Origin of the sequence: Glaciecola sp. KUL10 (assembly GCF_003203515.1) — a bacterium.
Lineage (GTDB): Bacteria > Pseudomonadota > Gammaproteobacteria > Enterobacterales > Alteromonadaceae > Glaciecola.
This window is the reverse complement of the sequence record NZ_BGNG01000002.1, coordinates 1-57671: the sequence shown is the minus strand read 5'-3', so window position 1 is coordinate 57671 and position 57671 is coordinate 1. Positions and strand designations below refer to the sequence as shown.

Genomic DNA, 57671 nt, shown 5'->3' with positions numbered 1-57671 from the left:
GGTCAGTTGGAAGGCAGTATTGTCCTTATTTACGACCGCATACTAGACTTACCTGACTCGTTTTATAATACCGTTGAATTATTTGCCTCTAGAAGTGCTGTTGAAATAAAACGTGACCGCCTAGAAAGAGAGTTACATCAAATGGCTTACTTTGACTATAAAACTAAGCTACCAAACTTGATGTATTTGCACCAACAAATCAACGAAAGTTTTGATACAAATATTCAAAACGGTACTCAATCGGCTTTATTGATTGTTGATTTGAATAAGTTTGCAGAAATCAATCGCCAGTTCGGTTTTAACATGGGAGAGAAAGCGCTTTACGAGGTAGCAGCTAGACTTAAAAATTATCAAACACCTGACATTTCGGTAAATCGGATAGGAGGAGATGAGTTTAGCGTATTAATCAATACAATCACTGACGATCCTCAAGGTATTGTGCAACTTCACTGGGAAGCAATAAATGCCCTAGTTGAAAAACCAATCATTGATGGTCACAATTCAATGAAATTAAGTTGCAGCGGCGGCGCAGTGATTTTTCCCTTGCAAGTAGAACAAAAACCCGAAATCTTGCGATGTGCAGAAATCGCACTTGAACAAGCAAAGCAGGCCAAACGCAATGATATGCGCTTGTTTGATGAAGAAATCTTACATGAAATCGATCGTCAATCTAGGTTGGTGTCTTTATTGAAATTAGCATTGATAGATCAAAAAGAACTCTTCCCAGTCTTCCAACCAAAAGTGGACGCGAATGGTAATCTAATCGGTGCGGAAGCTTTAGCAAGGTGGGTAAGTAGCGAAATTGGATTTGTATCACCTCAAGAATTTGTGAGTGCAGCTGAAAACTCTGGTTTTATTGGACAATTAGGGTTTTGGATGGTCGAGGCTGTGTGTAAGCAAATTAATCACTGGCAGGCTATGGGGATCGAATTCAAGGGTAGGATTGCGATTAACTTCAGCGCTTTTCAGCTTATAGAAGAAGACTTCGTCGAGAAACTGGTTCAATTGGTTGAAGAACATCATGTGCAACCTACACAAATTGAACTCGAACTCACCGAATCAGGCCTTTTGACCAATATGGGCGACTGTGTAAAAAAACTGGAGCGGTTGAGAAAGCTTGGCTTTACCGTGGCACTTGATGACTTTGGTACAGGTTACTCTTCACTCTCATACCTTAAGGATTTACCCTTAGATGTATTAAAGATTGATCGTTCTTTTGTGAATAGTTTAGATGCTCAAAACACGACAGAATTAGCGCGATCAATTATTTCTATCGGCCAGCATATGTCCTTATCGATTGTTGCAGAAGGTGTTGAAGACGTTCAACAGGTCAATACGCTTTCGCAAATGGGCTGTAAAATTTTCCAAGGTTATTATTTTGCGAAACCCATGACAGCAGATGATTTTTTCACTTGGGCCGCATCGCACACTCATGAAAGTACAACACGACTTGCTCATAATAGCTGATAAGTTTTGGTGAGTTGCTGACCAATCACTTTTTTGCCATGCTGATTTAAACTCTACTTGCGGTGAATGAACATGGCTAACTTTCAATTTAGTACGACTCCCAAAATCATCAGTAGTGCTGGCTCATTAATGCAAGCTATTGACTGGCTTGAGAAAAACAAACTAAACAAACCCATGATCGTAACCGATGCTGGCATCGTCTCACTAGGTCTCCTAGCACCTTTGGAAGAACGAATGCTACAAAACAACAAATCTGTCTATATATTCGACCAAGTCCAAGCTGATCCAAGTGTGGAAATAGTGACACAGGCCATCGATTTTGCTAGAAACAATGGTATTGATTCGGTATTGGGCATTGGCGGAGGGAGTTCATTAGATGTGGCCAAACTTGTCGCAATCCAAACCCATAATTCACAGACGCTAGAGGCGATTTTTGGTGTTGAAGTCATTCAATCGAGCGCTGCATGCTCTAAACTACCTTTAATCCTTGCACCAACCACCGCTGGGACAGGCTCTGAAGTTACTGCCGTTGCAATTGTCACAACGGGAAACACAACCAAAGCAGGTATTGTTAGCGAGATGCTATACCCAGATATTGCTATCCTCGACGCTCAACTTACCCTTTCACTTCCCTCTTCAGTAACCGCCGCAACTGGCATAGATGCAATGGTCCACGCAATAGAAGCCTTCACAAGCAAGATCAAGAAAAACCCATACTCGGACATGCTAGCTAAGCAGGCACTTTTGTTATTAACCAAAAATATTGAAACGGCCACCTTTTCACCGTCTGATATTAGTGCTCGCCAAGCAATGCTGCTGGGTGCGTGTCTAGCAGGACAAGCTTTTGCGAATGCACCTGTGGGTGCAATCCACGCACTCGCCTACCCTTTGGGCGGGCATTTTCACATTCCACATGGGTTGAGCAATGCTTTGGTGATGCCACATGTGATGAGGTTTAATGCAACAGCAGCGGCTGATATGTATGCAGAGCTTTATACTTGCTTGCAACAAAGCGGGGTTGTTTTTGAACATTTGGAGCGCACAGACAATACTCGAAAGCAGACAACTGAACAACAAGCTGAAGCTTTTATCACTTTCCTTTTTTCGCTAGTCACAAAACTAGGGCTTCCTACAAAGCTAAGAGAACTCGGCATTACTAAAGCTGATATAGATACCTTGAGTATTGATGCAATGAAGCAAACCCGTTTGCTAGTTAACAACCCAAAAGAGGTAAGTTTGGAAGACGCTATGAGCATATATCAGCAAGCTCTTTAGCTTGGAAAATCATATTGCGAAAAAAGGACGGTAGCAACATCACTACCGCCTAGCTTATTAAATAATTACTCTAAGGTTCCACGAGCTAAAGATTCTGCATAAACCTCTTCATAAATGCTCAAGTCTCCTTGCTTGTATGCGACTAGCCTTGGGTAAATAACTAACTGAGTTTGGTAGTTACCGTCTCTATCAAAGTCTGATAAGTAAACATCACTTTCGATGACGTAGATAATAGTGCCTTCTTTTTTACTTGAAACCGGTTTCCAAGCCCTGCCCCTTACCGCGAAATCACGACTGGCTTCAAAGGCGACAAAATTGCCAAATTCGAACACTGACCAATTAAACGAGTTTTTATCCGAGAAAAAGTAAGGGTTTTCACCCTCTACGCGAGGGTCAAAATATGAAATTCTGCCCATCGTGCCATCAGACAAGACACTGAATGCAAATACCTGATCTAAGCTAATACCATTTTCATTGTCAGCTCCTTCTTCGCTGAGCCCAGCATTGATTGTCGAAAACCAAGCTGTCGGCAAGTCAGCAACCAATGTATCTTTCGTTAACTCATCCCAATCTTGTCTTAAAATTGTGCCAGTGAAATGTCTACTTTGATTCGTTTGTGAACCATACTGGCCTAATATTGCAAATTCACCGTCATCCTCTAAAACTAACTCAAGTTCAATGGTCACTCCATTCGATTGCGTGTATTGAAATCCCTTATCTGTTGCTTCCCAAATCAATGGGTTTTGACCGCGCTGAGTTACACCAGTGCCGTCGCTGTTTAGCGTTATAAAATCATGAAAAAGTTGTGTAAACGTATCGGCTTGACCAAGGATACCCGACTCGACATATAAATCATAAACAGGTAAGGCCCAAGTGCCTGTAATATCTAAACTACCGATATCCACCTGTGATGACTCTGTGGGTACAACAAAATAGCCTGTATTGCTGAACTCTGAACTGCGCGCGAAAGCCACTTCACTACCGTTGCTATCGGGAATAAATAATTGCTCAAGTACATCGAAGGTGTGTGCAGTATTAAAGCCTAGGTCGCTTTTATTCATTAACTTTAGCGTAGAAGATACATATTCATACGTGACTCGTAACTGCGCTCCACCATCTTCAGTATAAGTGGCAGAAAAAGCTTGGGCAGCATCTTCACCATACTCTTCTAATACCCTCGAATAGTTATAAAAGGGATATGACTCAGTTGGCACGCTTTCAAAGTCAATATTTAACTCGCCACCTGCTAGGGTCCAAGCAAAATCAATTTGTTCACTAGTAAAGGCCGAAGTAATTTTCTCTTGTGAATAGGTTCCCGTATTATCATCGCCGAACACAAATGCTGTCGCATTTGATGGAAAGCGCCTGTCCAGAGCATAATTGTATACCGAAGGTGCAAACAGCAAAGATTTACCGCTGAAGTCTGCCATTTCAAAATCATCGCCGACGTCAGGGTCACTAATAGTTTCAGTAATCGCTACTTGCAAGTCTGCTTGAGCTTGTGGATCTAAATTACCCTCATCATCGAGCAAGCCTGCGTTAGCCCAGTACAAGTTAATTGCAGTTTCTATATCTGCATCACTACCGTCGGTATTGGTTCTGCTCAATGTACTTAGGCTAGTCTCACCTTCTGGTATCATATAACTGTCGTTGTCTATCAAAAGTTTTAGAAAGCCAGAAGTGTCCAAGATCGATTGAAATGACACTTCACCCAAGGAGCCTTGAAAGTTTGACTTATCAGAAAAAGACGCAGCCCCATTTTGCTCTTTAGCTAATAAGTAGGATGCGCTTGTTACATGCGTCACGTTGACGTCAGCGCTCTCATCTCGTGTTAATTGAAAATCATCGTTGCGCAAAGCTAGCAGCTCAGAAGATGCTCCCATAAAGCTAAGCAATTCGACTTGGGATTGTTCGCCTTCTCCCTTGGCATTTATTGTTAAGGGGCTGTGAGTATCTTGGAAGGCTATTTCGAGTATGTAGTCGCCATTTTGATCGGCCTGAGCACTAAAGCTTTCATCACCGACGGTTACCGTTACAAAGGCGTTAGGAATTGGGCCATCTGTGACTCTTCCTACTAAGGTCATGGTTTGAGAAGACAAAATACTAACGCTTGCGGTACTCGTTAATTCACCATCTGAAATACTGTACTCTAAGGAGTCTATTCCGACAAAATTTGGATTGGCCGTATATTCTATCGAAGTGCCCGAAATCTGCGCACTGCCATTACTTGGCACTGTTGTAATGTCTGATATGCTCAATGTATCCCCTTCGGCATCAGAGTCATTACCCAGCACATCAATCATGATTGTTTGACTGTTTATACTAGCAGTTTCGTCCGCATTAGCGACAGGAGCAGTATTGGTGGGGGGAGTTGGTTCTGGTTCAGGGGAAGTTGTTTGCTCGTCGTCAGAACTTCCACAAGCGCCTAAAACTAAGGCGACTGCAATCGCTAAAAAATGTTTTTGTGTAATCATTGTATTTCCCTTTTAGTGAGTTACCCAACGAAAGTAGTTTCATACTTGCACTGAACCTCTCACTAGACTCGACAAAAACATTTAATAATTTTAAGTGTTACTCATCAAAAATCATAAACAATGGCACTCGCCAGCAGCTTCGATTCTTCGATTTTTTCTTGCACACACTTTTTCACATCTTCGACTTTGAAAACATAAATCTTGTCTTGCGATGCTTGACTATCGTTGAAGCCTCGAAGCACAAAACTCACATTTTCTCCATTAGGAATGGCTCTTAAACCTCCTCCAAATCGACATAGAGTGTCGGCCACACCTTCTTCGAATGAAGCTAAGAAAGACTTTTTAGCTTGTTCAGATTCTGCTTGTTTCTTTTCGAGTAGCGCCTTTTGTTCTGACTCTATTTTTTCAGAGTATGCCTGTAAGTCAGCTTGTTTCTTGCTTAGTTCGGCTAGCTCTTTTTCTAATTCTTTTAGATCTTCTTTTAGCTCTTTTGCACGTGAAGATTCTGCATTGCGAAGTTCAAAGTTAAGATCTCTTTTGCGGCGCTCATATTCACGTGCTTCCCAAGCCAAATCTCGTGATTCACTTCTCAAGTCTTGTAAACGACCGCGATTACCCGAAAAGTGATGCTTAACTGAATCAAGTGCTTCATGAATCGTTTCTTGAAGCTCTATCTCCATTTCTTCACTAAATACGCCGCTACCACTGAAATCAATCTCAGGCACCGGTGGCGGTACTGGAAAACCACTTTCAAAAAATACACGAGTGGTTCTGCCGCTTGTTGTTAAAGTGAACACCACTCCTTGATTGGCAAGGTAACTGGTTTGCATTGAGCGAAACTTGATTGCTTGCTGGCTGGTCTCTTGTTTCAATGCGGTATTGAGCACACTGTTCATTATCTCAAGCTCTTTAGATAGCGCTTGATAGTTTGTCGCACCGTGCGCCGCACAAGCAACAAATAATGCTGCTACACCACTACTTACTAGTCTTTTAATATTCATATTCATCTTCCTAAAAAATTGTTTAGCCTACTCATCATTGAGTTGTGTAGCGTCAAAACCTGGACCATTGGGAGAGGTATAGTTAAGTCTTGGGCCTACCTGAAAGCTAAGTTCTTGCTGAAAGTCTTTGAGTTGATTAGCGTAAAACAGCTGATCATCTCGGCGTTGGTCGTTGATGTACTTTATAAGTTCGGCAAAATCTTCTCTTCGCTCTTGTCTATTTGACGTCAGCAGGTACTGAGTCAATTGTGTACTATTCTCTGCTTGCTGCTTTTGCAGTGTTTGTAAATATTGTGCAAACATTGCTTGATTGGTTTCTTGTTGCGCTAACAGTTTTTCATTAAGCTTTTGGTCGACTAACTTATCAATCGTTTCTTGTGGTACCTCAGAACCAAAGCCAAACGAAAAACGTCCATCTTTTGACTCAATATTAAAGTCCGTGAGCACCATTAATATAGCAAGCGCAGAGCAGGCAATAGAGCTAATCGGTAAGCCTTGCCATTGCCACCAAGCTTGTTTGGCCGCTTTATACTTATCAAAATTGAAACTGTTGTCTTTGTCCCAATTGGGAATATCAAAGTCGCCTGCGGTGTCGACAATGACGCTTGTTTGGTTGGCGCATTGCACCATTTCAGCAAACTCATTGTCTTCTAAACACCTTTTTTCAAAGACGGCTCTTTGTTTCGTATCCAATTGATTATCAAGCCAAAGCACCATCAAATCTTCGTTGCTGATAGATTCATATTGATCAGACATGCTCTACCTCCAAAATCGTTTTTAGTTTGCCCAAAGCTGCATAAAGCCTTGATTTCACTGTGTTGGTGGAAACACCTAATTGCTGTGCAATTTCGTCGAATGTAAATTGTCCAAAAAACTTAAGTTCAATGACTATTTTTTGGTTAAAAGGCAATTGCTGCATCGTGTTTAGCAATGCCTGTTGTGATTGCTTAAAAACCAGTTGGCTTTCTATATTGGTACTTTCTATATTGCCACTATCAACACCTGAAACTTGTGCGCTGCCACTTTCATCAATTCGGCTATCAATCAGTTCAGGCGCATCATCTAAACTGACATTTGGCTTTTTGCGCCTGTAAAAATCCATGCTTCTAAAGTGAGCGATGCGAAATAACCAAGCTTTAAAGCTGCCTTCGCCTTTAAAACTATGCAAACTGTTAAACACTGAAATAAAGATTTCTTGCATTAAATCTTTCGCATCATGAGACTGACTTGTCATGCGCATCGCATAGTTAAATATTGACTGCTCATATCGAGAAATAAGCTCGAACCAAGCGTTTTTATTGCCTGATAATGCTTTTTCTACGAGTTGTTGGTCTGAGCGAGAAAACAAATTAAGGTCCAAATTAATGTTGATGTGTAGATATAGTCGTTTGCGATTTTCAAATAGTTTTAATAAGCACTAATTTTTTCGCAATTTATTGAACACTATACTAACATCGCTACGTAAATAACTGTTTTTATATGGTAAAAGGATCTTCAATGCGATATTCAACACTTGGTGCGTCAGGCCTTTCAGTTTCAAGAGTTTGCTTAGGTACAATGACCTGGGGCATCCAAAACGTGCAGTCTGATGCAGATGAACAAATTCAACATGCATTAGACGCAGGTATCAATTTCTTTGATACGGCAGAAATGTATCCTGTGCCGCCAAACGAACCTACACAAGGTGATACTGAGCGTTGCATTGGAGACTGGTTATCGCGCAACCCTTCTATGCGTGAAAAAATGATCATCGCGACCAAAATAGCAGGGCCGGGTTTCCCTTATATTCGCCACAATAGCCCGATTACTGGCGAAACGATCGGTCTCGCGATTGAGGGCTCGTTATCTCGCATGAAGACTGACTATATTGACGTTTATCAGTTACATTGGCCAAACAGAACGACACCGCACTTTGGCAAACACTTAGTCAACCAAATCAAGCCCAGTAGATTGGATGTCGAAAAAGAAAAAGCGAGTAAACGAGATATTTTAACGGGTATCAAAAAAGCGCTTGATTCCGGCAAAATAAGACATTGGGCACTATCAGACGACACGCCTTGGGGCATTCATACTTACTTGGAATTGTGCAAGGAAATGGGTATTCCACAACCAGTTTCAATTCAAAATGAATTCAATTTACTCCATGTGAAAGACTGGGCTTACTTAATCGAGACCTGTGTTTACGAAAATATCGCCTATCTGCCTTGGTCACCTTTATCAGGCGGCATGTTATCGGGCAAATACCTAAATGGCGCACTGCCTGAAGGAAGCCGTTGGACCTTTGAACAGCGCAATGGCATATTCAGAAATACACCCTATAGTGAGCAAGCTGTGCAAGCCTATTGCGATATTGCTAAAAAGTTCAACATAACGCCTAGCCAACTTGCCCTTGCATGGTGCGACCAAGTGGATGGTGTGACTTCTACCATTATTGGTGCAACGACAATGCCTCAATTAAAAGAGAATATTGCTGCGTTTGATATCACGCTATCAAGTGAGTGCCTTGAAGAAGTAAATAATGTGTTGAGGCAGTTTCCTGCGCCTTTCTAATTGTTATCTCCTCGACGGCGCTATTGGTCATTAACTAGTGAGTAGTCAATTAACAAGCTAGCTAAGAAAAAGCCTCATTGTTCAAACTAACTGTTCAATGAGGCTTTTCATTATTTAGTTTCAAACACTTAAAGCTGACTAGCCGCTAATGCCTGCTCTATATCTTCAATGATGTCATCAATATGTTCAATCCCTACCGAGATGCGCACCATGTCTTCAGACACACCGACACTTGCTAGTTCCTCAGGGTTGAGTTGACGATGGGTGGTACTTGCAGGGTGACATGCCAGTGATTTAGCGTCACCGATGTTGACCAAGCGTAAGATTAGCTGCAAGGCATCGATAAATTTAGCGCCGGCGTCTATCCCGCCTTTGATGCCAAAGCTAATAATCCCTGCCGCTTTTCCGCCGCAAATTTCTTGGCAGGTTTGATAGTACTTACTTGTAGGTAAGGCCGCGTAATTGACCCAATTTACCGCTTCATTTTGTTCTAAATAAGCAGCCACTTTTTCTGCATTTTCACAATGCCTTTCCATTCTTAGGGATAAGGTTTCGAGTCCTTGCATAATCTGAAAAGCACTTTGTGGCGAAAGCGCCGCGCCGGTGTTTCTTAATGGTACTACTCGGCATCGACCAATATACGCGGCCTCGCCCAAGGCCTCTGTGTACACCACGCCATGATATGACGGGTCTGGCGTCGTCATCATTGGGAAACGCTCTGCATTAGCTGCCCAGTCGAACTTACCTGAATCGACGATAATGCCGCCAATGGTTGTACCGTGTCCGCCAATGTATTTGGTTAACGAGTGAATCACGATGTCAGCGCCATAATCGAATACCTTGCAAAGCACAGGCGTAGCGACAGTATTATCGACGATTAATGGGACGCCGGCAGCATGTGCGACTTCAGCCCATCTTCTAATGTCCACTACATTACCAGCAGGATTGCCGATTGATTCACAAAACAGGGCTTTGGTATTTTCGTCAATTAAAGAGGCCAGCGTTTCGTAGTCATCACCTTTGGCAAAACGCGCTTCAATGCCTTGTCTAGGAAAAGTATGTGCAAACAGGTTATAAGTGCCGCCATAAAGCTGGCTAGAACTGACGATATTTGAACCCACATCTGCAATTGCTTCTATTGCATAGCGAATCGCGGCCATGCCCGATGCAACAGAAAGCGCACCAATGCCGCCTTCAAGCTGGGCTACTCTGGCCTCTAACACTGCGTTTGTCGGGTTCATGATTCGGCTATAGATATTTCCTGGCACGGCTAGATTGAATAAATCAGCACCGTGCTGCGTATCGTCGAAGGTAAATGAGGTGGTTTGGTATATCGGCGTTGTTGCAGCTTTAGTTGTCGGGTCACTTTCGTACCCTGCATGCAATGCAATCGTTTCAGGCTTCATTCTTTTCTCCCTTTCTAGTAATGCATCAAACATGACATTAAGAGAAAAACATCGCAAGAGATGCGTATCGCTTTGAACAAACCAAAATTGTATAACTAATAATCGATTTCTTTCATGCTAGTATCCAGCGTATGGAGCCATGAGTCACTTATGCAATTTCAATTCAATTGATAAAAGATGACTTATCAATAAGTAGTTACTTACCAACTCGCTTTAGTTTCACTGCGATACAATCTCCAAACAAAGCCAAGGCCAAAGCTGTAGGTTATGTCTTTTTCAAACAAAGGACTGTCTTCGTTGACTGAACCCGAATGTATTTGCATACCTGCTCCGACAAACCCTCTTATATTTTCGGCAATGGGGAATGAAAAGCTTGCACCGAGTTCAGTACCCAAGTAACCCGCTTTCGCATCGTATTGCTGTCTGTCTGCGGTGGCAAATTCTTCTGCGACTTGATAAAAATAATCATGTAAGCGCTCGGTCGCGAACACCATACCTATTGAAGCACTCAACGCAGTCCCTTCAAAAAGGCGTCCACGTTGTTGATAGGTAATCACCGGGTTAAATACAAAACCTCGATCATCCAATTGAGAAAAGTCGGTGGAAAAAACAGCGCGAGCCTGCAACCTAGCATTTAGCCTTGCATTGCCGCCCCCTTCAAACTCAAAGTCTTTGAGTCGATAAACAAGTTGTGGGCCCACCTCAAATAAAAAGTCCAGTTCTGGCATGCCTTCTCTAGCAGTATTATCTTCACTGTCCGCTGAAAACGCGCCACCGAAAGAAAAATCAAGCTCATAGTCTTTTTCATCGACAACAACCGCGCGCACACCACTACCACCGCCCACTCTGAAAATGTCACCTCGGTATACAAAGTAAGGCGCGGCTAAGGCGATAAAATTGCGTTCGCTTGAGGCTGGGTAGTTGGATACTTCTCCAATGCCTCCGCCCACACCAAACTCCCATAAGGATTGGGCTTCCTCCAGACTTTCGAAACCTGTTAAGTCTCGGTCGACCGAGTTGGTTTCGTCTGCCAACGTTAGGTTGTGGACTGCCGATAGGAGGATTGCGGGGATGATCAATCGGGATAGTTTTTTCATGTCGGTCTTAAATGTACGTATTTAGGTACTTCATTCGTGAATTGGGCTTATTTGGATTAGTGAGTTTTGTATATATTTGTGCTGATGAGAAAATAAGTGAGTGTTTTGTTGCTGATAATCGGGGGTTCCAATGAGGTTACCGCATGCGCCGTAATGCCGATTCTTCGGTGTGAGATTTATTGGTAACGTTTCTTTGATGTTGAGATTATCTCGTTCCAAGGAGGTTGCAGTTGTCACTGCAATGACGATTCTTCGGTGTGGCAAATTTAATCGTAACTTAACCAACCAAACTATCGAGCTCACATTACTAAAGAACATTCAGCGCGTCAGATAAGCCCTAAGCATTCATAAAAGCTTCCAACACAGGACGTGTTGGCAGCAGCGGCCAAGGATCGCGCACAGCGGTTTTATGAACGCTTAGGGCTTATCTGGCAAAAGCTGAATATCGCTTACGAAGCGCAGTGGTGCTATACAGCAAGGCTTCCAAGGGGACATCTCCGCTTTCGCGGAGATGACGAGGGAATATTCACCACGGGTATTATTAGAAAGAAACGCTTACCCAAGCCCAAAGCTTGTCTGCATCAACTTTGATGTCGTCAGCAGAATATGAAGCGTACTTGATACCAAATTTGGTTTTCTTACTGATTGGTTTAACGTATTGGAGGTTGATTTCGCTACCAAAATCATCTGCGCCTTCCGCTGACTCATCAGCGCTGAAAGTGTGGTAGGCAGCTAACCAAGAACCACCGGCTACTTTACCCGCAACCGAGACATAAGTATCTACAAGGCCTTGACCTGGTGTACCTAAGAACTGATCAGTCCAACCATTAAACTTGTGAAGCGTTGCCAACGGAGTTTGGAAACCAACTTGACCGTCATCTGATCCAAGTACTTCATAACCTAGCTTAGCTGTAATACCTGAAGTCGAAACACCACCTTCTAAAAAGAGGTAATCAGTATCAAAATCAGAACCGCCCGACTCATTGCTTTGCTTAGCATACTCTGCATGGTACAAGAATTTTGTGTCGCCTTTAGTCGCGCCTTTGAAACTAAAACCATAAGTGTCTAAAGCATTATCGGTACCTTCGTCCACTTCTAATAAGTAGCTATAAGCAGTCAATTTACCCACTGACGTTTTGTAGCTCACATTCAATAAGTGGTCTTTTGCATCTAAATCTTGTGCTTGTGCAAAAATACGATTGCGTTGAGTTAGGTAGTTGTATTCAGCTCTAAACTTGTCGTTTGGTGCATAGATGACAGTCGCGCCATCAAAGGTTTGACGATCCTGTCTCCAGCCAACATGACCCACAAAACGGTGTCCGTCGTGTGTGATGACTTGGCGACCTAACTTAAGCGTGAGCGCATCGTTCTTATATTGAATAAAACCTTGGTCTAGTTCTGTTGTTTCAGGATCGGCGATCACAGAGTATTCACCGGTCTGAAACCCAGTCGGTGGAACAGAGAAGTCGCTTTGCCCTAGAACAATACGGCTATCTTCCATTTCGACAGTAAAAGAAAATCCATTTACCGCTTTTGTCTTGTATCCCAAACGAGTTCTTAACGTGAATGCACTTGCATCTTGTAATGCATTGTCTTGATCAACGCTTTCGTAACGCAGGTTAAGATTCCCATATACATCACCACCCGTTAGTGCTGAAGAAAGTGAATCACTGAATGCACTGGTGCTCAACCCAGCTAATACGAGCATACTTAATTTACGCAGCATTGATATTGTTACCTTTTTTTGTGTCCTGAGTAGTGTTTTCTTGTTTAGTGCTCTGTTTCTTTTCTGCCTTTTTTGGAGAAACAGGTTCGATTTTGCGTTGTTTCTCGTACAAGAATCTAAGCACTTCATGACGATAATGGTTATATTGGGGGTTATCGGCCAAAGCGATACGATCTCTAGGACGATCTAAGTCGACTTTTAGAATCTCGCCAATTGTGGCTGATGGACCATTGGTCATCATGACTATTCGATCAGACAATAGTACTGCTTCATCTACGTCGTGGGTGATCATAATCACGGAGTTTCCAAGCTCCGCATGTATCTCCATTAAGGAGTCTTGTAAGTGGGCTCTGGTCAATGCATCAAGTGCACCGAACGGCTCATCCATCAATAGAATTTTAGGTTCCATAGATAGTGCGCGTGCGATCCCTACCCTTTGTTTCATACCGCCTGAGATCTCAGATGGTAATTTGTCAACCGCGTGGGTCATATGCACAAGCTCTAGGTTGTGTTCGACCCACTCTTTGATTTCTTTTTTGCTTTTTGACTTATTGGTTTGCTTAACCGCTAACTCAACATTTTTATAGACCGTCAACCAAGGCAATAAAGAATGATTTTGAAACACAACCGCGCGCTCGGGCCCTGGTTCATTCACCTCTTTATTATCAAGCAGAACACCGCCGTAAGTCGCTTGATGAAGACCAGCAACAATGTTTAACACTGTTGATTTTCCGCATCCTGAGTGACCTATTAGAGAGATAAACTCTCCTTTATCAATCTTCAGATTAACGTCCGTTAGCGCATTAAATGGGCCTTTTGGCGTTGGAAAATCGATACCCACTTGGGTAAGTTCTAAATGATGTTTGATAGACATAATAGTCTCCTTGTTACCTATTCTTGCTCGTTAAACACGTTGTTTTGCTTTTAACACGATTAACGAGTAATCGCTGTTTTGTCCCAACTTACTTTGCGCTGTATCTGAAGCATGATTCTGTCTAAGACAAAACCAATCAGACCAATCGTAATAACAGCGACCATAATGCGCGCTAGCGACTCTGAACTTCCGTTTTGGAACTCATCCCAGACGAACTTTCCTAAACCTGGGTTTTGAGCCAACATTTCAGCAGCAATCAATACCATCCAGCCGATACCTAGCGACAAACGTAGACCGGTAAATATCATTGGTATAGAAGAGGGCAATACGATTTTAATAACGTGAGTAATAGCGTTTAAGCGAAGTACTTTACTGACGTTAATCAAGTCGCTATCAATGCTTGAAACACCTACAGCTGTATTGATTAGCGTCGGCCATAAACAACATAAGGCAACTGTTACTGCTGACGTCACGAAGGATTTAGAAAACATAGGATCATCGCTGACATACAGGGCACTCACGACCATCGTAACAAGTGGCAACCATGCAAGCGGTGATACAGGTTTAAAAAGTTGAATAAGCGGGTTAGCCGCAGAATAAGCAGATTTGCTTAAGCCACATACAATACCTAAAGGAACGGCGATAATGGAGGCAATTACAAAGCCCACCATGACCGTATACAAACTCGTCCAGATTTGCTCAAAGAAGGTCGGCGCGCCCGTAAATGCACGAATTTTTGGTTCGTAGGTCGGGTCTTGAGCGAGTCGAGCAGCGTTTCTTTGCTCTTGTCGTTCATAGAAAGCATCGGCTTTTTCTTGTTGAGCAACGTGCTCGTTGTATAAGCTTCCGGCTTGTTCATACACTTGAGCAGGTCCTGGGAACTGCCCAAGTGAGGTATCGATATTTTTTGCAGCTAAGTTCCAAGCTAACAAAAAAACAATCACACCCAGTATCGGTAAGATTAAACCAGCCGCAAACTTGGCAAAGCGGTTTTTGTCTATCCCCGTTTTTACATTACCAATCATGGTAGGAAGTGTGGCTGATTTAAACATAGTAATACTCCAGTGTGTTGCTTAAATTAAATCTTGTCTGCGCCTTTCAAACCGATAGTTAGCTTGTTCAGGTACTCATTAGGCTTGCTACCGTCATAAGTTACGTTGTCCAAGAACTCAGTTTGAGGAGGCTTAAATCCAGTTTCAGTTGCAAAATCTGGGAAGTCTGAAGCGTTCGCCTTTTTCTCTGCAATCAGTGCTTTAGCAGCTTGTGCATAGATATCAGGACGGTAAACTTCTTTAGCGGTTTGCATGTACCAATCATCAGATTTTTGCTCTGAAATTTGACCCCAACGGCGCATTTGCGTTAGATACCAAATTGCATCGCTGTAGTACGGATAAGTTGCGTTGTAACGGAAAAATACGTTGAAGTCAGGAACAGAACGCTTGTCACCTTTTTCGTATTCAAAGGTGCCCGTCATCGAGTTTGCAATTACGTCTGCATCAGCACCAACGTATTGCGGCTTAGCTAGCATTTTCACAGCAGCGTCACGGTTAGCGTTGTTGTTTTCATCAAGCCACATTGCCGCTCTGATCATCGCTTTTACAACACGAATATGCGTATTAGGGTTTTTCTTAGCCCACTCGCTGCTCACACCAAATACTTTTTCTGGATTGTTTTTCCAAATTTCGTAGTCAGTAATCACAGGCACACCGATGCCTTTAAATACAGCTTGTTGGTTCCACGGCTCACCTACGCAATAACCAGAAATAGTACCCGCTTCCATTGTTGCTGGCATTTGCGGTGGCGGTGTCACTGAAAGTTGAACATCAGCATCAATTTGACCGCTAGTGTCACCTTTGTGAGGGGCGTAGTAACCTGGGTGTAATCCACCCGCCGCTAGCCAGTATCTCAATTCATAGTTGTGAGTAGAAACAGGGAATACCATGCCCATTTTAAAAGGCTTACCTTCACTGATACTCTTTTCTACCACTGGCTTGAGCGCAGTTGCGGAAATTGGGTGTTGGACTTTTCCATCAACTTGAGGAATGTTTGGTTTCATTTGCTTCCAAACATCATTTGAAACCGTAATCGCATTACCGTTTAAATCCATGCTGAATGCAGTGATGATGTGTGCTTTAGTACCGTAACCAATAGTTGCGCCTAGCGGCTGTCCAGCAAGCATATGCGCACCGTCCAGTTCGCCGTCGATAACGCGATCAAGCAGTACTTTCCAGTTAGCTTGAGCTTCTAGCGTGACATATAGGCCTTCATCTTCGAAGTAGCCATTTTCATAAGCAACCGCTAACGGTGCCATGTCGGTTAGTTTAATAAAACCAAATTTAAGTTCTTCTTTCTCTGCCCAGCCAACTTGTTCAGCATTGACTGCAGATACGCTCATAATGCTGATACTTGTTGCTAAAATTCCTGCGCACTTAGCGAGTTTTTTAATGCTTTTAACGATCATCGACTTTCCTCTTGCGATAAAAAAACCCACATGACAACAAGACCGCTTTGCGGCTATGTCAATGTGGGCTTCGTTGCCAAAACAGTATTTGCCAAAATGGCTAACACTTAAAATTTGTTACAGAAACTACTAGGCAAAATTGTGATGCCATGTGCTGTATCAATTTAGAGCATCAATAGTGCCAACTAGTAAAGCTTATATTTTTTAATGACTTAACAACTTTTTAACAGAATGAAATGTAGTATATAGAACGGATGTGGTGCAGGCTGCACAAGATGAGTGCTTCGGCTTGCACCAATAAGCTATACTAAAGTTTAAGCAGGTTTAGGTTGCGATGTTTCCATAATTCAAGCGCTTCGTTAGCAGCTGTTTCAAAGGAAAGTGAATTGTCCATGGCAATTAACATGGCACTTAAGGTACTGAGTGTCGCACCTATTCCATATTTATCGACGACCTCTCCTGACCAAACCTCTCTCAATAATTGAACATCGAGTTTCCTCGGTTTAATTGACCAATTTTCATTCACGGCAGGAATCGTAAGTATTTTGGTTTCTTGATTTTGAGTCATCAACAACTCACATGCGCGTTCAGGATTGACTTCTAGCTCACCAGCATCCCCTCTAAAAGCTGTAGTACGCTCATTGAGTAATCTCGCAACTTTTGCGTGTTTGCTATCTAAGCCTCTGTGATAAACACCTTGCAAGGAAGTATGTGCGTCTGCAGGATTTAGCATTCGTGAAAGCGTATTAGCGCAAGAGCGCAACCCAAACTGCGCTCTAAGCTTAATTAAGTCATCCAACTGTGAGTTAATAAATGACAAGTCACTATATGCAAACCCCCTTAGTTCCAGAGTGCGTTCTATTTCCGGAATCGAGTTTGCAATGTTATAGCCGAGTTGGGTGAGCGCATCACTGACATACAAACGTTTAGTATCAGGTTCGTCAGTACCATGAATAAGGACTTTTTTGCCCATCTGTACAATACAAAGCATGGCGAGTATTAGCCAAGGTAAGTGACGACGCTTTCCTGCATAGCAAGGCATATCTAAGTCAATTTTTAGTTGCTTCAACTTGGGATTATTGTATGCCCTTGTTGCTTGTAAAAATCCAGCGATCTCTTCAGAAGTCTCTTCGCGCACTCGAAGCAACATCAGAAACGCGCCGCGCTGTTCGGGGGTGACCTTTCCCGCTAAAAGCAAACTCATTGCATCGAATGCTTCTTCTTGGGTGAGTGTTCTGCCGGAACGATGCCCTTTGCCAATTGCTTGAAGATAGGTTTTGAAAATCTGTTCTGACATTTTTTTCTTTGATCTTAGGTAATAATGGATGTTGGGAAGCAGTAATAGCACCTAATGAAGCGAAACCCAAGTCTTAGAAGATATTATGCTTTAATGGCACTTTCTGAGACTTGTCTTAACAACTCGGATGAAATATTGGAAACATTTGAAACAGCTTCTCCAACAATAATTAAACTAGGCCCCATAAAACCTGCCGTTTGCACTTTTTCTTGGATATCTGACAAATTACCAATGCAACTCTGTTGGTGACGGGTTGTTGCTTGATCAACTACTGCAACTGGCATGTCAGAACCCACACCTGCGAGTCGAAGGCGCGTTTGAATGGAGCTTAATCTGGCCAATCCCATATAAAATACTATCGTTTCATTTTCTAAAGCCGACGCCAGTTGTACCCAATTTGGTTCAGTCTGTGGATTCTTAAGATGGGCGGTAATTAATTTTACAGAACTCGCTTTACCTCTCAAGGTCAAAGGTATACCGGTGTATGCAGACGCACCTGAAGCGGCAGTAATACCCGGAATAATCGCATAGTTGATGCCGGCTTTGTCTAACGCTGAGGTTTCTTCAGCAGTACGACCAAATACGGCTGGATCTCCACCTTTTAATCTAACTACATTTTTACCAGATAATGCCAGTGACACCATTAATGCATTAATATCTTCTTGTTTCATTGAGTGCAGTCCAGCCCGCTTACCAACAAAACGTTGTTCAATATGCCTTGGTATTAAGTTAACTATCTCCCTATTCACAAGCCAATCAACTAACACTACATCAGCTTGTTGAATCGCTTTTATCGCCTTTATCGTCAATAAATCTGGGTCTCCTGGCCCTGATCCGACTAGTAGCACATGGCCTTTTTGGGGTTTATCAACTGCGTTGGTTGTTGCGAATAACGTTGCGCCCCACCATTTAGTTCTTTTTAACCCTAATGGGCTTGCCTGTTCTCGAGTTCGAAAGAAACCAAATAGCTTGAATATAACCTGCTCACAGCGCACCGACCAAAATGCTCTTGTCCATATTGTGTGTACAACATTCTGAGAATAAGACATCACGATACCTCTAATACTGGGATGACTTGATGCTTATTGAGTATCGCTTGAAGCTCGGTTTTGCATGAACCACAGTTTGTTCCACACTTGAGTTTATCACCCAACTGTTCAACGCTAGTGCAGCCCTCGTTAATAGCCGACTCGATGGTTTTTTCTCTTATTTTGAAGCAACTGCAAACCAACTTTCCTGCGGTAAATTTTTCACTGGGTTTGATTCGTAAAAGAGTAGCGATAGTCTCGTTATTTACTGCATCTTGAAGAAATGAATCACTCAACCAAGCATTGCTTATGTTTGCAAAAGTATAACCATTTGGAGAAGCGCTCTCATGAGCCTGAGCAAATATACAAAGGCTTATTTGATCGTGCTCTGTGCAAACGGCTTGAAACTGTTTTTCTGTTTGTAATCTGTAAACCGTAGCTTCGTGTGAAATAAAAGATTCAAACAGTTGGTTGATAAAAGCAAGGTCTTGAGTGCAGGCGATTCGATAACAATATGCGCCATCGATAGGCGATGAAGACCAATACTCAAATGCAGATAAGAGATCATGAGGAACTTCTTTTTTGGAAAATAGTAAGACATCAGTTTTGTATTCAAACGCTTCAAGCCTGATCGCTGCATGCTTCAACTCTGGCTGTCCGGAAATGGGGTCGTTTGCATCAGTAAACAAGCTGGCGATTGAAGAAGCACTACTATTACTCAAACTAAAATGAATCGGCGCAAATGCAGTGTCTCGTAGTACACCTTTGTCAGAATTAATCCTTAACAATACTGCTTTTGAGCTTGAAGAAGATGTAAGTTTGGCCAACTGACCAGAATTTATTCCTAGTCGTTTTGCTGTTTTTGGGTGTATTGAAACAAAGGGTTCAGAAACATGCTCGGAAAGTGATGCTGCTTTACCAGTGCGAGTCATTGTATGCCATTGGTCGCGCAAGCGGCCTGTATTGAGAACAATTGGAAAATCTTTACTGGTAGCCTGTTCAGGCATACGTGGCGAAATTGAAATAAACTGAGCCTTTTGAGAAGGTGTATAAAACCTCCCATCATCGAACATGCGGGCTCTTCCACTTGGATACTTGTCGTTAATGGGCCACTGTACAGGCTGCAAAAAGTCATATTCATCTTGGCTTAAGCCAATCAATCCTGAAATATCAAAATCACGCGAGCCATTGTTTCGATATGCTGATAAGCGTGCATGCTCATCAAACACTTCTTTAGGCGATGAAAAATTGAAACCTTTTTCAAAGCCCATTTTAACTGCGACATCACAGATTATTTGCCAATCGTGTTTGCTTTTGCTTGGTGCAGGTAAAATGGCTTTTTGACGGGATATGCGACGCTCTGAATTGGTCACAGTACCGTCTTTTTCTGACCAAGCTGTCGCAGGTAATGCAACGTCAGCGTATTTGATGGTGTCGTTTTGTTGTACGACGTCTGACACTACGACAAAAGGACACTTTTCAAGCGCAGATTCAATTTTGCTTCGATTGGGCATGCTGACCAAAGGATTGGTCGCCATAATCCAAACAGCTTTTACTTTGCCTTGTTCTATTTGCTCAAATAGATCCACTGCTTTAAGGCCGTTTTCACTAGGAATGGCAGGAGAATCCCAGAACGTTTGAACAAGTTCTCGATGGTTAGGGTTAGCAATATCCATATGAGCAGCGAGCATATTGGCTAATCCGCCGACTTCTCGTCCGCCCATTGCATTAGGCTGTCCGGTAATGGAAAAAGGACCGTTGCCCACTGAGCCAATTTTACCTGTCGCTAAATGGCAATTAATAATTGCATTGGCTTTATCAACACCACTTGTAGATTGGTTGATGCCCATTGAATAAAATGAAATAGCACGCGAAGATTTTGCAAAGCCCTCATAAAATTGAAGAAGTTGTTTATACTCAATCTCGCATATCTCTGCGATTTCGCTAAAACTCAATTCGGTGGCTTGTTGCAGTGCGCTAGAAAAGCCTTCTGTGTTTTCTGCAATAAAGTCAGAGTCTAGGTAGTCCCCTTCATTGAGGTATGACAGCAAACCATTAAAAAGATATGCATCAGTGCCTGCTTTTATTGGCAAATGAAGATCTGCTAACTCACATGTATTGGTACGCCGTGGGTCAATCACGACGATTTGCATAGCAGGATTGAGTTTTTTAGCTCGCTCAATTCGTTGAAACAATACAGGATGCGTCCAAGCCGCATTTGAACCGATCATTACCAAGTATTGAGTTTGCTCTAAGTCTTCGTAATTACAAGGAACGGTATCTGAACCAAAAGCGCGTTTATAAGCCGCCACTGCAGAGGACATACAAAGCCGAGAGTTGGTGTCTATATTGGCTGAACCAATATAGCCCTTCATCAGTTTATTGGCGACGTAGTAATCTTCGGTGAGCAACTGACCAGAGACATAAAAAGCAACAGAATCAGGCCCATATTGTTCAATTGTTTGCTTGAAGGCCTTGGCTACTTTGTCAGTAGCAAGGTCCCACGAAACATCTTGATTATCAATCATCGGCGAAAGTAAGCGCCCACTTAGATCATTGGTTTCAAGGAGATTGCTACCCTTGACACATAATCGTCCAAAGTTTGCGGGGTGATCACTGCGGCCTTTTAGATTAGATAAACTGGTGATGCTTTTTAGTGCTTGTTGGCTAACAGTTTTGGTAACTTCAACGCCACAACCCACGCCACAATATGGGCAGGTAGTTAAACATAAAGACTGCTTTGTCGTTTTGTTATCTAGTGCATCACTGCTTGTAATGCACACATCAGAGGCGCTGGTCATGTTGTTAGCCACTCAAGTACTAGGCTAGTTTTATGAAAACAGAGTCGTTTTCTAACTTGCTTGTAAAGCTTTTCAAAGAAAGTGATTCGTCGTCTAAACACTTTCCAGTTTCAAGACAGTATCTTTGTTTATATAAGGGTGAAGCCACAAACAAAGTATCGCCTTTGCTACCCAATAATCCCCTAGAAATCACGTTTGCTTTGCCGACAGGATCAAAGCCAGACAAGGCAAAAACCTTCAATTCACCGGCCACTTTTTGAGTGAAAAGTGCGACTGACTCATCGTTAACTAAAGCACATACGCCAGAATTTAGAACTAAATCATCCATTTTGCACACCTCAAGCCATGTGTTTTCAGTTGCACTGCTCACTGGGCTTTCCTCTAAAACTGCTGAACTCATGCTAATTCCTCTTTTTCTGCTGGTGTTGCTGGGCGTATTTGATCACGCTCTTGTACAAAAATGATTTGCTTATCAGCTTCTGGCGAGTTCACAAACTGTCTAAAGCGCTTGCGAGACTGTTCGTTTTCAATCGTCGTTTTCCATTCGCACTGATAACTGTCCGCAATGTGTTGCATCTGAGCTTCCAGCGACTCACAAATACCTAGTGAATCTTCTATAACTACTTGTTTTAAATAGTCTAAACCGCCTTCCATGTTTTCCATCCAAGTCGACGTGCGCTGTAAGCGATCCGCTGTTTTCACATAAAACATTAGGACGCGGTCGATGTATTTAACTAGGGTTTCATCATCTAAATCGGTTGCGAATAAATCTGCGTGACGAGGCTTCATACCACCATTTCCACAGACATATAAATTCCAGCCGTTTTCAGTTGCGATCACACCAATATCTTTACCTTGAGCTTCAGCACATTCACGGGTACAGCCAGACACAGCGAACTTAATCTTGTGTGGTGCGCGCAAACCTTTGTAGCGATTTTCTAGATCAATGGCTTGGGTGACTGAGTCTTGCACACCATAGCGACACCAAGTACTACCTACACATGACTTAACCGTTCTAAGCGCCTTAGCGTATGCATGTCCGGTTTCAAATCCACCGTCGATGAGCTTTTGCCAAATTTCGGGTAATTGCTCGACTCTTGCACCAAATAAATCGATGCGTTGACCGCCCGTAATTTTAGAGTAAAGCTTATAATCTCTTGCCACTTCACCGAGCAAAATAAGTTTTTCTGGCGTGATTTCACCACCGGCGACTCTTGGAACGATTGAATAAGTGCCATCTTTTTGCATATTACCCAAGTAAGTATCGTTGGTATCTTGAAGCGCAACATGCTCTGGTTTAAGTACAAAGTCATTCCAAACAGAAGCAAGTATAGAGCCCACAGCTGGCTTGCAAATTTCACAGCCTAGGCCTTTTCCGTGCTGTTCTAATAACTCATCGAAGGTTTTAATTTCGTTAACTTGAATCAGGTGATAAAGCTCTTGTCGTGAATAAGCAAAGTGTTCACAGATGTCGGTGTTCACTTCTACGCCACGTTTGGTCAGTTCACTATCAAATACGTTTTTAAGTAAGGCGGCACAACCACCACAACCGGTACTTGCTTTAGTGCAACTTTTTACTGCAGATAATTCGGTATTACCTAAATCAACTGCTTCAATAATGTCGCCTTTACTGACGTTATGACACGAGCAAATAATAGCGGCATCAGGCAGCGCATCTGCGCCTAACGCGGGAGCAGCACCTTCAGAAGATGGTAAGATCAAGGCTTCTGGTTGCTCAGGTAGCTCTATTTCGTTTAAACAATATTGTAATAGCGTGTCGTACTCAGATGTGTCGCCTATCAATACTGCGCCCAATAGCTTGGTTTCAGATGAGTCGACCACGATTTTCTTGTATACGCCTTTAGGCTGGTTTTCGTAGACATAACTCATAGAATCTGGCGTGCGTGCATGCGCATCACCGATTGAGCCAACCTCAACGCCCATTAACTTAAGCTTGGTACTCATGTCAGCGCCTTCAAACTTTGTATCACCGCCGCTTAAATGACTAACAGCGGCTCTCGCCATAGTATAACCAGGCGCAACTAAACCGAATATTTTGTTGTCCCATAAGGCGCATTCGCCAATTGCATATATGTTTTCATCTGATGTTTGGCAGTAATCATTAATCACAATGCCACCGCGCTCACCGATTGCCAAGCCAAAGTCCCTTGCTAGCTGGTCGCTGGGGCGGATACCTGCTGAGAAAAGAATCATATCGGTTTCGAGGTAGTCGTCGCCTTGGAAGCACATTCTAAAGCGGCACGATTCGCCTTTTTCGATCAATTGAGTGGCTTTACTTGTGTGAACTTTTACCCCAAGCGCTTCAATTTTATCTTTTAAGACTTTACCGCCGCCCGCATCGACTTGCACTGCCATTAACTGCGGTGCAAATTCAACAACGTGCGTTTCTAGACCTGCTTGTTTTAAAGCATTGGCTGCTTCGAGACCAAGCAGGCCACCACCTACCACTACACCTACTTTACTTTGCTTAGCGCTCGCCTCTATTTGTTCTAGGTCTTCTATCGTGCGATACACTAAGCAGTGGGGCTGATCGTGCCCTGGAATGGGTGGGACAAACGGATATGACCCTGTCGCTAGGATAAGTTTGTCGTAGTGATAAGTAGCGCCCTGTTTGATTGACACGCTTTTAGCTGCTTTATCAATATTGTCTACCCATGCATTGAGCACATAATCAACGTTCAAATCTTGATATGCTCGCTCACTTGTTAGTGATAATTCTTCAGCACTTTTGCCCGTAAAGTATTCAGAAAGATGAACACGGTCATACGCCAGTCGGGGTTCACCGCATAAAACAGTGATTTTTGCCTCTGGAGACTGCGCCTTAAGTTGCTCGACAAAATGGTGCCCAACCATCCCGTTACCCACCACAACGATATGCGGTGCTTGATTAGAGTTTTGGCTAGAAGCCGGATTTAATGCAGTCATAATGTACCTGTTTGAAATCTGTTGATGCAAAACGGTGATATCAAAATCTAATATCGCACGCTGCGACCAAGTGAGTACAAGGGCGATACATTATTAGTGCCAAATGAATTTATTCGATATTTTACATTTAATTACAGTTACTTAGCCCAAGTACCCACAACATAGGTAAGACTGGGTAGCACAAAACTGGAGCAAAATGCACTAAGTTAACGCACGAATAGGCTGAAGTTTTCTAGACTAAAGTAATAGGTTCGAGCAAAGCAGGCAAAACCTCTTGCTGATAGTGAGTTATCACGTTAACTTAATTATCACGACAAAGCTTTTATCAATAGTATCGCGCAAGACTGCGGACAATAAGAGAGACTGACGTTAAATGATATCTAATTCTAATCCCCATACAGCCCCCAAACATGCTAAAAACCCCAAAAGTGCGATAGAAATATTAATGTCGGGTCCTCTTATCAAGCGCTCAGCCATCACCATGCTGATTGTTGGCGCGATTTTAAATTTGATAAACCAACATCAAGCTCTGTTTGGCAACGAAGCACTTAATTGGATCTCCTTGTGTTTAACATTTTTGGTGCCCTATTGTGTGTCTGCGATTTCTGGGACGCTCACGTTTATGAAACTACAAGCACAGCATGAAGAAGAAACGAACGAAAACAAACCATCGCCATTTAGCGATAATAGTATCGAAGAGCTTGTAGAGTTAACTAAACAGATCACCCAAAATGCGAGAAACGTAAACACGGTTTCAAAACAAAGAATCAACTTTGTTGAAGAAACTGCCGAAACAGCTAGAAGTGCCAGACAAGTTGGTGACGAATTAAGTCAAATTGCATTTTTAAGTCAGAGAAACTTAGATGACTTAGACGATTCTTTCGATGAGATCTGTCAACACATTACAGCACTTGGTAACAAGGTACGTGTATCAATTGACGATACAGATACGCTATCTATCGAGCTACAAGCATTTTTAAAAGAGTTCGAAAATATCGCCAAGCTCGCATCTGGTATAACCACCATATCTGACCAAACAAATTTACTGGCTTTAAACGCCGCTATTGAGGCCGCTCGGGCTGGTGAAGCTGGACGTGGATTTTCTGTAGTCGCCGATGAAGTGAAAGCCCTAGCAGGACAAACCAAAGAAAACGCATCCAGTATTAATTCACATTTAAACTCACTTCAGCAACGCCAAGATAGATTACAAGGCGCATTAGCTTCTTTAGATACGGTGATGAAAGAAGCGCAGAGCATGACTACTGATAGTGAAAGCACGATGCAAACAAGTACCAACAAAGTCAATGCCTCGATTAGTAGTGTACGCGAAAGTCTTGATACCGTTGTTCGACAATTAAACGGCGAACAAGTAAAACTCCTTGCGCTAGCTGAAAACGTAGATACGCTCGCAAAAGACACTCGAAAGGCAATTCAGGGCTCTGCAAATAATATTGCTCTTGGCTCAGAAGCCATCCTTAAATCAGAGAATATTCGAGATTGCATACAAATCATTAATCAATAATGTCGCCTTTACTGACGTTATGACAGGAGCAAATAATAGCGGTATCTGGCAGCGCGTCTGCACCCAATGCAGTCATAATGTAGCTATTTGATATCTTTTGATGCAAAAGCGTAATATTAAAATCTAATATCGAACGCTACGACCAAGTGAGTACAAGGGCGATACATTATTAGTGCCCACACTACGCTTGCTGATACTAAGCTATCAGGTTAACTTAAGGTATGAACGAAGGGGTTTTTAAAGGCATCTACTAATGATAACAATCCAACACGGCTTTAAATTTGGGCTTTTAAGCCTATTACTTGCCTCATTTTCAGCACTTTGCTTAGCAAAAACCATCAAATCGGCGCCCTTGGTTTCGATTCCCACCCACGATGCTTTTATCAATAATATCGCACAACACTGCGGAAAAGCGTTTGAAGGTCAGGTGGTGGTTGATAACGAACCTAGCCCCGCCTTTCAAAATAGATTAGTGATGCATGTCAGAGTGTGCACTGAGACTGAGTTGCAGATACCCTTTCACGTCGGCGACGATGCTTCTCGAACATGGATCATAACGAAAACAGGCAGTGGGCTTAGCCTTAAACACGATCATCGTAAAAAAGATGGAAGTGATGACCCACTTACAATGTATGGCGGACATACGCTTGATGCAGGATATGCCGAGATGCAATCTTTTCCCGCTGATCAGTATTCAAAAGAGCTTTTCGTCAAAACAGGCATCGCACAATCTGTGGGCAACACATGGCAAATGTTCATTTATCCTGAAAAGTTTGTCTACCGTCTTGTCAGGCAAGGACGCGAGTTCCGCGTGGAGTTTGATTTAACTAAATCCGTTGATGCGCCTAGTGCACCATGGGGTTATGCTGATTAAACAAACAGTCAAACGTCTTATTACATAAAAAAGGAAGAAGATGTCGAATATATTTCGTGCCGTACTATTTATAACGCTGCTCATAACGAGCACTCTCTCTAAGGCAGAAATCAGTGTAATAATTGCCGACAAAATGATTTCAGTAGAAAACGCAAAAATTATCACGAAACCTCTAATAATTATCGAAGATGGCGTTATTAGTGCAGTAGGTACTCAAAGTGACATTTCAATTCCAGAAGATGCAAACATTATTGATTTGAGTGGTCACACTATCCTGCCAGGCTTGATGGATATGCACGTTCATTTGACCTCTGACGCCAGTGTCCATGGTTATAAACGCTTGCAGCGTGATACATCACGAGCGGCAATCACAGGCGTTATGAAAGCCGAACGCACTCTAATGGCGGGTTTTACTACCGTCAGAAATGTCGGCGCACCAAACTATGCAGATATTGCACTGCGTGATGCAATCAATGAAGGAGATGTCAAAGGCCCCCGTATGTTTGTATCAGGCCCCTCAATTGGCGTCACAGGTGGTCACTGCGACAATAATTTATTACCTTTTGAATATGGCGTTAAATCAGAAGGGGTCGCTGATGGACCATGGGCGGTGCGCACTAAAGTCCGTCAAAACATAAAATATGGCGCTGATGTCATTAAGTTCTGTGCCACTGGAGGCGTCCTTTCAAAAGGCACAAAAGTTGGGGCTCAACAATTTAGTTTTGAAGAAATGAAGGCATTGATCGACGAAGCTCACCTTCGTGGTTTGACCGTGGCGGCCCATGCTCACGGTACCGATGGCATCAAAACCGCGATAAAAGCTGGTGTTGACTCAATTGAGCATGGTTCCTTTTTAGATAAAGAAGCGATCAAGCTTGCTAAAAAGCACGGCACCTATTTATCGATGGATATATACGTCACCGAGTATATCTTGGGCGAAGGTGAAAAAGCGGGGATCCTTGAAGAAAGCTTAGCCAAAGAGAGAACCGTTGGAAAGCGTCAGCGAGAAAGTTTTAGTAACGCATTAAAAGCGGGTGTCAATATGGTCTTTGGGTCAGATGCGGGCGTCTATCCTCATGGCGATAACGCAAAACAACTGTCAAGAATGGTTCAATTTGGCATGTCGCCAATGCAAGCTATCCAAAGTGCAACATTAGAACCCGCTAAGTTGTTAAAGAAATCCGATACTTTAGGTAGTATCCAAACGGGAAAAGCGGCAGATATCATTGCAGTAAAAGGCGACCCTATTGAAGATATAAGCCTTTTAGAAACAGTTGGTTTTGTCATGAAAGAGGGTGTTGTATATCTAAATAAGTCCTAAGGCTTAAGCATATGTCTTAGATGAATGAATAAGTGACCTCAACATGAACATTCTAGATTATGCAATTATCATCGCCTATCTCATTGGATTGTTGCTGATGGGCTTTGTACTCAAGCAACAAAACTCCAAAAGCGACTACTTCTTAGGCGGTCGCACAATGGGATGGAAACCGCTCTCGTTGTCCATCATGGCAACTCAATTGTCTGCCGTTAGTTTCATCTCGGCACCTGCGTTTGTTGGCTTGCGAGAGGGTGGCGGCTTGATTTGGCTTTCCTACGAATTAGCGCTGCCGCTTGCTATGCTATTTTTGCTGTTCACTTTGTTGCCCTTTTTACACAAAAGCGGCGTTATTAGTGTTTACGACTATCTAGAGCAACGTTTTGACCGTTCTTCAAGATTGATCATCAGTGCCGTTTTTCAATTTAGTCGCGCGTTTGCAACGGGCATCATGGTCTATGCTATTTCAGTTATTCTTCAAGGTACATTAGGCATTGCACACTGGCAAAGTGTGTTGTTGATAGGTGGCATCACTATTATTTATTCTCTTCAGGGTGGAATGAAAGCCGTCGTATATGGTGACGCAGCGCAAATGGTCCTGATCATACTCGGCACAATTGCTTGTTTAGGATTCGGTCTTCATGCCCTAGGAGGAATTGATGTCTTATTTGATAATGTGGATGCAAAGCGACTTCAGACACTGAATTTTGACAGCCACGGTTTTGACGGTGAAGGCTTTGGTTTTTTGCCCATGCTATTTGGCGGTCTTGTGCTCTACGCGTCATACTACGGCTGTGATCAGTCTGAAGCTCAGCGTTCGTTAGCGGCAAAGAATACATCTGATTTACGCAAGATGATCCTAATGGCGAGCTTATTGCGCTTTCCAATCACGCTCATATATTGCACAGCAGGCTTAGTCATCGGCACGTTGGTTGCGATGACGCCTGAATTACGCGCTCAAATCCCAGCTAATAATCCAGATTGGATGATTCCAATATTCATCCTCAACTACCTTCCCAACGGTCTGATTGGCTTGCTTCTGGTCGCAATTTTTGCGGCGGCTATGTCTTCAGTCAGCTCAGCAATCAATAGTTTATCCGCCGTCAGCATTGAAGATTACTGCCGATACACCAAGCAAACTCTGCCTGAATCGCAATATCTAACACTAGCTAAGTATGCAGGCTTCTTTTGGGGGGTAGTGACCTTGGCTTTATCTTTTTTGGCAGGAAACATCGCTCCAACAATTATCGAAGCAATCAATAAAATAGGTTCGATCTTTTATGGGCCTATACTGGCTTGTTTTTTATTGGCGTTTTGGGCCAAAAAAGTACAAGCAAAACACATCAACCCTGCGTTAATTATTGGTGTGCTTAGCAATATATTACTTTCGATATTCGCCACTCATCTATTTTGGTTTTGGTGGAATGTCAGCGGCTTATTAATCACTTGTATATCAGCATTACTCTTTTCAAGTCTAGATAACAGGGCCACTACGACAGAATTTGACGCCAATCGCTCAGAGGCCCTGCCCCGTTTCTACACCTTTATAATGGTAATTTGGTTTGCGGTTATTTTATCTGTATTAGCGTTAATCGATCAGTTTTCGAGATAAAATACAACAGCCCTATGGAGTTAAATTAAACAAAGTCACATCACCCTCAGCATATATTTTACATGGGCTTTCAATGTCATGTTGCTTTGATATCCAACTAAAGGCCTTTGAAGCATTGTCACTCGGCCACCTTTTTAGTATTTCTTTGACTGCTTCAAGCCTATTTTCAGAACTCGCTAGCTTATATGAGGCGGCCTGCTCAGGGTCGTCATACATCCAAGAAAGGCGCCGAGTATAATCATTTTCACCGCACCACGCCGTATTTTGTCGCAAAGTTATCGTCAACTTATAGGATTATGTGTTCTGTTGGGCTTAAATAAGGAGCGACTAGCTATCATCTTAGCCCCTATACGCTTCGATACTTAAACACAATTGAAAGGAACATCGAATGAAATCAATCACCAACTTTCTAGTTGCAATGGCGCTAAGCGCACTGTTGCTCGCCAACCCTGTATTCGCCATAAACTCGGATAGCGACGCTACTAGCACGAAGTCTGTTTTGGTGACTGGCGCGAGCTCAGGGATTGGTAGAAACCTAACAGAAACACTAGCGAAAGAAGGCTATCACGTTTATGCCGGTGCACGAAAAGACAAAGACTTAGCAGCGCTAAACGCAATTGAAAGCGTGACAGCCGTCAGACTTGATGTCACTAAACAAGCAGAAATAGATGCTGTCGTAAAGCTCATCGAACAAAAAGGTACCGGTCTATATGGTTTGGTAAACAATGCCGGTATTTACATTGGTGGCCCCGTTGCGACTAGTGATATTAGCGACCACCGAAAACTCTTTGAGGTCAATGTTGAAGGTGTTTACCGAGTTACCAAAGCCTTTATCCCGCTCATTGTAAAATCAAAAGGACGCATATCAACCACAGGTTCGATTGCAGGTACGGTCACTCGCGCTAACATGACAGGATACAGTGGCAGTAAACACTGGATTGAGGCCTATACCGATGCACTAGCGGCTGAAATGGCACCCAAAGGCGTGAAAGTAAGCGTCATACAACCTGGAAATTATCAAACTCATATTAGACGCAGCAGTGTGTTAAGAGAGTTTGCAAAAAAAAATATCACCTCTGAAAATTTAACACCGGAAATGAAAAAGCAATTAGATGATATGACTGCTTATGAATTATCGCTCAAAAAACCAGATGAAGTATCTGCTGCGTACCTTCATGCCTTGTTCGACGAAAAGCCTTTAAGAAGATACATGGTTGTGCCAAAAGTTGAAGAAAAAGCCTACACAATGAGCGAAAAAATGCGCCAGTTGGTTGAGCTTAACCAGTGGGGACCTTATCCCTATTCTCGAGATCAATTGGTGGAAATGTTGGATAAAGCGCTAGCTGATAAAAAAACTGATTAACCAATATAAAACTTGCAAATTTCAGTGACTCGTGCGGGAATCATAATTAGACAGAGATATATTGCCTCTGTCTTCAAACACCAAATGGTGTCGCTAAAACAAAAAATAGAACAGCCACAAATGCAATGCTAGAAGTGATGATACCTGTTTTCTTAGAACGCAACCAACCAGACAAACCAATACTAATAAGTAGACTCAAAAATCCAGCACTGTAACCAAGTAACATACTGGCCCAGAGTACTTTGATAACACTAGGTTCTACATCCATGGGGAGCTCGGGATGCGTGATGATTATTAAGCGCCAAGAGGCAATAACAGCGATTAATAGACTACAAGCCGCTATCGCTGCTGATGCAACAATCCAACTAACCGACTTTTTTTGCGAAGTAAATACAACAATCGTGACCAAAATGGTGATGGATACCCCGGCTAAAAAAGCACAGACAAATGATAATTGCTCTGCAACTGCCACAATGTAACTTGGATTGATTTCTGCCATTTAAATCATCTATTTGGTTTACACGGTTAAGAAAAGAGACTAACTAGTCAAGGACTATTAGTAAGTGCAAACAAGCACAATATACCAATAGTGCGCACTAGTAAAATGAAGATAAATTGCTTTTAAATACCACTGTGTATGATAGTGTAGAGCGCTGATTTATATATGTTTTAAGGGAATAAAGTGTCCTAACTGATGAATAAATTTAGCGCTGACCCCGACTTTTCACAGCAAGTCATTGACGATTTATATCGTTACAAACACAAATATTTACTTGTTGCTCGTACACTTGTCATTTTCCTTGGCATTTTTGGTGCGCATCGGTTTTATATGAATAGACCACTCACTGCCACCCTAATGCTACTGAGCGCTGGCGGTATTTTCGTTTGGTGGTTTTACGATGTAATGCAAATTAAAAATATCGTTAATGAGCGCAATAGAGCTGAAAAGGAACGATTAGCGGCTGGCGAACCGCCGACAACCTTGGGCTTTTTGCCGATTAAGCAGTCCTTAAAACTTGATGAACCGCCCGCTTGGGTATCAAAAAGAAGTTCTAGATCAAGGGTGTATGGGACTTTATTTCTTTTATGTTTAGTTGGCTTTGTCCTAGGCACTGTGTCAGGTGCTTCTGGGACGCTAGAGCCTAGCATTATTTTGTTTATATTTATTGTTGCTTCTTTGACTGCCGCTAGATGGGGCTTTGCTACCCGTATTCCAATTGTCGCGGGGTTAACTCGATGGGTTCATAGGCTGAGGCTCTATTACTACAGCGTCGATCCAGGCAATATATGGCTATTGGGCTTACGGCCATTATACGGTGTCTTTATTGCTCCCTTTTTCAAAAAATCTCGCGCCGAAGTCGGTTTATACCTTGAGTTAAGTGTATTTTTTTCGTTGGTCTTTTTTATAAGCGACCTCTTAGAAATTTTACAATACGACTCTTTATGGGCTGGCATATCACTTGCAATTGCCGAGCTAATTCAAACCATTGTTTATACGCTTATTTTTGTTGCACCTATTGGTGCTCTGCTGACGACTCAAATATTATTATCTCGAAAAGATTGGATTATTTGGGTACTGGGTGCGGCGTGTTTGTTTTTTATATATCTAGGTTTAGCGGTGGTGGGAGCCGTATAGCATATGAAATACGGGTGACTTCTAAGTCACCCAATCTATGACTGCGAGTTAGCTGTTTCGATGCAACAATCACCTTTGAGCAAACTGCTGCTTAAAAAGTACTAAGCTCAGGTAACGTTTCAACGCCCAAAAATTCAGAACTTTTAGGTGTTATCGTTTCTTCAAACCAGATGTTTTCTTTCGCGTGCTGCTCGGGCGTTCGCCGTGAACTTGGAGCGACAACATTACTTGTATCAATCAAATTAAGTTTAGTAGCCATCGGAGCCAACATTGGGATGAGTGCAGCGCTCCCTCCAAACTGGTCAATTTCTATTTTGTTTGATGAACTCATAAGCACATACCACAATCCTGACGACGGTTTTCTAATTGCAATATCATCTGTTCCATCGCCATCGTAATCAGATGCAACCGTTATGTCAGTAGATTGGATACCAAAACGTAAGGTTCGAATTTGACCATCGCTGGATTGCAAAATATACCATGTGCCATTGCTGTTTCGGCGAACCGCAATGTCGGCTTTACCATCGCCATCGTAATCAGCAGGAACTGGAATATCAGTACTTAACAGACCAAAGCGTGTAGCCTTAATACTTCCATTTGTGCTTTGACGAACATACCAAGTCCCATTACTCGGCCTTCGCACTGCAATATCATCTTTACCATCGCCATCATAATCGGCAGCGACGGGTATGTCCGAGGAAAGCCTTCCAAATGAACGAACCACAAGCTGATTGTCTGAACTTTTTTGAATAATCCATTGACCGGTTGAAGGCCTACGAAGTGCAATATCGCTAATACCATCACCGTCATAGTCAGCCACGACTGGGATGTCACCTGTTTTTGTCCCGAGTGGCATGGCGATTACGTTATGAGAGGAAGATAAAAGTGCGTAAAAGGTATTGTTAGTTGGTCGTCTTATTGCAAAATCTGCGATGCCGTCGCCATCAAAATCACCATTAATTGGAATATCAGTTGCCTGCCTACCAAACGTTTGTTCAATACGCATGTCATCGCCTAAGACTTTGCTGTAGTTGATAAACTTAGATGTACTTCGAACGGCTAATTCGGCGCGCCCATCACCATTGTAATCAGCTTTTACAAAAGGCAATGAGAGAGGAAAATACAAGGCATCTATTTTGATTTGGACAATATCATTGTCGATATTTGACCTTATTCGTATCTCTACCGTTGCATTACCTTGACCAACGTCGACCGTTTTATAGAACCAGCCATTAGATAAGTCTGTTATTATTCCAGAATTGTTTACACTCACTCCGTTAACTAACACATTGGTAAGCACATCGTCCGCATTTGTTGTTTGGTATGCAAAGCCGACTTTCCCATCCGTCAATCGCCCTCTCACTTTAATGCTCAACACTTCATCAACATTGTTGAGCTCATGTGTCATAAAGGCCTCACCATGCAATGCATTAGTTGCTTGTTCGTCTTGGAGTAACAACGAGTGAGAATAAAATAAGGGATCTCTTTCGTTTTGTTCATATGATACAAACACCCCAGTGCTAACTGGAGATGAAGTCGCTTCACTAATAGACAAACTCAACATGTACTCTAATACATTCGAAAACCCATCACCATCGAGGTCCTGTGCGGCATCAGAGGCATCCAGAGGATCAAGCCCTAGCGCAATCTCATCTTCGTCTGAGATCCCATCGCCGTCATCATCATCGTCGATGTCATTCGGGATGCCATCAAGATCATAGTCATTTTCTCTCACATAAAACGTTAAATCTGGCACATATAGTGTTGCAAGCCCGTTAGTAGCTTCCCAAAAGTTATTAAGCCTTTGGTGATCATCCTGTCCGGGGCGGCTAAAATTATTGACTTGATAGCTATAATTATTCCAAGCATCTTGGCTGATGTCACTCTTTGACACCACTACAAATAGCGCACTAAGCGATTTAGGTGAACTTGTAACATCAGGGGTTCGCTGTCCATTTGTGGCAATAATGTCTGACATACTGATGGTGTTGAAATTATCAATTTGAAAAATGGGGTAAAGATCAGTTTCTATGGGTTTGTCGGTAGGCTCGATTAAATCGGGAACATCATCGCTTGCAATCAAACCCATAAGGTACAGTTCGAGCGGGCTATACTTAATGAAATTGTTACCTGGACCAGCGCTTGATAACCCGACTAGCCCTTCTGGGGAATTTGTCAAAATATAATTATTTTGTGAAGGCGTACTTAAGTCCCCATAAAAATAGTCGTCTCGCCAACCTCCAAGCTGCCCGGCATTACTCAGGTAGGTCCAGTGGTAGGGGTCTAATTGGTAAGTATCGTACCAATCACTATGACGAAGCGAATCCAGTGGCATAGATAGATAATTTCCCCAACGGTGGGCCATCTCATGTAAAGACGGTCCATACATCAAGTCCCAGTTTGTGCTAAGAACCACAATGCTTTCCAAATTGCCGTCACTGCCATAGGACTCAGAAAAATCGAATATTCCTTGTCCTATACCTTGTATGTCATTTTTTACTGGGCGATGGTAGCCATAAGGTGCGTTGGGATAAATTTTTTCCGACTCATCAAATATAAAAAATATAAAGTCGTAGTCATCATTTAGCTTTTCATAAATAGAACCCGTGAGTCGTCTTAAAGAAGCGCGCTGTTCTGGTGTATCCTCTCCTTTTAGTACCTGTTCATAATCAAAAGTGTTAGCAACAACTAAGTTAGCAACGTTCCCTGACTCACTTATATTTATTGAATCGCCATTTTGCAAAGGTATCTTAGTTATATTCAATTCTGTTTTGGGTTCGTATTCTTCACTTGCTGGCGTATCAATATCAAAGGTTAATCTATATGTTGTCTCACTTTGCTTGTTAGTAGTTTGATTTGGGAGGTGAAATAAATACAAGTGGTGTTGCGCACCAACAATTGAGAAAACCCCAGATAATTCATCCGGCTCGGGCAATGTTGCTCCCAAGTACCATTGTTGCGCTCTAGTATCATAAATGTAGGCTAACCAGTGAGAATTGGGACCTGTGTAAAATTGTTCCATCCCATATACGATTAACAAATGCCCCACAGAAGTGATTTTTGTTTGTGTTAATGAGGTTGGTAGCGTAATTGTTCCCCAACTTCCTTCTGAGAAGTTGTAATGATGAAGTGTTTCACTCGGCGTTACCCAGTCGACTTCTGTCGCGAAATAAGCGGTGTCATCTATCTTCGTACTTTCCCAAAATATAGGTATATCAGGAGCTGCATCTGCAAGCGTCCATTCATCCGTGTGAATATCATAAACTTGAATATCTTGACGCCATGTGGCTGACTCATTGGCGACGGTGCTGAATCGATTATCATCATCGAGCACAACATTTCCTTCGTTAAAAGTGTCGTAGCCGTAACCCCCAAAAACATAAATTTTATTATCGTAAACATGGGCTTGCGAACCAAATCGAGCCAAAGGAGAAGCACTTAATTGCCGCCATTCTTGTAACATAGGATCGAATTCAACGACATGATTTAAACTGTGGGTAATCGTGTTGGGCTTACCACCTACCGAAAACAAACGCCCTTTGTATGAAATGGTCGCATTACCCGATAAAAAGTTTTGACCCATTTCAAACGACTCTTTAATTTCACCGGATAGTAGATCCATAGACATATGAGTGTTTTGAGCCGATGCTCCGCGATTGAACGCATTTCCGAATAACCAATGCGCTGTGTCTCCAATAATTATTGGATTGCTTGGAAGATCGGGCTTATCGTCAAAAGTGTAACGCTCAACACCTTCGTTGGTGTTTACGATTTCCCATTCTAAATTGGTTGAGTATTCGGTAAGTTCGTTTGCGCTTGTATCATTTGCGAAGAAAAATAAAACACTGGCAAATATTAATAGATATGAAGGTTTGTACACCACTTTATTTAATCCCTTAAAGGTAATCCGTTTAAAATTGTCACCTGTACAGATAATATTACATTTTCAGGAGAATGGGATCGTATATTTAATAAAGAATGAATTATTAATAAACTGTGAAGAAATAAAGCAGTCGTTTACTAAAAAATGGGTCGATAGAAGATGGGGGTTGCTATTTTTTCTATCGACCTAAGCAGTATTTTTACTTTTCCGTTATGTAAAACTCAACCACCACCGGCAAGTGATCAGCCAAAGCATCTTGCCTCTCAGGGTCAAAATATGAGACAGGCCTTAGGCTATCTTCGATAATTTCAGGAAGCATATTTTGGTTCATAACGATGTAGTCAAGGCGTCGCTTTGGGTCTGCTGCGGTGTGTGTATATTCGTCATCTTCTAGCAAATCGACAAAGCTCATACCCTTGCTATCACCAGCTAGAATCGCGTTGTGTTCAGCAGTATTTGGAAGCGCGTTAAAATCACCCAACAACATGATATTTCGATTGGGAGCTTCGTTTAAAAAGCGCTTGAATTGATGCTTTAAAAATGCAATTTGTCCTAAGCGCATACCGATATCGCGTTCACCTCTTCCTGCTTTTAAGTGCACAGCACTTAATAAGAATGAATAGTCTTCGCTGGGGAAAACATCAATTGACCACATTCGCGTGTTTAAACGGTTTTGACTTTGTGCTTGTCCATTTTCATCAGTCCAGTTGAGCACGGGCGTGTTGGCATTTCCATAGCTATACATCGTGCCCAGTGGCACACGACTCATGATCACGACGTTCATATACCAACTATGCGACGGTGCGTCTGCAAAAAAGCGATAACCAAGTCCTTGTAGCTCATTTTCAGCTAAGTCTCTGAGTAATTTAGCGCTTTCAAACTCTTGTAGCACGACAATATCGGCATTTTCTTGGATAAGCGCTTCGACTAAATCTTTTCGCTTGTCTCCCATATGATTTTTGGGTTCATTTTCTCTTCTTGAGTCCACATAAGGATCATTATATTGGTCTACAAAATGCTCTACGTTCCAAGAAATAACTTTAAGTGTGTCTTTGTCAGAATATTCAAAATCACTAGGTAAGACGAGTCCAGCTCGATACAGTGGAACGCTAGTTTGGGTTTTAGTGACCGATTGCTCACCTTTTGGTAATGAGTCACACGCACCTAAAAAGATCGCAAACGAGAGTACAACACTCGCTTTAAACGCCAATTTACTGATTCTCATGTATCAATTTTCCTTAAGCTCATTGATGCTTTGCCACAAATGTTAAAAGCGCTATCTCAAGCGCTTTGCAATTGAACGTAAACTGTCTCTAAGACCTTCTAAACGCTTCACGCTAACATCGGTTGAACTCTCTAAATCCAAGCGCTTTGCCAACTTGGTGAGACTACGAGAGAACTTTCGACTCGTTTCATTTGACGCAATCATGCTTTGCGCTTGGTTCATCATGTCTTCAACATCTTTGATTTGTGCCTCGCTTAAAGTATTGTCGCGCTTGAATTGGTCAATATACGCTAGCGCAACAACGGGCTCTGCCGGCCAAGTAACCTCGAACTGTTGCTGAGGATTAAAAGTATCGCCCATGTTCGCTAACTTTGCGGCAGCTAATTCGTTGGCACTTAAAAACTCGCTGGTCTGTAACTCAAACACATCTAAACCGCGGATAATCTCGGTGCCGTAAATCTTGCCGTTGTACCAATATGTTGACCAATAGCCTGCGATGACCATGCGCTCATCGTGGATCGGGCCTCGGTCAAAGTATGCAATTTCGGTTGGTTGGTTAGTCTGTGTGAAGTCGATGATCGACATCCCACCTTGATACCAAGCTTGAACGAAAATATCACGCCCAGGAACGGGTACAGCGGAACCGTTGTGAGCCACGCAGTTTTCTTGTTCCGACTGAGGTGCATCAATTTTGTAATAGCTTTCGAATGAAAGTTCGCCATCATCGATGCTATAAAAAGCGTTAGCACCCCAATTCATTGGATCTGACGCGCGACATCTAGGTTGTGTACCGCCACCCCACTCATCGGTAAACACAACTTTTGTGCCGTCATTGTTAAAGGTTGCTGAGTGCCAATAAGCAAAACCCGGATCGGCCACCGCATCAATTCGCTTAGGTTTCATCGGGTTTGAAATATCTAGCAATATACCGTTGCCTGAACATGCACCGGCAGCGAGTTTAAGGCTTGGGAATATGGTGATGTCATGACACTCATCAGTTCTTCTTGTGCTTTGCGTGCCATCACCGTGATCGCCGCCTTGCCAAAGACCAGCAACGCGCCCCTCTTCATCAGCAAATACAGCAGGGCTAGAAGTGATGCGTGCTTTCGAAGGATCTTTTACAGGGATTTCCACTACATCGATTCTAAACAAGGCAGTGCGCTCATCTCCGGGTACTTCACCAATACAACCCTCAAGCTCCTCTTCATCACGCACACCGGCTGTGCCAGAGTTGTAGACAACGATACGTTTGTCATCACTTGAAACGATTGAGTGGGTATGTGAACCTCGACAGGTTTGCACCAATCCCACTTGTTTAGGCAGTGTTAGGTCAGAAATATCGAATATGCGTAAGCCTCTAAAGCGCTCATCACTGATATCCTCACTGACCCCTTGCAAACCGCAATCAATTCGGCCGCGAGTCTGCTCAACCGACATAATTAACAAATCACCTACGATTGATACATCACCCTGACCACCTGGACAAACGATTGAACTGGTTAATTGCGGCATGCCCTGTTGGTCTAATTTGTAAATATTAAAACCGTGATAATTTCCAGCAACTAATACATCGCCCGAAAACGCCATGTCTGTGTTCCAAAAACTCAATAGCGGCCAACGCTCTCCCCATTCAGTTTTTTCATCACCACCGTCATCGTCGCGAGTGGCTTCTTCGGTTGATTCTTCAGTTTCTTCTTCTGACTCTTCATCTAAGTCTTTTGGCACAACGGGTGGAAGGTTAGATGGATTTTCAGGGTCGAAAAAACCTGTTGGTCTTGGCAAAGAGGCAAGTAAACTTAAATTGAGAGAAGCTTCGCCAGCATCTCGTAACCCTGCTGTTAAGCCAACACGTAGATCAGATGATAACGCCGATAAAAGACCATCCATTCTTGTAATTTCAGCATTCTGATCGCTGATAATATCGTTTAAAAAATCATATAAAACAGGATCATAAGCCGAGCCAGACTTGTCGAGTAAATCATCGACCATCTTAACTGCTCCCTCGTGATGGGGGATCATCAGCTCTAAAAAGATACGATCGAATTCAACACCTTCTGCCGCCTCAAGCGCATCCATTTGCGCCATGCTCGCCATGCCCATTTCACTGTGATTCATGTGCATTGAGTGGTCGGTAATTTCGACAGATTGACCACGCTCTTCCAACCACCGCCCCATAAAGGCAATTTCATCTGCCTGAGATTTTTTGATTCGGCCTGCAATATCAATGATCTCTTCGTTATTGGTTCGGTCGTCGACTAACAATGCCATTTCTACTGCTTGCCCATGATGAGGAATCATGTTTTGCATAAACATCACATCATCACGCGTAAAGGTGGTTGCCGCTAAATTAATTGCGTCATCGGCACTCAATGCTTTTGGCGCTTGGCCAGGCGCACCGGGCTGAATGATAGGTACGTCTTGAGCGTGTAGCCCAAGCGAGAACGTCACAGCACTTGCGATGCACGTTGCCTTAAACAAATTTTTAGTGAATGTCGGAAAAGAATGACGATTGGCCATGGCAGAAAATCCCTGTTTTATTTTGCGTGCACATTGAAAAATGTACATCCGCGCTGTCGTTTTTATAATGAACTGCTTATCGTTGAATGTGTTATTTTTTTCAGTTTCGGAAGAAGTATACGCAACCTATCGGTATTTGGAATTAAAACAGTTACTTATCTAATTTTTCAATAGATGAAGAAATAAGCGTTTCTAGTTTTTTTATTCTGTCTAATGCCCAAAAAAGATAGCAAATAACAACGGCAAATGAAAAAACTGTAAATGTATCAGCATCTGAAAAAAGTATTGGAATTAACAAAGGCAAGCAAATTAAATTCTGCTTGAAATAGGCAACAAAAGTTTGGGTTGTAGTCATTAGAAACCTTAAATTATTGACGTTAGAGAACTTGAAATGAGCTTTTAATATAATACTAAGTCAGATTGAGTCATTGCTCCATTAAATAGTCTGCTATTTTCACCCTATTGTAAGTGATTAGATTAATTAGTATTTCTGGTCTTGCTTTAAACGCTTCTCGGTTTTGTTAAATCAACTCACCTACTTACATGATCGATAAACGCTGATATTTAAACATCTATTACCGCACAAAGAATTGTATATGCCCGCAGTATTGTTTGTGCTTGCTCTACCGTGCCACCTTTATCTGGATGATACTCATGTTGCAACTTTCGGTATTGCTGTTTTAACGTTTGCCTGTTGAGGCCATCAAGTGAGTTAAATGATAAATCAGCTAGGGCAGCATTGATTTGTGCTGAAGAGTAAACTTCAATAGATTCAATACCTGCCATTTTAGACCAAAAACTTGTGAGTAGCTTTTCGACATCGTCATCGTTAGTCTTGAGTAAATTGCGCCAATCAAGGTAGTAATCAGCGAGTGGATCGTTGGGAGCAATGCCTGATTGTGGTGCATGAATACCTGACAACTGAATCTTTAAGGCTGAAATCGTTAACTCACCAACCTGTGCTTGCCTCCAATCGTTTCGCAACAAATACAAGGCATGAAAAAGAATAAAGTGTGTTTGAAAAAGAATTAGGGGATCTGCTAAAGCATCTTCATCAAAGAAACAATAAGGCGGCTTTTTGAGTTGGTTGATCAATTCGTATTCACTTATCCCCTCTTTAAACGTTTGCTGAAAGTCAGATAGCGCCTCTTTAAGCACAATCAATGTCTGGTGATGCTGCTTATTCGCTTGACTTGATTGGTTAATTTTCTGATCCTCTAAATCCAAACTTTCAGCCTTCTATGGTGTTTACAAAGCTCACTAGTCTCGTCGTAAGTTGAGTAAACGGTTGATATTCAAATGCTCAACAAGCATTCTCAACAATAACAAAGCAAAGCCGAAGAATAGACTCAAACCGCCAAAATCTAAATATCTAAAATTGCCATGAATTTCATATTGGTTGTTAAAATCGGCCCCTTTTAAAGTAGGAATAAGAATATCGACAATCCACATCCCAAAAAACAAACTCGACGCAAAAAAGGCAATTAGCCACGCATAGTTAAACAGGTATTTAAGTGCGCGGTACTCTACTTTTTTTGAAACTTGTAACTCGCGAGGGCTGACGTCAAAAACGGCGGCGATAGCCTTTGTGGTTTCCAAAGATGCGGTGCCACTTTTTTCTACTCGTTGGATCGTTCTGATGCTGACAGAGGCAGCTGCGGCCAGTTCGTCCTGACTCCAACACTTTGAGTGCCTAAGGGTTTGAATAGTATCTTTGTTTAGCTTCACTTCATTGCTCATATCGTTCTCTCATTTTTATTAAAACACATTCAAAGCTTAATGCCATTACAAAGTGAGCAGTGTGACAAAACTACGCTAACCGTGTGCCATTGACCTGTCACCGATATGACTTTTAGACGACAACTTACCGCCAAGCTTGCAAGCAGAGATAAGAATGTTTAGTCTTTTTACTTTATATTAACATTTGGGAAGAATATGAATTTCGCAGAGTTTGCTGCCTCAAGAAAAAGTGTGCGCGGGTTTAGTCAAAAACCAGTGAGTAAAGAAGTTGTAGACCAAGTGATAAACGCAGCCAAGTGGGCACCCTCCTCTTACAATACACAAACGTGGAAAATTCATGCAGTCACCGGCGACGTGCTGGATAAAATCCGACAAGGCAATACTGAAAACACCTTAGCGGGCAAGCCCCATGTCAGAGACTTTCCCTACAAAGAAGACTATGAAGGCATACACCGCAAACGACAAATAGACGTTGCAATTCAACTCTTTGAAATCATGGGAATCGGGCGTGAAGACAAAGAAAAACGCATGGAGTGGATGATGCGCGGGTTCAGGCAATTTGATGCGCCGGTGTCATTGGTCTTAACCTATGATAAATCATTAGAACCTGCAGGCATCACGCAGTTTGGTCTGGGTTCATTGGCCTACGGTATCGTGCTAGCCGCTTGGGACTTAGGTTTGGGTTGCGTCATCAATGGACAAGGCATTATGCAATCTGATGTCGTGCACAAATATGCCAACATTCCTGATGATGAAGCGATCATGATTTGTATTGCGATGGGCTACCCAGATAAAGACTTTGCCGCTAATGACGTTCGCTCTACTCGCGCGGACAATGAGGAGTTTGTGACTTATCACGGGTTTGAGTAATTGGAGGATGCAAATAAGCTCCCACCTGACTTCAATGACAGCATTGAAGTCAATGACATCACCTGATATTATTTTAATATGTTTAGTTAAAGTAATTTGAAGGTATCAGAAATGGCCGTTATCACTGTCCGAAACCTCCCCGATCCCACAAAAGAAGCACTTAGAGTAAAAGCAGCAAAGGCTGGTATTTCGTTAGAGCAGTATGTTCGAAATATCCTGCAAGATGCGTCAAAAGATGATGACCAATCAAGCAGTAACATTATGGAAATTGCAGCAACTTATTTTGCTGAGCCAGAGCATAGCGACATCGAGCTAAACCTTCCACTTAGAAGCTCTTCACGCGAAGATGTGAAGCTCGACTGATGTATATCCTCGACACGAATGTTATTTCGGAGATGATGAAGCAAGAACCGAGTGCTTCTGTTGCCAAGTTCTTGGCTTCTAAACAGCTAAACACGCTGTGCACAACGTGGATAAACATTGCTGAAATACAAAGAGGTATTAGTCGACTGCCAGACGGAAAGCGTAAATTAAAGCTAAATGAGCAATTTAAGCTATTTGCTCATCATGCCTTTGGCACCAGAATATTTGCTTTTGAACAAAAGGCAGCATTTGAATACGCCCGATTGGGTGAACAGCGAGAACATGCCGGGCTTCACATTGATTCCGTTGATTTAATGATTCTAGCAATCGCCAAAACACATAACTTCAAAATCATCACGCGTAATGTGGCTGACTTTGACGGTGTGGGCGTTAAAATAATTAATCCTTGGACAAACAATGATTAATTATGTTGGATCAGTTGATTGACTCGTTCACGCTCACTCAGGATAAATAACAAAGCCAAGTCCCCCTCGGCGGCATTGTTTAAAACAAATTCAGCACCTGAATAGGGGCTAGGCGTACACACTAGCTTACTTGCGTCTACGCCACTTGCTAGCAGGTGCGAAACGACAATCTCAGAGATTTCGTTTTTTTCACGGCCTCTCAGGTACTCTTCTAGTTCACTTAACACATACACATCTGGGTTGAGTTCGCGGACGGCATCGGCAACGTCTTTGATATCTTGGTCGGAACGGTCGCCAGCATGGCTAAAGAGCACATATATCCTTTTAAACGCCTGGTCGGCAGACATGGCTTTCACCATATCGATAACGGCTTGCATGCTATGCGCATTATGAGCGAAATCGACGACGATTTTTACGCCGTTTCGGTCATAGATATTAGTGCGGCCTGGATTGTCTTTAGCACTGCTTTCAAAGTTTAAAAGGCCGTGTTTAATGTATTTGTCATCATAGCCAAGTGATTTGGACAAGCCGACCACGCCCAATGCATTTTGTACATTATGTCTAGCGTAGCCCTTTACGGTCATTGGAATGTCTTTGATATCGACGATCGCTTTTTTCTCACCCGTTTTTTCACATAAATAAGTAAGTGCTTCACTATCGCCAACTAGACTATTTTCTCTTGCATCTTGCTTTAAGTTAGCGTCACTAACAAATACGCATAAACGCCTATCAGCAATACTTTGTTGAATCAGTGGGTTTTGTTCGTCAAGGCTAAACCAGACAATGGGTTTGTCGAGCGACTTTGCGTATTCGACGAGTAAGCGATCATCAGCATTTAGCACTAAGCGCCCCTGCCCTTGATGAATTGCTTTTGCCACCATGAGTTTAACTTCTGCGATCTCTTCGACCGAATTAATGCCGTACTGCCCAAGGTGATCACTGGCCACGTTAGTGACGAGTGATGCATTGGCATGGGTGACAGGTAAACCTCGTCTTAATAGGCCGCCTCTTGCGACTTCTAGGTAGGCAACTTCTGTTCGCTTGTCTCGTAATAGTATTCTAGCGCCACCGGGACCGGAGTAATCCCCTTCGTCTATAATCTCGTCACCTACTTTTATAAAGTCTGTTGATGTGACGCCAGCGCGCAAATTGGCAGCTTTAGCGATCTCAGCAGCAAGACGCACACTGGTGGATTTGCCGTTAGTCCCCGTAAATAGAGCCAGAGGAATGTCTTTAAAGTCTTCCCACTTTACTTCATTCGGATTAGGAAATGCATCAATCGGCCACGTTTGCGCATAATGCCCTGTTCCCAAGCTGATTTCATCGTCATCGACTAGGCACCTCACGTCGTTTTTGTGCGCTTGTTCGATAAAATTAATCAAAGCAGGATTAAGCTCGTCTTTTATGGTGTTCGCTAGCGCATTTTCTAAAAGGAGAATGTCTTCGTAATCATTGGCATCGCCTTCATGTAATTCGGCAATGCATAACTCCCATGATAATTCGAGCAGATCACATGCACTATAAAGCAGGTCCATTTGCGCAGGGATAGCAACGCTTAACCCACCATCAAAGAAACGCGTATAAAGGTCTTGTTGCCAGCCAAAGCGAGCTTGAAAACGGGCGATATGTTTTTTCCATATCTTGAGCACCCATAGCGGATCGATATTCTCTATAAATACGTCAGCAATCGCACCGGGCTTATCCGATAATAAATTTGGGCCGGTTAATCGACGAACTTCATCAAGCGCAAACCTAATCTCACTCATAAGTCGTTAATCCGACTCTTCATCACGCTCAACGACGATGTGAACACCGCGATCGTCTTTCACTATCTTTTGACCGATGCTAAGTTCAAACTTATTCTCTACAGGTTCAAACAGCTTTTCAGGGAAGTCTTGCGAAGGCGTTGAATCTTCTTCAATGAGTTTTTCGCCATCTTCATTGAAGTGCACAATTTGCTTCCAACATCTTGTAATGTTGTCACCAAGGATCACCAGTAAATCACCGCTTCGACAGCCTTTGAGTGCGCTATCGATGCTTTCTTCTTCACTTGGAATCACTTCGATGCAGTCTTCTGATACGCCTTCTTCCATCAGTGTTTTCTTTATCAAAAGTGGAACCTCATCAAAGCCACGGCCACGTCTGTCATCGTCTGCTTTACACACAAAGGTATCAAAGATAGGAGCGACACTTTTTGCCGCCTCAATGATGTCTTCGTCACGACGGTCACCCGGCATTGCAACCACTACACGACGTTTACCTTTGACGTCTAGACGCGCCGCTAAATCAGAAATGGTTTTAATCGCGGCAGGGTTGTGTGCGTAATCAAGTATGACTTTAAACGGATGCTCGTCATAGATATTTAAACGACCCGGCGCTTGGTAGAAAGACGTATTGAAAATGCGCAAGCCTTGACGAATATCTTCAAGAGAAGTATCGAAATTGTAAGCCATCGCAGTAGCAAACATCGCATTTTGAACGTTGTGCATGGCTTTGCCTTCAATCGTTGCAGGTATCAAATGCGTCCACAACAATGGAATATGAGCGCCTTTGTCATAAATGGTGATCATGTCGCCATTTATGCCTTTTTCAAGCACAACCGCCATACCGCCACTTCTAATATGCTCTCTGACTAAACCGTGGCCCGAGTCCATAGTGACGTAGCAAATTTGTTGGGCATGACAAAATTCAGCCATTTGTAAGCAGTGAATATCATCGGCATTGAGTACGACACACTTGTCGGCGACTTCCACAACAACACGTTTGATTTGTGCAAGTTGCTCAAGCGTATTCACGCCTCGTTGACCTAAGTGGTCGGCTGAAATGTTTAGACAAGCGCCGACGTCACAACGCTGATAGCCCAATCCACGTTTGACGATCCCGCCACGAGCGGTTTCCATTATCGCAAAATCAACACTGGGGTCGCGCAGTACAATTTGTGCTGAAGTCGGCCCTGTCATGTCCCCTTTAACTGTTAAATGCCCGTCGATATAGACACCGTCAGTTGAGGTCATGCCCGTCGTAAAACCAGCGGCCTTCATGATACTTGCAAGCATTCTTGAGGTAGTCGTTTTGCCGTTTGTTCCTGTGATTGCAGCAACAGGTATGCGTGATTCTGAGCCAGTCGGAAACAGCATATCCATGACTTTGCCCGCAACATCCCTCGCTTGACCTTCGCTAGGCGCAACGTGCATTCTAAAGCCTGGAGCGGCATTACACTCACAAATACCGCCGCCTATTTCTTTGTATGACTTTGAGATATCGTCAGTTAAAAAGTCTACGCCACCAATATCTAAACCGATTGCTCTGATAGCTCTGATCGCCATATCTCGGTTATCAGGATGCACGATGTCAGTGACGTCAATCGCCGTGCCACCAGTTGATAAATTGGCCGTTGAACGTAAAAAGAATGTTTGGTCTTTTTCTAAAACCGTTTGAGCAGTGTAGCCTGCATCTTCCATTAAACGCTCTGCTTGGTTGTCTAATTCAAGTCTCGTCAATACTTTTTCGTGACCCACGCCTCGGCGGGGATCTTGATTCACGATATCAACGAGCTCTTCGATCGTGTGAACACCGTCGCCGACCACATGCCCCGGCACACGCTTGGCGACAGCGACTAATTCATTATTAACCACTAACATACGGTGGTCATAGCCTGTTAAGTAACTCTCGACTAGCACTGCGCGGCTAGTGCCATGCTCTCTGGCTTCACCAAACGCTGTAATGACTTCTTCATCGGTCGTCAGGTTAATGCTAACCCCTCTACCGTGATTTGCGTTTAATGGCTTAAGAACAACTGGATAGCCTATCCGCTGAGCCGCCCTCACGGCTTGACGTTCACTGTAAATCATTAACTGTTGAGGGACAGGCAAGCCTAGGTCATTAAGTAGATTATGGGTATCTTCTTTATCACATGAAATTTCAACCGCAATGTGTTTCGTTTGGCTAGTAATTGTGGCTTGGATGCGCTGTTGATGCTTACCATGCCCAAATTGCACAAGACTATAATTGTTGAGTCTTAACCAAGGAATATCGCGCTGTTCGGCGGCAGAGACCAAAGAGGCTGTGCTGGGACCAAACTCTTTGCGTTGCGCCATTTTAATGAAGTCGGTGAGCTCTTCTTCAAAGTTAAAGTCTTCTTCGACGTGCGCACCGATGAGTGCTTGTACATTTTTAGGCATCAGATGTTGTAGCAAGCGCAAACCCAAACTACCTGCTTCTAAGCCGACGTCGCGTTGGTGATATTGATAAACAACGTAATAACAGCCTTTGTCTTCTAGACTTCGAGTACGGCCAAAGGTAACGGCACTGCCCGCAAGATTTTGTAATTCAATGGCGACATGTTCCCAGATGTGTCCCATCCAAGTGCCTTCGTCTTCAGTCAGACGCCTAAGAAACCCACCTTCTTCGCCATAAGAGCAGCCATGCTTTTGAAGTGATGGAAGCGCATTAACAAGCCCATCGGTGAACGCTTTCCCGAGCTTTACCGACGGCCATTCTTCAAGTGCCCCCAAGTCTATTTGGTAGCAAATTACTGGGAAATTGGCATAGATATTAGGACCAACAAACACATTTTGACTGAGAATCTTCATAAGCTCTTATCCCTGTAAACAATACGGCTATCGAATGGGCAACTCTTCGGCTGTTTCGACGCTCAAATTATAATCATAGGTCTACTAAAGTACATAAAAAAGGTAGCTTACGCTACCTTTGATTGTTTACTTTTATCACTTGGGACAGTTGTTCATTCAGCTAACAAAGGCTTTGCGCTCACCAATATCAAAACGCCCACCGGCTGCCAAAATATGTACTTTAAGGTTCAACAGCGTAAGCGCATCACCCGAACGCGCTTCTGCCATAGATGAATACTCAATATCGCTAGGATCAACCACGGTAATTGCGCCACTTCCGACCACGGTAAACTGATTATTATGGTCGATAAATGCCGCGGTATCTTCATCTAAGCCAACACCAATCAAGAAAGGATTATATGAGACCGCAGAAAGTAGTCTGGCTAGCCTGTTGCGCTCATTAAAATGCTGATCGACCACAATAGTGTTAATTAAGCCCATACCCGGCGCCAAGTTTACGCCATCTTCGGTAGGGACGATGCCTGTGCTTCCGCCAGTAATCATGTGCTGTGACACAATCGCCGCGCCAGCAGATGTGCCCGCATAATTGACACCTTGCGCGTTTAACTGGCGTATTGCCTTAGCGATCGGCGTGCCACCTAAAATGGTGGATAAACGCAATTGATTACCACCTGTCACAAAGATACCCGTGCTTTTTTCTAGGGTTTTCACATAGTCTTCGTTTTGTGCATCAGCGCGTTCTGTAATGGGTAAGGAATAACTTTTCTTCACACCCAAATCATCAAAAATCTTTTGATAACGTGCACCTGTATCGTCTAGTTGAGAAGCGGTCGGCACCACTGTGATCACCGCGTCTTTTCCACCAGAAATCTCAACAAATTTTGCGAGGATCTCTGGATTATCAAATTTCTCTTCCGCACCGCCAATAGGAATAACGTAGCCGCGTTGCGTGCCTTCAATAGTAGGAGATGGCATAGTATTTACTCAAATGTACCTTTAATAACTTGCTGTTTATGTTTAACGTGTAAATGGCCAAGGGCCATGACGTGTTCAATGCCGCCTTTATGATGCAAATTTGTCAAGTATGCAAGTTTTATTGTTAAATCTCTCATACTTGGCTGTCGAAGTGGCAATACAAAAACCTAATGTAACACTTTGCACCTCATCTCTGGGACTTTTGGCGTAAGACGCTGCTTTTCATGCTTATATACTGCTATCTTGCTATGTTGCTATGTTGCTATGTTGCTATGTTGTGAGTGTAATGTATTTCGTTAAGGGGCCATTAAATATCATACACCCGCCCGTTCATATTTATGGAACATTGTCTCGGGGCGGTATTTATTTAGTACTCTCAGCTTCTTTTAGACTCGATATACTTTACATAAGCTTGGGCGTGAACCAAAACATCAGCAGCTGTTTTGGCATCATTCACTAGATTTATGGGAAGATCTTGCAACTTAGGAAGCCCATCTACTAATTTTGTTCAGCACTAGGGCTATATCTGTGTCGTTGGTAATAAAGACAATATGTTCAAGCGAAGTATCGGTTAATACATGATAAAGTGCTTCCACCGCAGTGTTGACATCTGTTTGCTTTTCTTTAAGTTTCCAGGGGTCGTAATGCCGCGCGTGGAAAATGGGTCAGTTGATAAACCGAAGTATAATCACGTTCAATTAGATTAACAATTTTTGTTGTAACAAAAGCGAATACCGATTCAAACTCTGAGCATTCGTCGCTGCCTGAATATGCGGTCAGCTGACATAAACCTGCCCAAGAAAGGGGCGTAAATGCGGCCAGTCATATGAATTAATCGAGCTAAATACCACTTAGTCGGATTTACCATATCAACTATTCAAGCCCTTGTGTAGTAGATCTCTATTAACGAAAAATACGTTTTCAAATCGATGAACTAGATAGCATGACAGCAAAGAAAAAATTTAATTTAGCAGATAATGAAGTGCAGTCTTGGTCGCCACATACTCATGTGACGGGTGAGGTATTTTGCCTTGCTCACCTTGATGCTGAATTAGTCACTTACCAAGACAGTAAACAAGCAAGCGTTATTTATAAGTTCTATATTACTTATTCACATCATTGTTTTACTAAAGACGAGCCTTCTGGCAACAATGCTTCTAATCCAGCTTTGCAATACCCTTCCCCCAAAGATAGGCGAGCCTTTCATATTGGTCGCTACAATTTGTCCAAAAGCCTACCGCAGATAATTAGAACGCTTCCCGAGCAGTTTGTATACCATGGCGGTTACGACAATTATTGCAGCGCAACGTTTACAGACGGGCAAGGCAATGAAATTGTTTACCAGATAGTATTTTCAGTTTTTCGTAGCCAAAAAAAGTTAAGGCTACATGTTGAAAGTGCCTATTTGCTTGAGAAGGGCTTAGGTAAAATCAAAAAAGTGAAGTTTGAAAAAATTGCTTGGGCGTTATTGAAGAATAAAAAACTACCGAAGCCTGCCAATTAACAAACCCCAGATGTAACAAAGGCCCCCTTCAGGGAGCCTTCGCCAAGAATTAACTTGGTATTCAGAACATCTTTACCGGCACCGCCTCGACCATATAGGTAATGGAATGTCATGCTTTCACATGTCTGCTGCATCCTAAACGCGATAATTAAGTACACGCTATGAGTACAATATTGAACATATCCTTTGCAATAGTCAAGTATATTTAATTATCGTGCATTACCGCTGCTAAGTGCGTTTTGTCATACACTCCTCTCAACTTCGCCGCACTTACGTTCACATATCGTTGAGTAGTGGGTAAATCGGCATGGCCAGGAAATTCTTGAACATAGCGAATAACAAAACCACTTTGACTTGCATAGTGATAACCATATTGGTTGTAGAATCGATTTACATGTGTAATATCGTGCTTCCAATCGCTGAATAACGCTATTTTCCGTCTAGTTGAATTAGCTCTAACCCACTTAACTAAACTGATCTTAAAATACTATTCCTCAATAGGAACCCACTCTCCATTTTTAATTACAAACGTAAACCTCTTAAGTTGTTCTTCGCCACCACTCATTATATAAGCTTTATATTTCTCGAATTCGTCGATATATGCTTGGTCTATATTGTCAACATAGGTCTCCAAGCCATTCGAATTTGGCCCATCAGGACCAACTAACGAAATAATTTGAGGCGCGTCACCGATATCTAAGCTACAAAAAAATGCATAATCACTACTGATAAGTGGGGGAGGATTCTCAATACTTTGTGGTAGCAAACCAATTTTGATTTTTATGTATGGATTAACGTTTGAATAAATAAAAGTCGCAGTTCGTAATGGACTATTAAACCTTTCATGAGCTCGATAGCTTGGGCTTTTCTCTCTGATTGCATCCTCGCAAACTTCGATTGCTCTGGCACTGAAAAAACGATCTTTGGTGCTAAAGTTGTGTTGTTGACAGGATGCTAAGAAAATCAAACTAAATGCAACAACTAATGTGCTAATAAAACGTTTCATCGAATGGCTTCTCCCTCGATACCATAAGTAAATCCTCTGAAACCACCTTGAGGAATCTCTGCTTCAAAAGTGCTGCTACATCTATTTGAGTTTATGTTACATACTTTAAAATTAAGCCCATTCTGATCTCTGTAAGACATATAAAGTGGTTGCCTATGAGCTTTGACCCACCCTACGTCACCTGACCCCTCCTTTACCACCGAGCTATTGGAGAAGTAAGGCGTGCCACCAGGGTGTGTATGAAAGCCCGCAACAGAGCCAAAACCGCTAATTTTGATACTGCGATCTTTACCAACAGTTAAGTCGTCGTAAAAGTATTCTCTGTCATTGTCATCGTTGAATAATTCTTCCCAAAAACCATCTTTTTTCTCTTTTATTTTTTTTTGAAAACAAAGTTAACGAAAAGGATAATTTTCCACATTACAACCAATTATCGGGATAATTATACCCACGAAAAACAAATGCTTTAAAGCCCAAACTTGAATAATTTTATTTTTAAGGGATAATTATCCACATTAAAATATATGTTATGGGAAAATAATCCCTAGTGAGTTGAGTATGGCAAGTGTAGCTGGCCACAAAAAACTGTTTCCTAAACAAAAGAAGATCCTCACCACTTTTGGTGAAGATCTATTTCTGGCTATGAAACGCCGAGAATTCACCAAGTCATTGGTAGCAGAACGTACAGGCTTAGATCCTAAGACCATCACTAGAGTATTCAACGGCGACCCTGGTGTTGCTATTGGCGCTTACTTAAAAGTGATGGCGGTATTCGGCATGGAAAGTAACTTTGCAGACATGGCCGGGCATGATGAATTGGGCAGTAAACTTCAAGACATGAAGTTATTGGAGAAAAAGCGATGAGTCGAGTAACGGCTGAAGTTTATGCTTCTTGGTTTCCAATAAAAGCGCCTATTTTAGCTGGCCACCTTTTATTTCAGGAAACATCACGAGGTGGCGTATTTAGCTTTGAATACGATAGTGATTTTTTAACGTCTCCGTTTCGCATGCAGCTCGACCCGTCACTAGCATTAACTTCGGGAGAGCATTATAACGATAGAAGTGATAAAAACTTCCGCGTGTTTCTAGATTCTTGCCCAGACCGTTGGGGCGAGTTATTAATGAAACGGCGTGCAGCTCTCGATTTCAAAAATGGCCACAGAGAAACCGCAAGAATGACTGCCATGGATTATTTACTTGGTGTTCATGATTCATATCGGATGGGAGGTTTACGATTCAAAACATCCCCAGAGGGCAATTTCTTAGATGATAATGCTGAGTATGCTGCACCACCAATGGCGTCACTTAAACAACTAGAGTATGCCTCAATGATGATCGAAAGCGATGAAAACACTGATAGTGACGAGTATTACCGTTGGTTAAGCATGCTCATTGCGCCGGGCTCTTCATTAGGTGGTGCTCGCCCTAAAGCATGTGTGCACGATGACAATAATGATTTATGGATAGCCAAGTTTCCCAATAGTAACGACACTACAGATGTCGGCGCTTGGGAAATGGTCTGCCATAAGCTAGCCCTTGATGCTGGCGTTGACATGTATCCATGTGATATTCAGAAGTTTAACTCTACTCATCATACGTTTATCACTAAACGATTTGACCGAGATAAAGGTCAGCGAATACATTTTTCATCAGCTATGACTCAGCTTCAGTACTATGACGGCAGGGGCGAAACAGAAGATGCAGGTTACTTAGAGCTAGCAGAATTCCTAACTATCAACGGCTCGCAAACTCAAAAAGATTTAGCGCAGCTGTGGCGCCGTATTGTGTTTAATATTGCTGTATCTAATACCGATGACCATCTACGAAATCACGGCTTCTTACTGACAAAAAAGGATGGGCACTGTCACCTGCTTATGATTTAAACCCGTCTATTGATAAGACCGGCTTACACCTAAACATAGATGACATGTCAAATGAGCTAGATTATGGTTTGGCATTTAGTGTCGCTGACTACTTTAACTTGAAAGACTCTGAGGCTAAGAAAATCTATGACGAAGTGATGCACTCAGCGAAAAACTGGGAAGCTGTTGCTTCTGATATTGGTATTAGCAGGCAAGAGCAACTTGGAATGCAAGAAGCATTTAGAGTATAGAATAATCACAACCTTGGATTTTATGCTTAAACACTGATTGACCAGTAAATGTTCAAACACTCCCTTAGTGCGCAACTATCTATATAAAAAGGTAGATAGTTGCGCGTGAAGCGCTCTAGGTGAAACCATCTTTAGACAAAATGTTCTTAAGTAACCCGAATCTCGTTTAAGAAATTCGGGTTAACATAAAAAAGATCGCTCAATAACGCTAAAACGACGCCGCCTCAGGGTATCGGAAAAATAACCAACAAAATGTATGATTAATTAACACTGACCCCTTTTATTTCTGAGAATGCGAAATAAAGCGGAATTTAGCAGGCTTATTTCGCAATCTCAACTTGTTTGTTACTAGGGGAATGCTTTAAGATTGCGAAATACCCTAATATTTTTTATAGATATTTCGTAATCTCAAAGGTGATGGAAATAATGGTTACTAAGTTTGTAGGCAGAGAAACAGAGCTAAAAGCCTTAAAAGAGCAAATAAACAATATCTCTTCGTCATTTATAGCGTTGTTTGGCCGCCGTAGAATCGGTAAAACAGAAACTATTCTCCACTTTTGCAGCAAAGAAAAAATAAAATACATAGAATTTACGGGACGCTTCGAGCAACCAAAAAGAACTCAGATCAAAGCATTCTTGGCTGAAATCGCCCGATTTAACCCTGCATTCAAAGGACGAAAAGCTGAAGATTGGTTTGATGCTTTTGAAATATTAAGAGAATGTCTTGATAATTTTCCACAAAATGAAACGTTAGTGATATTCATAGATGAATTACCTTGGATGGATACACAAAGATCTGGCTTGCTTGCTGAGATAGGAGAGTTTTGGAATAAGTATGTATCTAGGCGGCGAGGGTTCTCATTAGTTGTCTGTGGCTCTGCCGCTTCATACATGCTTAAGAAGGTCGTGAAAAACAAAGGCCCTCTACACAACAGGATAACCCGCAAACTCCCAATGGAGCAATTTGACCTTTTCGATACCAAGCGATTCTTAGAGGCTAATGGCTTCAATCACTATAACAATAAAGCCGTTGCAAATATATATATGGCAGTTGGTGGGGTTGCTAAATATCTCACTGAATTAAATCGTTCTTGTACTCCTCAACAGGCCATACAAGAGATATGTTTTGCTAAACATGCACTGCTTCAAGGAGAGTACGAGGAGCTATACCATTCATTATTCAGGCACCCTGAATATCACTATAAAGTAATGACTGCGTTAACTGATAGATGGAGTGGACTTACTAAATCAGATTTAGCCAATAAACTTAAAGTTTCCAATGGGCATATAGCCAAAACAATAGAAGAGCTGCTAGGTTCAGGTTTCATCACAGAATACTCAAAATTTGGTAACGTTAGCCGAGAAAATATCTACGTAGCGACAGACTTTTTTTCATATTTTCATAATCGTTGGATGGCAGGAAAAAATAAAACTAACGACTGGGAAAAATCATCTAACTCTCAGGAGTACGCAATATGGTCAGGATATACATTTGAAAAATTATGCCACGCCCATGTAAAACAGATAAAGGCGGCTATTGGCATAAGCGGAATACCCACATCAAGTCATTACTGGTCGTACAGGGCCAAAAACAAACAAGAAAAAGGCGCTCAAATAGACTTATTACTCAGTCATGAAGGGCGGAGTCGAAATATTGAAATCATTGAGTGTAAATACTATGACGGCCTGTTTACAATTAGCGAGAGCTACAAAAAAGAGCTAATAAATAAACGAGTGGTTTTTAATGAGCAAACTGGCAATAAATATAATGTTAGGTTCATTCTCGTTACAGCTGAAGGCGTTACTAAAAACGAACATTTCAACGAGCTAAATCCACTAGTAGTCACTTTAAACGATCTATTTTTGCCAGCTTAGAATTGGTAAATTATTAATTGGGATCTATAAAAGCATCTCAAAAGAAAGCGCGCATGCGCCTTTTTCAACAAACTCGACATTGCCGATATACCATGTGGTGCTTTGCTCGCCTTGGGCATCTATATCGATGCGTTTATAGCGTGTGGTGTCTACCCCATATGCAAAGTGGGTTTGTGTGCTATTCTCAAACACTAAGCAAACTTAAAACCGCTTCTGAAGCAGATAACCTAGCCTCTTTTAGACTACTCGAAAGTTTGTATCACTCTTCCAAAATACAAATAATTTTTAGTCAAACCTTCTTCTGGATCCTCATAAACAGATATCCGTCCTTCAATTCGAACTAACTTACCGTGTAAATTTGCATCAATATCTACTGGGTTTTCTATCATGATCGCATTCGTTAAGTCTAAAGCTTTAAAATGCTCACTCGTCAAAAATAAAGCACTAAAATTTTCATGTTCTTGGATATAAAGCACACCGGTTAATGCAACTAACTTCCCTCTAAACAAAGTGCTATCTTGTTTGAAGTCAATTATTGATATGTCGATGTTTTCGTTTATCCACACTTGGCAAACATTTTTATATTCATCTTTAAATTGAACCTCTTCGGTAAGGAGTGAGTGAAGGAACTCAATTTGCTCGATGTAATCACCTGAAAAATTAGATTTAACACGATAGGTTATTTCCGACAAAGCTATCCAAAAAACACATTGATTGTTAGAGAGCGATACGGCGTTATTGTTGTAGCTCTGTTCCCAATATTTAGTGGCCTTTTTGATAAAGGAAGGCAGTAAATTTGAAGGGCGTTTATGTTCCAGAATATATCTATATTCTTCAATTAAATCAGGTTTAAATTTGGCGACAATTGAGTCAGAAACTTCATTTCCCCAACTATAACAAGAGTTAAAATACATAAAAACCAAGCTGATAAAAACAAAATAATTTTTCATTTAGTAGCGCACCTATCTCCACAGATTTCAGACATATTGCCTTGATAAAACACTCTTAGCTGATTTTTCGGTCCTCCACCTATATGACCGGTTGAAATATAAGCATGACGATTATTGTCGATTGCCCATTTCGTATCCGCTCCATGGGTGAAGTCACTACTTATCTTTGCGTGCGAGTGCCACTCTGCAAATGCATCTGGACTATGTGATATTTTGACAGAGTTTCTGTAGTTTTGAGTATACAGCCCTCCAATCTTAACTACCTCTCCAGATAGGATAAGCGTCCTACGTATATCTGCACCAATTTCGATATCATACTCCCACGCAAGTGCGTGAACATTGTCATGAAGCCATTTCGCAGCCTCTTTGTGCGTCTTAAAGTTTTCTCTTTTTGCATTCTTTCGAAGATCTTTTAATTTAGAGTCAAATTCAACTTGCTCTTTTTCACTCAAATTTCTTGGGCGAGGGGGTAGGCCATTGTTGGAACGAGACGACCGCTTGTCTTTACTACCGCTCACGTCTTTTGAATCTCTAGAGTAAACCTCAGAATGCGACAACTCCCCCAACCTATCAACCCCAAACGGATCAAAACCAAAGTCACACGCGCCAGAAACACAACTGTTCCCAACCCCCATCGCCCAGCTTTTAGCAAAGCCGCCTATCAGGTTACCCCAAACCGCTCCGCCTGCACCATCATTCCATGCAGTGTATGCCTTTGCTACCGATAAAGTCGAGTTGGCGGTGTTGTATACCGCAAACGCAGTGTTCACAAATGAGGCTATTTTTAAGGCCGTGGCAATTTGACCAATCAAATACCCTTGTGCCCGATTCACTGCCCATGCCGCAAAGAAATGCGCAACATACCCACTCGGATCAGTCGCATTCAACGGATTATTCCACACAAG

Annotated in this window: 45 protein-coding genes and 1 pseudogene (1 of these 46 running past the window's edge); 16 read left to right on the top strand and 30 right to left on the bottom strand. The window is 42.4% G+C overall.

Features of this window, described 5'->3' with window-relative positions; translation table 11 throughout:
- Both KUL10_RS04165 and KUL10_RS04160 read left to right on the top strand, forming a co-directional pair.
- Positions 1-1467 carry the 3' portion of a bifunctional diguanylate cyclase/phosphodiesterase gene (locus tag KUL10_RS04165; protein WP_146216754.1) on the top strand. It extends 1053 nt beyond the left edge of the window, so 1467 of the gene's 2520 nt are visible here — the last part of the coding sequence; the start codon falls outside the window, past its left edge; its stop codon occupies positions 1465-1467.
- A gap of 72 nt (positions 1468-1539) precedes the next feature.
- Positions 1540-2742 (top strand): iron-containing alcohol dehydrogenase, encoded by a 1203-nt coding sequence (locus KUL10_RS04160; RefSeq protein ID WP_110427656.1) that lies wholly within the window; start codon positions 1540-1542, stop codon positions 2740-2742.
- 65 nt (positions 2743-2807) lie between these two features.
- On the opposite strand, the gene KUL10_RS04155 is transcribed toward KUL10_RS04160, so the two are convergent.
- The 4 genes from KUL10_RS04155 to KUL10_RS04140 form a co-directional block, all read right to left on the bottom strand.
- Complete coding sequence (locus KUL10_RS04155) at positions 2808-5216, bottom strand: Ig-like domain-containing protein (RefSeq protein WP_110427655.1); 2409 nt, start codon at positions 5214-5216, stop codon at positions 2808-2810.
- Between the two features lie 104 nt (positions 5217-5320).
- Positions 5321-6217 (bottom strand): hypothetical protein, encoded by an 897-nt coding sequence (locus tag KUL10_RS04150; RefSeq protein WP_110427654.1) that lies wholly within the window; start codon positions 6215-6217, stop codon positions 5321-5323.
- Between the two features lie 27 nt (positions 6218-6244).
- Entirely contained in the window at positions 6245-6973 is a 729-nt protein-coding gene (locus tag KUL10_RS04145) for a hypothetical protein (RefSeq protein ID WP_110427653.1), read from the bottom strand.
- Positions 6966-7565 carry an RNA polymerase sigma factor gene (locus KUL10_RS04140; protein WP_110427652.1) on the bottom strand — a complete coding sequence of 200 codons (600 nt, stop codon included), beginning with the start codon at positions 7563-7565 and terminating at the stop codon, positions 6966-6968. The genes KUL10_RS04145 and KUL10_RS04140 overlap by 8 nt, the downstream gene beginning before the upstream one ends.
- Before the next feature lie 149 nt (positions 7566-7714).
- On the opposite strand from KUL10_RS04140, the gene KUL10_RS04135 reads away from it, so the two are divergent.
- Positions 7715-8767: an aldo/keto reductase gene (locus KUL10_RS04135; RefSeq protein WP_110427651.1), complete on the top strand. Its 1053-nt coding sequence runs from the start codon at positions 7715-7717 to the stop codon at positions 8765-8767.
- A gap of 128 nt (positions 8768-8895) precedes the next feature.
- Here KUL10_RS04135 and KUL10_RS04130 read toward each other — a convergent pair whose 3' ends face one another.
- The 11 genes from KUL10_RS04130 to nirB all read right to left on the bottom strand — a co-directional run bounded on the left by KUL10_RS04130 (position 8896) and on the right by nirB (position 24403).
- Positions 8896-10173 (bottom strand): O-acetylhomoserine aminocarboxypropyltransferase/cysteine synthase family protein, encoded by a 1278-nt coding sequence (locus KUL10_RS04130; protein WP_110427650.1) that lies wholly within the window; start codon positions 10171-10173, stop codon positions 8896-8898.
- A gap of 200 nt (positions 10174-10373) precedes the next feature.
- Positions 10374-11270, bottom strand: a complete 897-nt coding sequence (locus KUL10_RS04125; protein WP_110427649.1) for a MipA/OmpV family protein — start codon at positions 11268-11270, stop codon at positions 10374-10376.
- 541 nt (positions 11271-11811) lie between these two features.
- Entirely contained in the window at positions 11812-12996 is a 1185-nt protein-coding gene (locus tag KUL10_RS04120) for an alginate export family protein (RefSeq protein ID WP_110427648.1), read from the bottom strand.
- A complete protein-coding gene (locus KUL10_RS04115) occupies positions 12986-13870 on the bottom strand; it encodes an ABC transporter ATP-binding protein (protein ID WP_110427647.1) in 885 nt (294 codons plus the stop codon). Before KUL10_RS04115 ends, KUL10_RS04120 begins: the two co-directional genes overlap by 11 nt.
- A 59-nt stretch (positions 13871-13929) precedes the next feature.
- Complete coding sequence (locus KUL10_RS04110; protein ID WP_110428012.1) at positions 13930-14895, bottom strand: ABC transporter permease; 966 nt, start codon at positions 14893-14895, stop codon at positions 13930-13932.
- Between the two features lie 53 nt (positions 14896-14948).
- Positions 14949-16265, bottom strand: coding sequence for a CmpA/NrtA family ABC transporter substrate-binding protein (locus tag KUL10_RS04105; RefSeq protein ID WP_373415175.1), 1317 nt, complete (start codon positions 16263-16265; stop codon positions 14949-14951).
- A gap of 373 nt (positions 16266-16638) precedes the next feature.
- Positions 16639-17628, bottom strand: coding sequence for a glycosyl transferase family protein (locus KUL10_RS04100; RefSeq protein ID WP_110427645.1), 990 nt, complete (start codon positions 17626-17628; stop codon positions 16639-16641).
- An 83-nt stretch (positions 17629-17711) separates the two neighbouring features.
- Complete coding sequence (cobA, locus tag KUL10_RS04095; protein ID WP_110427644.1) at positions 17712-18677, bottom strand: uroporphyrinogen-III C-methyltransferase; 966 nt, start codon at positions 18675-18677, stop codon at positions 17712-17714.
- A complete protein-coding gene (locus KUL10_RS04090; protein WP_110427643.1) occupies positions 18677-21457 on the bottom strand; it encodes a nitrate reductase in 2781 nt (926 codons plus the stop codon). The genes cobA and KUL10_RS04090 overlap by 1 nt, the downstream gene beginning before the upstream one ends.
- A 19-nt stretch (positions 21458-21476) precedes the next feature.
- Positions 21477-21857 carry a nitrite reductase small subunit NirD gene (nirD, locus tag KUL10_RS04085; protein ID WP_110427642.1) on the bottom strand — a complete coding sequence of 127 codons (381 nt, stop codon included), beginning with the start codon at positions 21855-21857 and terminating at the stop codon, positions 21477-21479.
- Positions 21854-24403: a nitrite reductase large subunit NirB gene (gene nirB / locus KUL10_RS04080; RefSeq protein ID WP_110427641.1), complete on the bottom strand. Its 2550-nt coding sequence runs from the start codon at positions 24401-24403 to the stop codon at positions 21854-21856. The genes nirD and nirB overlap by 4 nt, the downstream gene beginning before the upstream one ends.
- Positions 24404-24776: 373 nt before the next feature.
- On the opposite strand from nirB, the gene nrtS reads away from it, so the two are divergent.
- The 4 genes from nrtS to KUL10_RS04060 all read left to right on the top strand — a co-directional run bounded on the left by nrtS (position 24777) and on the right by KUL10_RS04060 (position 29729).
- Positions 24777-25925: a nitrate/nitrite transporter NrtS gene (gene nrtS / locus KUL10_RS04075; RefSeq protein WP_110427640.1), complete on the top strand. Its 1149-nt coding sequence runs from the start codon at positions 24777-24779 to the stop codon at positions 25923-25925.
- Between the two features lie 253 nt (positions 25926-26178).
- Entirely contained in the window at positions 26179-26799 is a 621-nt protein-coding gene (locus KUL10_RS04070; RefSeq protein ID WP_233499697.1) for a hypothetical protein, read from the top strand.
- A gap of 40 nt (positions 26800-26839) precedes the next feature.
- Entirely contained in the window at positions 26840-28120 is a 1281-nt protein-coding gene (locus tag KUL10_RS04065) for an amidohydrolase family protein (RefSeq protein ID WP_110427639.1), read from the top strand.
- A 43-nt stretch (positions 28121-28163) separates the two neighbouring features.
- Complete coding sequence (locus KUL10_RS04060; protein ID WP_110427638.1) at positions 28164-29729, top strand: sodium/solute symporter; 1566 nt, start codon at positions 28164-28166, stop codon at positions 29727-29729.
- A 12-nt stretch (positions 29730-29741) separates the two neighbouring features.
- Here KUL10_RS04060 and KUL10_RS04055 read toward each other — a convergent pair whose 3' ends face one another.
- On the bottom strand, positions 29742-30002 hold the full coding sequence (locus KUL10_RS04055; protein WP_146216753.1) for a hypothetical protein: 261 nt from the start codon (positions 30000-30002) through the stop codon (positions 29742-29744).
- A 115-nt stretch (positions 30003-30117) separates the two neighbouring features.
- Between KUL10_RS04055 and KUL10_RS04050 the strand changes: the two genes are divergently transcribed.
- Positions 30118-31092 (top strand): SDR family NAD(P)-dependent oxidoreductase, encoded by a 975-nt coding sequence (locus KUL10_RS04050; protein WP_110427636.1) that lies wholly within the window; start codon positions 30118-30120, stop codon positions 31090-31092.
- Positions 31093-31165: 73 nt separating this feature from the next.
- Here KUL10_RS04050 and KUL10_RS04045 read toward each other — a convergent pair whose 3' ends face one another.
- On the bottom strand, positions 31166-31591 hold the full coding sequence (locus KUL10_RS04045; protein WP_110427635.1) for a hypothetical protein: 426 nt from the start codon (positions 31589-31591) through the stop codon (positions 31166-31168).
- 195 nt (positions 31592-31786) lie between these two features.
- On the opposite strand from KUL10_RS04045, the gene KUL10_RS04040 reads away from it, so the two are divergent.
- Positions 31787-32728, top strand: coding sequence for a TM2 domain-containing protein (locus tag KUL10_RS04040; RefSeq protein ID WP_110427634.1), 942 nt, complete (start codon positions 31787-31789; stop codon positions 32726-32728).
- Between the two features lie 91 nt (positions 32729-32819).
- On the opposite strand, the gene KUL10_RS04035 is transcribed toward KUL10_RS04040, so the two are convergent.
- From KUL10_RS04035 to KUL10_RS04010, 6 genes are all read right to left on the bottom strand, one after another.
- The gene (locus KUL10_RS04035; RefSeq protein ID WP_146216752.1) at positions 32820-36608 is read right to left on the bottom strand and encodes a VCBS repeat-containing protein; all 3789 of its coding nucleotides are present in this window, start codon (positions 36606-36608) and stop codon (positions 32820-32822) included.
- A gap of 202 nt (positions 36609-36810) precedes the next feature.
- Positions 36811-37836, bottom strand: coding sequence for an endonuclease/exonuclease/phosphatase family protein (locus tag KUL10_RS04030; protein WP_110427632.1), 1026 nt, complete (start codon positions 37834-37836; stop codon positions 36811-36813).
- Positions 37837-37887: 51 nt separating this feature from the next.
- The gene (locus KUL10_RS04025) at positions 37888-40353 is read right to left on the bottom strand and encodes a DUF305 domain-containing protein (RefSeq protein WP_110428010.1); all 2466 of its coding nucleotides are present in this window, start codon (positions 40351-40353) and stop codon (positions 37888-37890) included.
- 151 nt (positions 40354-40504) lie between these two features.
- Positions 40505-40708 (bottom strand): hypothetical protein, encoded by a 204-nt coding sequence (locus KUL10_RS04020; RefSeq protein ID WP_110427631.1) that lies wholly within the window; start codon positions 40706-40708, stop codon positions 40505-40507.
- Between the two features lie 209 nt (positions 40709-40917).
- Positions 40918-41580, bottom strand: a complete 663-nt coding sequence (locus KUL10_RS04015) for a DNA-J related domain-containing protein (protein WP_233499696.1) — start codon at positions 41578-41580, stop codon at positions 40918-40920.
- A gap of 33 nt (positions 41581-41613) precedes the next feature.
- Positions 41614-42093 carry a helix-turn-helix domain-containing protein gene (locus KUL10_RS04010; RefSeq protein WP_110427630.1) on the bottom strand — a complete coding sequence of 160 codons (480 nt, stop codon included), beginning with the start codon at positions 42091-42093 and terminating at the stop codon, positions 41614-41616.
- Between the two features lie 195 nt (positions 42094-42288).
- On the opposite strand from KUL10_RS04010, the gene KUL10_RS04005 reads away from it, so the two are divergent.
- From KUL10_RS04005 to KUL10_RS03995, 3 genes are all read left to right on the top strand, one after another.
- Positions 42289-42963, top strand: coding sequence for a nitroreductase (locus tag KUL10_RS04005; protein ID WP_110427629.1), 675 nt, complete (start codon positions 42289-42291; stop codon positions 42961-42963).
- 111 nt (positions 42964-43074) lie between these two features.
- Positions 43075-43326, top strand: coding sequence for a plasmid stabilization protein (locus KUL10_RS04000; protein ID WP_110427628.1), 252 nt, complete (start codon positions 43075-43077; stop codon positions 43324-43326).
- Positions 43326-43751, top strand: coding sequence for a type II toxin-antitoxin system VapC family toxin (locus tag KUL10_RS03995; protein WP_110427627.1), 426 nt, complete (start codon positions 43326-43328; stop codon positions 43749-43751). Before KUL10_RS04000 ends, KUL10_RS03995 begins: the two co-directional genes overlap by 1 nt.
- Here the strand turns inward: KUL10_RS03995 and KUL10_RS03990 are convergent.
- From KUL10_RS03990 to KUL10_RS03980, 3 genes are all read right to left on the bottom strand, one after another.
- Complete coding sequence (locus KUL10_RS03990; protein WP_233499695.1) at positions 43748-45517, bottom strand: Mur ligase family protein; 1770 nt, start codon at positions 45515-45517, stop codon at positions 43748-43750. The two genes, KUL10_RS03995 and KUL10_RS03990, sit on opposite strands and share 4 nt — an antisense overlap.
- Positions 45518-45523: 6 nt before the next feature.
- Positions 45524-48343 carry a cyanophycin synthetase gene (gene cphA, locus KUL10_RS03985; RefSeq protein WP_110427626.1) on the bottom strand — a complete coding sequence of 940 codons (2820 nt, stop codon included), beginning with the start codon at positions 48341-48343 and terminating at the stop codon, positions 45524-45526.
- 156 nt (positions 48344-48499) lie between these two features.
- Positions 48500-49318 carry a cyanophycinase gene (locus KUL10_RS03980; RefSeq protein ID WP_110427625.1) on the bottom strand — a complete coding sequence of 273 codons (819 nt, stop codon included), beginning with the start codon at positions 49316-49318 and terminating at the stop codon, positions 48500-48502.
- Positions 49319-50261: 943 nt separating this feature from the next.
- Here KUL10_RS03980 and KUL10_RS03975 point away from each other — a divergent pair.
- Complete coding sequence (locus KUL10_RS03975; RefSeq protein ID WP_110427624.1) at positions 50262-50822, top strand: heat-shock protein; 561 nt, start codon at positions 50262-50264, stop codon at positions 50820-50822.
- Positions 50823-51309: 487 nt separating this feature from the next.
- Here KUL10_RS03975 and KUL10_RS03970 read toward each other — a convergent pair whose 3' ends face one another.
- Positions 51310-51828, bottom strand: a complete 519-nt coding sequence (locus KUL10_RS03970) for a hypothetical protein (protein ID WP_110427623.1) — start codon at positions 51826-51828, stop codon at positions 51310-51312.
- A gap of 558 nt (positions 51829-52386) precedes the next feature.
- Between KUL10_RS03970 and KUL10_RS03965 the strand changes: the two genes are divergently transcribed.
- The 3 genes and pseudogenes from KUL10_RS03965 (at position 52387) to KUL10_RS03955 (ending at position 55816) form a co-directional block, all read left to right on the top strand.
- On the top strand, positions 52387-52692 hold the full coding sequence (locus tag KUL10_RS03965) for a transcriptional regulator (protein WP_110427622.1): 306 nt from the start codon (positions 52387-52389) through the stop codon (positions 52690-52692).
- A pseudogene (locus KUL10_RS03960) lies at positions 52689-53941 on the top strand (type II toxin-antitoxin system HipA family toxin). Before KUL10_RS03965 ends, KUL10_RS03960 begins: the two are co-directional and overlap by 4 nt.
- Positions 53942-54367: 426 nt before the next feature.
- Positions 54368-55816 carry an ATP-binding protein gene (locus KUL10_RS03955; protein WP_158525308.1) on the top strand — a complete coding sequence of 483 codons (1449 nt, stop codon included), beginning with the start codon at positions 54368-54370 and terminating at the stop codon, positions 55814-55816.
- A 24-nt stretch (positions 55817-55840) separates the two neighbouring features.
- Here KUL10_RS03955 and KUL10_RS18590 read toward each other — a convergent pair whose 3' ends face one another.
- The 3 genes from KUL10_RS18590 to KUL10_RS03945 all read right to left on the bottom strand — a co-directional run.
- Complete coding sequence (locus KUL10_RS18590) at positions 55841-56008, bottom strand: hypothetical protein (RefSeq protein WP_158525307.1); 168 nt, start codon at positions 56006-56008, stop codon at positions 55841-55843.
- A 50-nt stretch (positions 56009-56058) separates the two neighbouring features.
- Complete coding sequence (locus KUL10_RS03950) at positions 56059-56766, bottom strand: hypothetical protein (protein WP_110427620.1); 708 nt, start codon at positions 56764-56766, stop codon at positions 56059-56061.
- The coding region (locus KUL10_RS03945) for a hypothetical protein (RefSeq protein WP_233499692.1) at positions 56763-57671 on the bottom strand (909 nt) is incomplete at its 5' end. The genes KUL10_RS03950 and KUL10_RS03945, both read right to left, overlap by 4 nt.

Bases quoted from the DNA above. Each gene is read 5' to 3' on its own strand.
- KUL10_RS04090 (WP_110427643.1), bottom strand. From the start codon at position 21,457: ATGACCAGCGCCTCTGATGTGTGCATTACAAGCAGTGATGCACTAGAT.
- KUL10_RS04145 (WP_110427653.1), bottom strand. From the start codon at position 6,973: ATGTCTGATCAATATGAATCTATCAGCAACGAAGATTTGATGGTGCTT.
- KUL10_RS03990 (WP_233499695.1), bottom strand. From the start codon at position 45,517: ATGAGTGAGATTAGGTTTGCGCTTGATGAAGTTCGTCGATTAACCGGC.
- KUL10_RS04005 (WP_110427629.1), top strand. From the start codon at position 42,289: ATGAATTTCGCAGAGTTTGCTGCCTCAAGAAAAAGTGTGCGCGGGTTT.
- KUL10_RS03980 (WP_110427625.1), bottom strand. From the start codon at position 49,318: ATGCCATCTCCTACTATTGAAGGCACGCAACGCGGCTACGTTATTCCT.
- KUL10_RS04150 (WP_110427654.1), bottom strand. From the start codon at position 6,217: ATGAATATTAAAAGACTAGTAAGTAGTGGTGTAGCAGCATTATTTGTT.
- KUL10_RS03995 (WP_110427627.1), top strand. From the start codon at position 43,326: ATGTATATCCTCGACACGAATGTTATTTCGGAGATGATGAAGCAAGAA.
- KUL10_RS04045 (WP_110427635.1), bottom strand. From the start codon at position 31,591: ATGGCAGAAATCAATCCAAGTTACATTGTGGCAGTTGCAGAGCAATTA.
- KUL10_RS04020 (WP_110427631.1), bottom strand. From the start codon at position 40,708: ATGACTACAACCCAAACTTTTGTTGCCTATTTCAAGCAGAATTTAATT.
- KUL10_RS04065 (WP_110427639.1), top strand. From the start codon at position 26,840: ATGTCGAATATATTTCGTGCCGTACTATTTATAACGCTGCTCATAACG.
- KUL10_RS04070 (WP_233499697.1), top strand. From the start codon at position 26,179: ATGATAACAATCCAACACGGCTTTAAATTTGGGCTTTTAAGCCTATTA.
- KUL10_RS04030 (WP_110427632.1), bottom strand. From the start codon at position 37,836: ATGAGAATCAGTAAATTGGCGTTTAAAGCGAGTGTTGTACTCTCGTTT.
- KUL10_RS04130 (WP_110427650.1), bottom strand. From the start codon at position 10,173: ATGAAGCCTGAAACGATTGCATTGCATGCAGGGTACGAAAGTGACCCG.
- cobA (WP_110427644.1), bottom strand. From the start codon at position 18,677: ATGTCTTATTCTCAGAATGTTGTACACACAATATGGACAAGAGCATTT.
- KUL10_RS03975 (WP_110427624.1), top strand. From the start codon at position 50,262: ATGACAGCAAAGAAAAAATTTAATTTAGCAGATAATGAAGTGCAGTCT.
- KUL10_RS04040 (WP_110427634.1), top strand. From the start codon at position 31,787: ATGAATAAATTTAGCGCTGACCCCGACTTTTCACAGCAAGTCATTGAC.
- KUL10_RS04115 (WP_110427647.1), bottom strand. From the start codon at position 13,870: ATGTCTATCAAACATCATTTAGAACTTACCCAAGTGGGTATCGATTTT.
- nrtS (WP_110427640.1), top strand. From the start codon at position 24,777: ATGATATCTAATTCTAATCCCCATACAGCCCCCAAACATGCTAAAAAC.
- KUL10_RS04135 (WP_110427651.1), top strand. From the start codon at position 7,715: ATGCGATATTCAACACTTGGTGCGTCAGGCCTTTCAGTTTCAAGAGTT.
- KUL10_RS04125 (WP_110427649.1), bottom strand. From the start codon at position 11,270: ATGAAAAAACTATCCCGATTGATCATCCCCGCAATCCTCCTATCGGCA.
- nirD (WP_110427642.1), bottom strand. From the start codon at position 21,857: ATGAGTTCAGCAGTTTTAGAGGAAAGCCCAGTGAGCAGTGCAACTGAA.
- KUL10_RS04110 (WP_110428012.1), bottom strand. From the start codon at position 14,895: ATGATTGGTAATGTAAAAACGGGGATAGACAAAAACCGCTTTGCCAAG.
- KUL10_RS04100 (WP_110427645.1), bottom strand. From the start codon at position 17,628: ATGTCAGAACAGATTTTCAAAACCTATCTTCAAGCAATTGGCAAAGGG.
- KUL10_RS03970 (WP_110427623.1), bottom strand. From the start codon at position 51,828: ATGAAACGTTTTATTAGCACATTAGTTGTTGCATTTAGTTTGATTTTC.
- KUL10_RS04105 (WP_373415175.1), bottom strand. From the start codon at position 16,265: ATGAGCGTATCTGCAGTCAATGCTGAACAAGTTGGCTGGGCAGAGAAA.
- KUL10_RS04060 (WP_110427638.1), top strand. From the start codon at position 28,164: ATGAACATTCTAGATTATGCAATTATCATCGCCTATCTCATTGGATTG.
- KUL10_RS04010 (WP_110427630.1), bottom strand. From the start codon at position 42,093: ATGAGCAATGAAGTGAAGCTAAACAAAGATACTATTCAAACCCTTAGG.
- nirB (WP_110427641.1), bottom strand. From the start codon at position 24,403: ATGACTGCATTAAATCCGGCTTCTAGCCAAAACTCTAATCAAGCACCG.
- cphA (WP_110427626.1), bottom strand. From the start codon at position 48,343: ATGAAGATTCTCAGTCAAAATGTGTTTGTTGGTCCTAATATCTATGCC.
- KUL10_RS03965 (WP_110427622.1), top strand. From the start codon at position 52,387: ATGGCAAGTGTAGCTGGCCACAAAAAACTGTTTCCTAAACAAAAGAAG.
- KUL10_RS03955 (WP_158525308.1), top strand. From the start codon at position 54,368: ATGGTTACTAAGTTTGTAGGCAGAGAAACAGAGCTAAAAGCCTTAAAA.
- KUL10_RS04050 (WP_110427636.1), top strand. From the start codon at position 30,118: ATGAAATCAATCACCAACTTTCTAGTTGCAATGGCGCTAAGCGCACTG.
- KUL10_RS03950 (WP_110427620.1), bottom strand. From the start codon at position 56,766: ATGAAAAATTATTTTGTTTTTATCAGCTTGGTTTTTATGTATTTTAAC.
- KUL10_RS04160 (WP_110427656.1), top strand. From the start codon at position 1,540: ATGGCTAACTTTCAATTTAGTACGACTCCCAAAATCATCAGTAGTGCT.
- KUL10_RS04155 (WP_110427655.1), bottom strand. From the start codon at position 5,216: ATGATTACACAAAAACATTTTTTAGCGATTGCAGTCGCCTTAGTTTTA.
- KUL10_RS04000 (WP_110427628.1), top strand. From the start codon at position 43,075: ATGGCCGTTATCACTGTCCGAAACCTCCCCGATCCCACAAAAGAAGCA.
- KUL10_RS04120 (WP_110427648.1), bottom strand. From the start codon at position 12,996: ATGCTGCGTAAATTAAGTATGCTCGTATTAGCTGGGTTGAGCACCAGT.
- KUL10_RS04025 (WP_110428010.1), bottom strand. From the start codon at position 40,353: ATGGCCAATCGTCATTCTTTTCCGACATTCACTAAAAATTTGTTTAAG.